Annotated in this window: 60 protein-coding genes and 1 pseudogene (2 of these 61 cut by a window edge); 8 read left to right on the plus strand and 53 right to left on the minus strand. The window is 31.5% G+C overall.

Features of this window, described 5'->3' with window-relative positions; all coding sequences use genetic code 11:
- The 16 genes and pseudogenes from GBO31_RS04810 to GBO31_RS04880 all read right to left on the minus strand — a co-directional run.
- Positions 1 to 423, minus strand: the beginning of a protein-coding gene (locus tag GBO31_RS04810; RefSeq protein ID WP_219007187.1) for a helix-turn-helix domain-containing protein. Its footprint begins 699 nt before the window's first position; only the first 423 of its 1,122 coding nucleotides appear in the window; its start codon is at positions 421 to 423; its stop codon lies off the left edge, out of view.
- Entirely contained in the window at positions 423 to 1,190 is a 768-nt protein-coding gene (locus GBO31_RS04815) for an arylamine N-acetyltransferase family protein (protein ID WP_246615768.1), read from the minus strand. The genes GBO31_RS04810 and GBO31_RS04815 overlap by 1 nt, the downstream gene beginning before the upstream one ends.
- Entirely contained in the window at positions 1,187 to 1,663 is a 477-nt protein-coding gene (locus GBO31_RS04820) for an XRE family transcriptional regulator (RefSeq protein ID WP_219007188.1), read from the minus strand. Before GBO31_RS04820 ends, GBO31_RS04815 begins: the two co-directional genes overlap by 4 nt.
- 260 nt (positions 1,664 to 1,923) lie before the next feature.
- On the minus strand, positions 1,924 to 2,544 hold the full coding sequence (locus GBO31_RS04825) for a T6SS immunity protein Tdi1 domain-containing protein (protein WP_219007189.1): 621 nt from the start codon (positions 2,542 to 2,544) through the stop codon (positions 1,924 to 1,926).
- Between the two features lie 65 nt (positions 2,545 to 2,609).
- Positions 2,610 to 3,374, minus strand: a complete 765-nt coding sequence (locus tag GBO31_RS04830; protein ID WP_219007190.1) for a hypothetical protein — start codon at positions 3,372 to 3,374, stop codon at positions 2,610 to 2,612.
- Positions 3,375 to 3,485: 111 nt separating this feature from the next.
- Positions 3,486 to 4,202, minus strand: coding sequence for a hypothetical protein (locus GBO31_RS04835; protein ID WP_219007191.1), 717 nt, complete (start codon positions 4,200 to 4,202; stop codon positions 3,486 to 3,488).
- 94 nt (positions 4,203 to 4,296) lie between these two features.
- Positions 4,297 to 5,448 (minus strand): serine hydrolase domain-containing protein, encoded by a 1,152-nt coding sequence (locus GBO31_RS04840; RefSeq protein ID WP_219007192.1) that lies wholly within the window; start codon positions 5,446 to 5,448, stop codon positions 4,297 to 4,299.
- 135 nt (positions 5,449 to 5,583) lie between these two features.
- A pseudogene (locus GBO31_RS27370) lies at positions 5,584 to 5,805 on the minus strand (hypothetical protein); the annotation flags it as partial.
- A 162-nt stretch (positions 5,806 to 5,967) separates the two neighbouring features.
- A complete protein-coding gene (locus tag GBO31_RS04845) occupies positions 5,968 to 6,510 on the minus strand; it encodes a hypothetical protein (protein WP_219007193.1) in 543 nt (180 codons plus the stop codon).
- A 366-nt stretch (positions 6,511 to 6,876) separates the two neighbouring features.
- A complete protein-coding gene (hemG, locus tag GBO31_RS04850) occupies positions 6,877 to 7,437 on the minus strand; it encodes a menaquinone-dependent protoporphyrinogen IX dehydrogenase (RefSeq protein ID WP_219007194.1) in 561 nt (186 codons plus the stop codon).
- The gene (locus tag GBO31_RS04855) at positions 7,434 to 8,087 is read right to left on the minus strand and encodes an NAD(P)-dependent oxidoreductase (protein ID WP_219007195.1); all 654 of its coding nucleotides are present in this window, start codon (positions 8,085 to 8,087) and stop codon (positions 7,434 to 7,436) included. Before GBO31_RS04855 ends, hemG begins: the two co-directional genes overlap by 4 nt.
- A 163-nt stretch (positions 8,088 to 8,250) precedes the next feature.
- Positions 8,251 to 9,564, minus strand: a complete 1,314-nt coding sequence (locus GBO31_RS04860) for an amidohydrolase family protein (protein ID WP_219007196.1) — start codon at positions 9,562 to 9,564, stop codon at positions 8,251 to 8,253.
- Between the two features lie 86 nt (positions 9,565 to 9,650).
- Complete coding sequence (locus GBO31_RS04865; protein WP_219007197.1) at positions 9,651 to 10,115, minus strand: helix-turn-helix domain-containing protein; 465 nt, start codon at positions 10,113 to 10,115, stop codon at positions 9,651 to 9,653.
- Between the two features lie 854 nt (positions 10,116 to 10,969).
- Complete coding sequence (locus GBO31_RS04870; RefSeq protein WP_219007198.1) at positions 10,970 to 11,491, minus strand: hypothetical protein; 522 nt, start codon at positions 11,489 to 11,491, stop codon at positions 10,970 to 10,972.
- Between the two features lie 27 nt (positions 11,492 to 11,518).
- Positions 11,519 to 12,283, minus strand: coding sequence for a hypothetical protein (locus GBO31_RS04875; RefSeq protein ID WP_219007199.1), 765 nt, complete (start codon positions 12,281 to 12,283; stop codon positions 11,519 to 11,521).
- A 45-nt stretch (positions 12,284 to 12,328) separates the two neighbouring features.
- Positions 12,329 to 12,697: a winged helix-turn-helix transcriptional regulator gene (locus tag GBO31_RS04880; RefSeq protein ID WP_219007200.1), complete on the minus strand. Its 369-nt coding sequence runs from the start codon at positions 12,695 to 12,697 to the stop codon at positions 12,329 to 12,331.
- Positions 12,698 to 12,781: 84 nt separating this feature from the next.
- Between GBO31_RS04880 and GBO31_RS04885 the strand changes: the two genes are divergently transcribed.
- Positions 12,782 to 13,384 (plus strand): NADPH-dependent F420 reductase, encoded by a 603-nt coding sequence (locus tag GBO31_RS04885; protein WP_219007201.1) that lies wholly within the window; start codon positions 12,782 to 12,784, stop codon positions 13,382 to 13,384.
- A gap of 42 nt (positions 13,385 to 13,426) precedes the next feature.
- Positions 13,427 to 13,786, plus strand: coding sequence for a nuclear transport factor 2 family protein (locus tag GBO31_RS04890; RefSeq protein WP_219007202.1), 360 nt, complete (start codon positions 13,427 to 13,429; stop codon positions 13,784 to 13,786).
- A 20-nt stretch (positions 13,787 to 13,806) separates the two neighbouring features.
- On the opposite strand, the gene GBO31_RS04895 is transcribed toward GBO31_RS04890, so the two are convergent.
- From GBO31_RS04895 to GBO31_RS05010, 24 genes are all read right to left on the minus strand, one after another.
- Positions 13,807 to 14,112: a hypothetical protein gene (locus tag GBO31_RS04895; RefSeq protein WP_219007203.1), complete on the minus strand. Its 306-nt coding sequence runs from the start codon at positions 14,110 to 14,112 to the stop codon at positions 13,807 to 13,809.
- Positions 14,113 to 14,245: 133 nt separating this feature from the next.
- Entirely contained in the window at positions 14,246 to 14,785 is a 540-nt protein-coding gene (locus GBO31_RS04900; protein WP_219007204.1) for a hypothetical protein, read from the minus strand.
- Between the two features lie 203 nt (positions 14,786 to 14,988).
- Positions 14,989 to 15,381: a hypothetical protein gene (locus tag GBO31_RS04905; RefSeq protein WP_219007205.1), complete on the minus strand. Its 393-nt coding sequence runs from the start codon at positions 15,379 to 15,381 to the stop codon at positions 14,989 to 14,991.
- A 68-nt stretch (positions 15,382 to 15,449) separates the two neighbouring features.
- The gene (locus GBO31_RS04910) at positions 15,450 to 17,138 is read right to left on the minus strand and encodes a serine hydrolase domain-containing protein (RefSeq protein ID WP_219007206.1); all 1,689 of its coding nucleotides are present in this window, start codon (positions 17,136 to 17,138) and stop codon (positions 15,450 to 15,452) included.
- A gap of 102 nt (positions 17,139 to 17,240) precedes the next feature.
- A complete protein-coding gene (locus GBO31_RS04915; RefSeq protein ID WP_219007207.1) occupies positions 17,241 to 17,783 on the minus strand; it encodes a helix-turn-helix domain-containing protein in 543 nt (180 codons plus the stop codon).
- A 5-nt stretch (positions 17,784 to 17,788) separates the two neighbouring features.
- Entirely contained in the window at positions 17,789 to 18,298 is a 510-nt protein-coding gene (locus GBO31_RS04920) for a DUF4274 domain-containing protein (RefSeq protein ID WP_219007208.1), read from the minus strand.
- 91 nt (positions 18,299 to 18,389) lie between these two features.
- Positions 18,390 to 19,871: a serine hydrolase domain-containing protein gene (locus GBO31_RS04925; protein ID WP_219007209.1), complete on the minus strand. Its 1,482-nt coding sequence runs from the start codon at positions 19,869 to 19,871 to the stop codon at positions 18,390 to 18,392.
- A gap of 88 nt (positions 19,872 to 19,959) precedes the next feature.
- Complete coding sequence (locus tag GBO31_RS04930) at positions 19,960 to 20,853, minus strand: TolB family protein (protein WP_219007210.1); 894 nt, start codon at positions 20,851 to 20,853, stop codon at positions 19,960 to 19,962.
- A 270-nt stretch (positions 20,854 to 21,123) separates the two neighbouring features.
- Positions 21,124 to 22,227: an alpha/beta fold hydrolase gene (locus GBO31_RS04935; protein WP_219007211.1), complete on the minus strand. Its 1,104-nt coding sequence runs from the start codon at positions 22,225 to 22,227 to the stop codon at positions 21,124 to 21,126.
- Between the two features lie 178 nt (positions 22,228 to 22,405).
- Positions 22,406 to 23,470, minus strand: coding sequence for a helix-turn-helix domain-containing protein (locus GBO31_RS27290; protein ID WP_219007212.1), 1,065 nt, complete (start codon positions 23,468 to 23,470; stop codon positions 22,406 to 22,408).
- Between the two features lie 106 nt (positions 23,471 to 23,576).
- Entirely contained in the window at positions 23,577 to 24,473 is an 897-nt protein-coding gene (locus tag GBO31_RS04945; protein WP_219007213.1) for a hypothetical protein, read from the minus strand.
- Between the two features lie 164 nt (positions 24,474 to 24,637).
- A complete protein-coding gene (locus tag GBO31_RS04950) occupies positions 24,638 to 24,988 on the minus strand; it encodes a hypothetical protein (RefSeq protein WP_219007214.1) in 351 nt (116 codons plus the stop codon).
- 166 nt (positions 24,989 to 25,154) lie between these two features.
- The gene (locus GBO31_RS04955) at positions 25,155 to 25,967 is read right to left on the minus strand and encodes an SDR family oxidoreductase (protein ID WP_219007215.1); all 813 of its coding nucleotides are present in this window, start codon (positions 25,965 to 25,967) and stop codon (positions 25,155 to 25,157) included.
- Between the two features lie 37 nt (positions 25,968 to 26,004).
- Positions 26,005 to 26,424 carry an EthD family reductase gene (locus tag GBO31_RS04960; protein WP_219007216.1) on the minus strand — a complete coding sequence of 140 codons (420 nt, stop codon included), beginning with the start codon at positions 26,422 to 26,424 and terminating at the stop codon, positions 26,005 to 26,007.
- Positions 26,425 to 26,451: 27 nt separating this feature from the next.
- Entirely contained in the window at positions 26,452 to 27,366 is a 915-nt protein-coding gene (locus GBO31_RS04965) for an SDR family NAD(P)-dependent oxidoreductase (protein ID WP_219007217.1), read from the minus strand.
- Positions 27,367 to 27,395: 29 nt separating this feature from the next.
- Complete coding sequence (locus GBO31_RS04970; RefSeq protein ID WP_219007218.1) at positions 27,396 to 28,268, minus strand: SDR family oxidoreductase; 873 nt, start codon at positions 28,266 to 28,268, stop codon at positions 27,396 to 27,398.
- A 113-nt stretch (positions 28,269 to 28,381) separates the two neighbouring features.
- Positions 28,382 to 29,290, minus strand: a complete 909-nt coding sequence (locus tag GBO31_RS04975; protein WP_219007219.1) for a helix-turn-helix domain-containing protein — start codon at positions 29,288 to 29,290, stop codon at positions 28,382 to 28,384.
- A 252-nt stretch (positions 29,291 to 29,542) separates the two neighbouring features.
- Positions 29,543 to 30,220 carry a hypothetical protein gene (locus GBO31_RS04980; RefSeq protein ID WP_219007220.1) on the minus strand — a complete coding sequence of 226 codons (678 nt, stop codon included), beginning with the start codon at positions 30,218 to 30,220 and terminating at the stop codon, positions 29,543 to 29,545.
- A 143-nt stretch (positions 30,221 to 30,363) separates the two neighbouring features.
- Positions 30,364 to 31,833, minus strand: a complete 1,470-nt coding sequence (locus GBO31_RS04985; protein ID WP_219007221.1) for a serine hydrolase — start codon at positions 31,831 to 31,833, stop codon at positions 30,364 to 30,366.
- Positions 31,834 to 32,091: 258 nt separating this feature from the next.
- Positions 32,092 to 32,622 (minus strand): hypothetical protein, encoded by a 531-nt coding sequence (locus GBO31_RS04990; RefSeq protein ID WP_219007222.1) that lies wholly within the window; start codon positions 32,620 to 32,622, stop codon positions 32,092 to 32,094.
- Positions 32,623 to 32,855: 233 nt separating this feature from the next.
- Positions 32,856 to 33,392: a DUF2199 domain-containing protein gene (locus GBO31_RS04995; RefSeq protein WP_219007223.1), complete on the minus strand. Its 537-nt coding sequence runs from the start codon at positions 33,390 to 33,392 to the stop codon at positions 32,856 to 32,858.
- A 507-nt stretch (positions 33,393 to 33,899) separates the two neighbouring features.
- Positions 33,900 to 34,457, minus strand: coding sequence for a hypothetical protein (locus tag GBO31_RS05000; protein WP_219007224.1), 558 nt, complete (start codon positions 34,455 to 34,457; stop codon positions 33,900 to 33,902).
- A 183-nt stretch (positions 34,458 to 34,640) separates the two neighbouring features.
- Entirely contained in the window at positions 34,641 to 35,177 is a 537-nt protein-coding gene (locus GBO31_RS05005; protein WP_219007225.1) for a hypothetical protein, read from the minus strand.
- A 181-nt stretch (positions 35,178 to 35,358) separates the two neighbouring features.
- Positions 35,359 to 36,162, minus strand: coding sequence for a helix-turn-helix domain-containing protein (locus GBO31_RS05010; protein ID WP_219007226.1), 804 nt, complete (start codon positions 36,160 to 36,162; stop codon positions 35,359 to 35,361).
- 196 nt (positions 36,163 to 36,358) lie between these two features.
- Here GBO31_RS05010 and GBO31_RS27375 point away from each other — a divergent pair, with 196 nt between their 5' ends.
- A complete protein-coding gene (locus tag GBO31_RS27375) occupies positions 36,359 to 37,066 on the plus strand; it encodes an alpha/beta fold hydrolase (protein WP_429725691.1) in 708 nt (235 codons plus the stop codon).
- 189 nt (positions 37,067 to 37,255) lie between these two features.
- Here the strand turns inward: GBO31_RS27375 and GBO31_RS05020 are convergent, their stop codons facing one another.
- From GBO31_RS05020 to GBO31_RS05045, 6 genes are all read right to left on the minus strand, one after another.
- Positions 37,256 to 38,056 carry a hypothetical protein gene (locus tag GBO31_RS05020; RefSeq protein ID WP_219007227.1) on the minus strand — a complete coding sequence of 267 codons (801 nt, stop codon included), beginning with the start codon at positions 38,054 to 38,056 and terminating at the stop codon, positions 37,256 to 37,258.
- 194 nt (positions 38,057 to 38,250) lie between these two features.
- Entirely contained in the window at positions 38,251 to 39,405 is a 1,155-nt protein-coding gene (locus GBO31_RS05025; protein WP_219007228.1) for a DUF418 domain-containing protein, read from the minus strand.
- A gap of 79 nt (positions 39,406 to 39,484) precedes the next feature.
- Positions 39,485 to 40,378, minus strand: coding sequence for an alpha/beta hydrolase (locus GBO31_RS05030; protein ID WP_219007229.1), 894 nt, complete (start codon positions 40,376 to 40,378; stop codon positions 39,485 to 39,487).
- A gap of 129 nt (positions 40,379 to 40,507) precedes the next feature.
- Positions 40,508 to 41,164, minus strand: coding sequence for a hypothetical protein (locus GBO31_RS05035; protein ID WP_219007230.1), 657 nt, complete (start codon positions 41,162 to 41,164; stop codon positions 40,508 to 40,510).
- A gap of 174 nt (positions 41,165 to 41,338) precedes the next feature.
- Positions 41,339 to 42,154 (minus strand): LytR/AlgR family response regulator transcription factor, encoded by an 816-nt coding sequence (locus GBO31_RS05040; RefSeq protein ID WP_219007231.1) that lies wholly within the window; start codon positions 42,152 to 42,154, stop codon positions 41,339 to 41,341.
- 121 nt (positions 42,155 to 42,275) lie between these two features.
- Entirely contained in the window at positions 42,276 to 42,629 is a 354-nt protein-coding gene (locus GBO31_RS05045) for a hypothetical protein (RefSeq protein WP_219007232.1), read from the minus strand.
- 250 nt (positions 42,630 to 42,879) lie between these two features.
- Between GBO31_RS05045 and GBO31_RS05050 the strand changes: the two genes are divergently transcribed.
- The 3 genes from GBO31_RS05050 to GBO31_RS05060 are packed head-to-tail and all read left to right on the plus strand — an operon-like array spanning position 42,880 to position 44,537.
- Entirely contained in the window at positions 42,880 to 43,689 is an 810-nt protein-coding gene (locus GBO31_RS05050; protein WP_219007233.1) for an RNA polymerase sigma factor, read from the plus strand.
- On the plus strand, positions 43,682 to 44,128 hold the full coding sequence (locus GBO31_RS05055) for a hypothetical protein (protein WP_219007234.1): 447 nt from the start codon (positions 43,682 to 43,684) through the stop codon (positions 44,126 to 44,128). Before GBO31_RS05050 ends, GBO31_RS05055 begins: the two co-directional genes overlap by 8 nt.
- Positions 44,115 to 44,537 (plus strand): MGMT family protein, encoded by a 423-nt coding sequence (locus GBO31_RS05060; RefSeq protein ID WP_219007235.1) that lies wholly within the window; start codon positions 44,115 to 44,117, stop codon positions 44,535 to 44,537. Before GBO31_RS05055 ends, GBO31_RS05060 begins: the two co-directional genes overlap by 14 nt.
- Here GBO31_RS05060 and GBO31_RS05065 read toward each other — a convergent pair.
- The 5 genes from GBO31_RS05065 to GBO31_RS05085 form a co-directional block, all read right to left on the minus strand.
- Positions 44,534 to 45,430, minus strand: a complete 897-nt coding sequence (locus GBO31_RS05065; RefSeq protein WP_219007236.1) for a hypothetical protein — start codon at positions 45,428 to 45,430, stop codon at positions 44,534 to 44,536. The two genes, GBO31_RS05060 and GBO31_RS05065, sit on opposite strands and share 4 nt — an antisense overlap.
- Positions 45,431 to 45,444: 14 nt before the next feature.
- Complete coding sequence (gene uvrB / locus GBO31_RS05070) at positions 45,445 to 47,451, minus strand: excinuclease ABC subunit UvrB (RefSeq protein WP_219007237.1); 2,007 nt, start codon at positions 47,449 to 47,451, stop codon at positions 45,445 to 45,447.
- An 80-nt stretch (positions 47,452 to 47,531) separates the two neighbouring features.
- On the minus strand, positions 47,532 to 50,951 hold the full coding sequence (locus GBO31_RS05075) for a T9SS type B sorting domain-containing protein (protein ID WP_219007238.1): 3,420 nt from the start codon (positions 50,949 to 50,951) through the stop codon (positions 47,532 to 47,534).
- 26 nt (positions 50,952 to 50,977) lie between these two features.
- The gene (locus tag GBO31_RS05080) at positions 50,978 to 51,817 is read right to left on the minus strand and encodes an ABC transporter permease (protein WP_219007239.1); all 840 of its coding nucleotides are present in this window, start codon (positions 51,815 to 51,817) and stop codon (positions 50,978 to 50,980) included.
- Positions 51,818 to 51,821: 4 nt separating this feature from the next.
- Complete coding sequence (locus GBO31_RS05085; RefSeq protein WP_219007240.1) at positions 51,822 to 52,721, minus strand: ABC transporter ATP-binding protein; 900 nt, start codon at positions 52,719 to 52,721, stop codon at positions 51,822 to 51,824.
- 162 nt (positions 52,722 to 52,883) lie between these two features.
- Here GBO31_RS05085 and GBO31_RS05090 point away from each other — a divergent pair, with 162 nt between their 5' ends.
- On the plus strand, positions 52,884 to 53,951 hold the full coding sequence (locus GBO31_RS05090; RefSeq protein ID WP_219007241.1) for a hypothetical protein: 1,068 nt from the start codon (positions 52,884 to 52,886) through the stop codon (positions 53,949 to 53,951).
- Positions 53,952 to 54,112: 161 nt separating this feature from the next.
- On the opposite strand, the gene GBO31_RS05095 is transcribed toward GBO31_RS05090, so the two are convergent.
- Positions 54,113 to 56,068 carry a hypothetical protein gene (locus tag GBO31_RS05095; protein ID WP_219007242.1) on the minus strand — a complete coding sequence of 652 codons (1,956 nt, stop codon included), beginning with the start codon at positions 56,066 to 56,068 and terminating at the stop codon, positions 54,113 to 54,115.
- Between the two features lie 311 nt (positions 56,069 to 56,379).
- On the opposite strand from GBO31_RS05095, the gene GBO31_RS05100 reads away from it, so the two are divergent.
- Positions 56,380 to 57,072, plus strand: a complete 693-nt coding sequence (locus GBO31_RS05100) for a hypothetical protein (RefSeq protein ID WP_219007243.1) — start codon at positions 56,380 to 56,382, stop codon at positions 57,070 to 57,072.
- A 10-nt stretch (positions 57,073 to 57,082) separates the two neighbouring features.
- On the opposite strand, the gene GBO31_RS05105 is transcribed toward GBO31_RS05100, so the two are convergent.
- Positions 57,083 to 57,671 carry the 3' portion of a nucleoid-associated protein gene (locus GBO31_RS05105; protein WP_219007244.1) on the minus strand. It continues 470 nt past the right edge of the window, so the window shows 589 of its 1,059 coding nt (coding positions 471–1,059); the start codon falls outside the window, past its right edge — the gene reads right to left on this strand; it ends in the stop codon at positions 57,083 to 57,085.

The following is a 57,671-nucleotide window of genomic DNA, read 5'->3' on the forward strand; positions in this document are numbered from 1 at the left end:
ACCGATCCATTGTTGGATTGTAAATATAAGTTGTAGTGGGTTTTGAGAATCAAAACCTATAGCATTTGCTCCATTTCTGTAAAAGCTAGTACGATAATATATAAATTCGATCAATGCAGGAAGGAATATGAAAAGTTGTATTCTTTTAAGTTTAAATTCTGGATTTGTAACAGAAAGTGTATACAAATAGATTGCTGGACCGAGAGCATATAAGAGTTCTAATCGTAAATAAGGTATGTATTTGATGATCTGTTCATGAAGTAGGTAGTGAAAAAGAGAAAAGTTTATGGTGGCCAAGCTGAAAAAAAACAAAACTAAACCTAATAATGAATTTGCTAATCTATTTTTCTTTTTTAGGAAAAAGAGAATACTCAATATCAAAATCTGAATGGATAGTATGGTAATTAGGGTAGTTTTTATCATTAAAATTTCATTGTTTCTTCATTAATTTGAAACCATTTAAATAATTGCTCCGTATACTCGCTTTTTGACAATTCAATATTTTCTTGAATACTATTATTTTTTGTGATTTTTAGTGTATTTCCTGTTAGTGTCACTCGTCCATCGTTTATAGGCTTAGTTATCAATTTCTTTTGGGTAAAATGAGAGTTTGGATTTGTTTGATGGTAATTACACATGCCTTGAAACTCATTTAATTCTCTACTCTTTGTTGTGAATTTGTATTCAATACTTTTAATGTCTCCATTTATTTTAGAAACTGTGTACTCTCCATTTATTCCTTCGATGATGAAATTTCCTCTAGGATCTTTTTGAACTTTGTTCGGTGTAATGATTAAAGGATGAAATGTAAACTCGCCAAAACCAACATCTACTAAGTATTCATTTTGATCCAATTCGACGATTATTGCTAAATGGTCATATTCTTCACCAAAATCTTCTTTTTTACTATCATAAACTCTAGCTGATATTATTTTAGATTTAAACCCTAAGTTATTCAATAAAATTTGGAATAAACCATTCAGTTCATAGCAAAATCCTCCTCTGTTTTCAATTACTATTTTTTTATAAAATTTCGAAGCATCTAAATCAATTGATCTATTGTAATGAATATCCAGATTTTCAAAAGGAACATTCAAAAGATGTCCTTTTTGCAGTTCTTTTAGAACTTCAAGATTTGGTGTATGGTTGCCTTGATAATTAATTCGATTTAAGTATTCCTTGATGATCATTGCTTCTTTTTGAATTTCTCATTGATAATTTTCTTTTCCCATTCTTCTCCAAAAAAATCAAAATAATTTAGAGAGTAAATCCCGAGAATGATCACCCAAAAAATTAACATATAAAAAAATAAGAACCAACCTTCTGAATCTGAATCCGAATCGAGAATTGCAATAACAAAAAACATCACTAAGCTCAATATTGCTACGCCAAGGATTGTATAAAATCCCTTTACATTCTGCACATATTCTTTTTCTTTTTTGATTTGCTCTATTTCTTCTTTCTTATCAGAGTCGGTAATATTAATTTCAAAAACTGAAGCTAAGGATTTCAATGATTCTAGACCTGCATTTTCTCCATTTTCAATGCGTTGTATGGTCCTTATACTTAATCCACTCATTTCTGCTAATTGTTCTTGAGACCAATGACGCTCTAATCTCATTTTTTTTATATCTCTTAAATTAATCGTGTTAGTAGAATCCATATTATTTTGCTTTTACTGTTATTTATTATGCAAAACTAATTAGTAAGCTTTTATTGGTGTTGAAAGTTATATGACAAAGGTATGACAACAATGTGACAGGAATATGACACCATATTCTGAAAGAGATTGTTTACATTTTTAAACCCCAATTCGCGCTAAATTTTATGTTATTATTTTCTGAAGTGATAATACGAAAGAGAATATTTTAACTTAGTATAAACCTACATTTTAGCTCCATATCACACTTTGTTATCTACTTTTTACATTGTCATTTGGAATACAATATCTTGATAGACTTGTGCATTTCCTTTTTTCAAGTATTTTGTTTCCAAAGCGCCTCCCAATGCTAAAATAGGTGTAAAGGTAAATACTTCGTTTTTTTCTAAATCACCTTGTTCTGCGATTGCCTTTTTAAATAAAGTTTCTCTTAACCATTCTTCTCTATCTTCTTCATTGGTTAGAAAATCCTTAAAAAAGGACTCCAGACTCCAGACAATTGTTTCGATTTTACGATATTGAATATCTATCATACAAACATCTTCATCAGTTTCAGTTAGTTTTCGATAATAAAATAATTCGCCAAAACCACTAATTGCAAAAGGAACGTAATTTTCTACTTCTTTACCTAGCCATGTCCATAAGGAAGGTTCAAAATCTTTTGGGTTCACTAGTTCTATCAATCCATTGTTGTATTTTCCGAATCCATTTAATTTCCATAGGTCAATTAAATATTCAGGAACCTTAGCTTTGTATTCATCAATAATATTTTCTGAAACTGGTGATGTATTTTTATCTGGTTTAAAATCTGTATTAGTATTCTGCGTCGATTCACTCGTTTGAGTTGCTATGTTTTTTTTAAATATTTTTTTGAAAAAATTCATATTATATATTGTTTTTCATGATGGTAGATAGCACTTTAAAGGTCTATATCCCTTGACATGATTGGTTATTCCCCAATAAATTCTGATATAATAGCATTTAAAGATTCAATATCCTTTTTCTTATTCAAGTTCTTATCGATATTTTTATTTCCCATATTTTGGATTTTGTATTCAGGTAATTTTTCCAGAAACATTAGAAAAACAAAAGTGTCTACTAATCTTTCTTTTAGTCCGTGCGTAAGCTTATACTTCTGAACTAAGGAATACTCCATTCCCATATGAGAGATTTCGTGAATTATAGTGTAGGCGGGATTTTTATATTTCATAAATCCACCTTCTTTGTTGGTTAATAAAGTGATTGTTCCTTCATCTGGATCATAGCTTCCTCCAGTTCCATATAATGTAAAAAGAACTTTGTATTTGTCAAATGTTTTAAACGTCCAATCCCATTGACTTTTTTCAGAATCTATGGTATTAACAAAACCATTCAGTAGATCTATCTGATTTTCTACTTTTTGCTTTGCTTGTTCATAGTTTTGAAGGTTGAAAAACTTGGTTTCTAGAAGTGTATAGATAGCAGAAAAATCTTCGTTTCCAAAAGTGCCATTTTTTGATTTTGTTATCAATGAATCAATCAAAGAATCTTTTGGTAGATTTATGTTATATCCTTGTTTTTCAAAAAAGGTGATGTCATTTATAGTGCTCCAAACCGAAGAAGCTTCCTGTTGTATAGTGGGTTGAACTATTTCAATTCGGGAAATTTGTTTTTGTGATTTACAGTTTACACTGACGATCAAAAAACCAATAAGAAATAATTTGGTCAATYTCATTTTGCTATTATTTGCCATAATGTTAAATATATGGCAAGTAGCTCAAAAAACAAGTGATTATTTTGGATTCAGTTGTAATTCAAATGTTTTTCGTTTTTGTTTCTTAAAGATTTACTTGATTCGTAATATACCTGTCACTTTATTAATATCAAATCCTAAGCTGATATCCTTACCTTGTTCATTTGAAATAGTTAAAGGATTGTAGTAATCAAATTCTGCTCCCAATTCTAATTCTAACCCGTTATCGTCAATATCATTATTATTATCAAGAATTAGAATATCTCCAAAGTCATACAATAAATGAATCTTTTTATCGCTATAATATTCTTTACTATTGGCATTATGTAACCCTTTTTGTTTAACTTTTTTCAGAGATATTTTTTTAGATTTTTCGAAATCAGAAATCGACATTATTTTATTGATTTTAAAAGAGTCTATATTGATGGAGTAAAAATCATATTCATTCTTAAGAACACTGTTTTTTATTTCATCTAATTGTTTTTCATTCGTATCAGATTGAAACACTTCATCCCAAAACTTGATTTGTTCATAATAAGAATCCTCAGGACTTGGTTCTACTATTTTAGTTTTAAACTCTATAATCTGATCTTTAGTAAGAACGCAAAATCCATATTCTATTTTCATTGGACTGTAAGCGCCCATTTCATTTTTTGTAAAACGAGTTTTGCAAAGTATTTCACCTTTTTCGTTAATTGAAATTGGTTTAATTTCCGCATGGACATAGGAAGGACCTGTTGAACTGGCCATTGATACAAACAATACTAGTAATACTGTTAGGCATAAGATAATTGTCCCTCTAAATTTCATTTACATAAGATTTTAATCAAACAGAACATCTGTTTTCAAATTGAGTTTGCGGCTATAAATGTTATAAGGAATATACAACTTGTCGAGGGGAACTTTATTTCAATATATTTTCTTTGATCAAAACATCCGCGATATCGTTTGCCTTTTGTGATGCCTCTCCCGAACCTAGATTAGAGAGAACAATTATTGAAATATTTTGATCTGGAAATCTTAGAATTTGAGAACTTATTCCATAATCGCCGCCTTCCCAAGCTACGAATTTTCTGTTTTTGTAATTTCCAAAATATAATCCAAAAGCTTGGTTGTTTCTGCCATGTTTAAATTTTAATGTTWTATGCATTAATTCATAAAATTCTTCCCCTCCAAATTCCTTGGTTTCCATATTAGAAGTCCATTTAAGTAGGTCATCTATAGTAGAAACGACTCCACTACCACCGTAATGGGGCGAATTTCTTGGGTGCTGTATATATTTACCTTCATTTTTAAATTTGAAACCTTGTTCTGCATAGGCATCTAGATACAGTTTATTCCTTAGATTGTATGGAGTTACTCTATTTTTTATAACACTTGTAATATCATCATTTATCAAAGTATTGTTCATATGTAAGGGAGCAAATAGTCTTATCTTCATGAAGTCGCTAAATGATTGCCCGCTGATCTTTTCTACAATTTTGGTTAACAGCATAAAATTGACATTACTATAATCCCATTTCTCTCCAGGTTTGAATAGTAAATTGTCTTCTGAGATTGATGTTTTTATACATTCATCAATGTCAAAATAATTAAAAGTTACCCAGGATTTATCATTTTTTCTTTTCAATCTATGGTAATCCGTAAGTCCACTTGTATTGTACATAAGATGCTTAATTCGAAGCGTATCAGAAAATTTTTTAAGCTCTGGAATATAGTCGGATACTACAGTTTCTAAAGAAATTTTTTCTTCTAGAATTAGTAGCGCAATACTAGCTGCTGTAAACTGTTTAGAAACTGAAGCTATACTGAATGAAGAACTTGTATTAATTGGTAGGTTATAGTCTAAATTTGCTGCACCATACCCTTTCTTATATAGTGTAGTACCATTTTTTGAAATACCAATTGCATATCCTGGTGAATCCAAATTATCGAATTGGGAAAATATAGAATCAATTTGACTGTTTGGTGTGTCAGAGATACTTTGACTTAACTTTTTCTGTTTGCAACTTAATAGCATAAATACAGAAAGTGTTATTATAATTAGTTTTTTCATTTAGATTTTAATTGATGAACTTTTTGGTTTAACACAGACATTAAATATAAAAAAACATTTATTGCTGATCTATATAGATAGTTAGGCAATGTGTTTTTTAACATCAAGCTGGCATAATAACCACCAAATCCCGAGCTATTGCTTATGGCAGAGTAAATTTTCTTGTAAGTTTTGGTTGAGTAATGAATCCAATTCTTTGGGTATCTTTTGGTCCACTTCAGATGTATTTATTATTGATGGAATTAAATTTGTGTTTACCGATAGAGAAGTTGAAATAGCTTGAATGGTATCGGTTCCACCCGATAATTGTCCGGTCATTGATTTTGATGCGTTGATTTTTATTTTATCAAGATTTGATTTGAATAGCTTTTGTTTTCATATCTTCATCAACATCTCTTGTATATTGCATTTACCTGACCAAGGTGGTATATGCAATATACAGTTTGTTGCAAGATGTTTTATTTCTTGTTTTTAGTTAACATATTTGTACAGTTTTTTACTCTCTCCTTTATACTGTACTTATCTTATATGTTCAACAGAAAAACGGACACGCACATCTACTCCAGTAAATTCTGTAAGTCGAAAATCAAATACAACTGGATTATTTTCATTAGATACAGTACTAAACACCCTGACAAATTGTGATCTTAACTCATTTCCTAAATAATCGTCGATATTACCGTCTGGATCTCTATCATACATTTGCGTATAAAACCTAAATTCGGCTCCGTCTCTTAATTCATCCTCGGTTAGCGTGAATGTATGCTCAGAACCTTCTGAGTTTATTAAAAATTCTTGTGCGCCCACAGACTCAAAAAAGTCACGATTTCGATCCCATAAAATATGCTCTACAGTGTTGTCGCCAATAGCTAAAGTTGTACTTATTCGGCCATAGAGTTCTAAGGCTTCTCCTTCTGTATCAGGAAATTGTCTCGCGACGATTGAAACTGCTTTTACTTTAAAAGATTCCGTTTGAGGCTCTGGTGTACTATCATCAATACTACAAGAAATGGTTAGTGAGAATAGAGATAAAACGATAGTTGTGAATTTTAATTTTTTCATAATATTTGGTTTTTGGATTCAACGTCGTAAACCTATTTCAAAACGCGAGCTATGCCTAATTTTCACTATGGACAAACTATGGACAGCTAAGAAAATGATTAAAACTTATAGGATAGTTTTTGTTTTGAGCCACTGTTTTTTTTAGATACTTACATATAGTAGGATGATTTGGTTATTCCATTCATATGACAATTTGATGTTATTATATAACACTAGAAATAAGTTCAAGGTAAATGCCTAGTCGTCATTAATCAAAGTTTAGAAGAATCATTATTCCGAATACTTTATTACCAGTCTTTTTTGCGAATTCTATAGTTACATTTGGTTGGTGAAGACATAACTTAAGAGGTAGGAGAGTGCAAGCGATTACTTATGAACTGAGTTTTGGTTAGTACTGTTATAATTCTCAATTATTTTTAATCCAAAATCACTCACTTTTTTCCATTTAGTATATTCAATCGGTTCTTTTGATTTTGTTGGTCCTTTTGTAATCCACATAATCAATTTTATCATTATTCTATCTAAAAAAGAATAAGAATTGTAGTCCAATTTTCCGGCAAAGACTTCCAGAAAATCTGCTTTCCATTCAATTTCTTCTAAAAATTTAATCATATATGGATTTGTACTGGACGAATTCTTATCTTCTTTTCTTGCTACGAGGTTTACAGAAAAAAAGGCAGTTTGAATTTCATTAAGTTTATCCATGTTATTCAAAATAAACTCTGAAACCTTAGTATTATGTTTGCCATATCTAATGCTTGCTCCAATGATAAGTGTATGGTATTGTAATACATTACTATTAAACGTATCAATTGAGCACAGTTCTGTTTGTATTTGTTCTTTTTCGAAAATTGAATTCAATTTTTCGCAAATCTTTTTGGTCTGCCCATCAACAGAGGAATAAACTATTGCAATCTTTTTACTCATTCTTTCGAAATTACTACTTTTCTCTTTATTAAAGAGTCGTTCTCTAAACTTTCTAAAAGATAGGTTGCAACACTTTTTCTGCTAATTAGAATACTTGGTTTAGGCTTATTGTCAAAAGTTTCTTTGACTTGTTCTATTCGTTTAGAATTGGTTAATCCTACAGGTCTTACAATTGTCCAATTAGCATTGGAGTTGGATATTATTTTTTCTTGTTTTTCATGGTCTTTGTATGCAATTCCGATGTTACTGTTATCAATAAACCACTTAAACCATTTGGGGATGTCTTTTTTTGTTTCGGCAACGCCCCAAGCCGAACATATTGAAATTCGTTTTATATTATATTCTTTTGCAATTGGAACAAGTTTGGCCATTACCTCTGAAAGATAAGTTTTCGGTGTTCTTAAACTAGACCAAGGAAAGTCTGATTTTCTGGAAATATTTAAAACGCTTATCACACCATCGCAACCAGCCATCGCTCTATATAAATCCTCTTTGTTGTTTGGATCACCCTCAAAAATAGTTAATCCATCCTTTTGCGCAATCCGTTCTGATTTTCGTGCTAGGCAATGCACTTGATAACCTTTTTCTAATGCAATAGTAAGAACTAATTTTCCTGTTCTTCCTGTTGCTCCAAGTAATAGTATCTTCATTTTAAATAGTAAACATAATGCTAAAAACATGAATCAGATCTGAGAAAACATACTCGAACCAATTGATCTAATCGTATATTTTTATTTCTTGTTGAATTTACAAAAACGATGTTTGTTTCTACGTTTTGATCGCTATTTTTAATATACTTTACTGTAGTTCGTTTTATTTATATGAATTCTCAATATCTAACAAGAGTTTGTCGAGTTTTTTTCGATTCAACCATTGTCCCCTAATCATTACTCCTAATATAGTTTTAGTATTGCTAATGTCATTTAATGGATTTTTGTCTAGCAAAACCAAATCGGCTAGTTTTCCTTCAGTGATAGTTCCTGATTGAGAAATTGTGTTTAAATAGCGTGCTGGAATTACAGTTGCTGTTTTTAGTGTTTCATATGTTGAAAGCCCTGAACTGTTTATTAATTCTAATTCATGATGAATTGAAAAACCTGGAAGGAATAAACCATAAGTATCACTTCCAGCCATTAATGGTACCCCATTTTGGTGTAATAACAAAGTGAATTCTTTTTGCCATTCTAGTTCATTTTGTAGTCTAGTTAAAGATTTTTGAGTAGTAAACCATGGAAGAATTCTGTAGTTGATTCTATTGGATTTCCAATAATCTGAATAGTGTTTTGGAAGATACTTAATATTTTTATCTGCATTGAGTTTGATTGATTTTTCTTTATCCGCATAGCGTATAATCATCTCAAAGATTCCAAGGGTTGGTGATACGTAGATTCCACTTGTTTTTATTTCTTTTGCTGCTTTTTGTAAATATTTAATAGAGTTTTTTTCTTCTTTTGAAAAAATGTTCATGAACTCTTCTATATGAGCGATAGACTTAATTCTAAGGGAATACTCTAAAGGTAATTCTCTTTGGCCATGACCAACAATTTTTATATTTTCTTTTTGTGCTTTTTCTAAAAGTGTTAAATAGGTCTTTTTAGGTAAGTTGTCAGCAAGTTTTAAAAAATCATACCCTCTTTTTTTATGATATTGTATAATCGTATCAACAGACTTAATATGTTTAAAATGATCTCTTTTAAGGTATGGACCCGTTGTATAATAATGAGGTGAAAGAAATAAATTGTTTCGAGCTTTTTGTCTTATTTCTATATGATCTTGTCCTTGGTACTCTGCCATGTTTCTTGTAGACGTTATTCCATTTGCAATTAAAAGTTTGAACTCGTTTTCGACATTATTTTGCAAATGATAATGCGTTTCAACTAAACCTGGAATTAAGTATTTGCCAGAAGCGGATATTGAAATATCTATAGAATCAGTTCTAGGGTAAGAAGCTGATTCAATTTTTGATATTTTTCCATTGATTATAATTACCCTTTGATTTTTAATTATTGTATCAGTATGCATGGGAATTATATTGACATTCTCAAAAGAGAATGTTCTTGCTTGGGCAATACATGATGAGCTTATGAATGAAATTAATAGTATTAAATAACTTTTTAGTGTACGCATTTTAATTGATTTTGAAATTCTCAACAAACGTACATTTCAAATGGCTAGGAGTAGTTCAGTAATCTTTACTTTTGACAATATAGAACCTATTTATCCTTATATTCTTTAGGCGTTAGGCCTGTCTGCTTTTTAAAGTTTGTGTAGAAAGATGTTTTAGAGTTAAATCCACATTCTAGACCAATAGAAAGTAAATTGTAATTATCAAACTTAGGGTTCTTAAGCATTTTTTGTACATCTCTTATTCTGTAATGGTTGATAAGATCTGAAAAACTACCTGATGTATTTTCTTTTATAATTTGAGAAAGATATCCATTACTAATTTCTAATTTTTGCGCAGCATCATCCCTACTTAAATTTGGGTTATGATGGATTTTTTCTTCTTCAATTAAGAGGATGAGCTTTTTGAAATGTGAATTTTTAGAATTCGTATTAGCTGATGATTTGTTTTTCTCTGATTTAGCTATTGTCCTAATTTCATATCTGTCATTCGACAATTTAAATTGATACATTCCTTTATAAACCAGCCAATAAATAAAAATTGAACTGAACATCCATAAATAGGTTAGTGGCAATTTTTCTGAAAAAATAAATCGGTAAAATTCTAAACTTAGACCAAATAAAAGAATGATAGAAAGGTAAATCCAAAGCTGTTTTAACCATTTTTTAATGATGTTATCTTTGTGGGTAACAACAAATCTATGCGAGAGAATAATTGTATAAATTGGAAAAATAACGGATAATAAACTAACTCCTTTATAAAATTGGCTAATATTATTATTAATCAATTCGGGTAAACCGTATAAATTGAATATAGTACTCAATGATATGAAAATATTACAGGCACTAAGTACAAAGAAAGGTATATATAAGTATTTGTGGTTTGATGTTTTTTTAGATGAATTATTCGATGTTTTTTGGAAAAACTGTAGTAAAGTTACAGGGTATAGAAATTGCCAAAGAAATAAATCTAGAATACTAATTACCTTAGGATTTATACCTATGTCCCAAAACCAATTATTGATACCAACTATAGCAATAATAAATAAAGTAAGTCCTAAGAATCTATTATGGCTGCTTCTGAAAAACTTGGAAAAAAGAATTACAAAGCTTAATACAAAGCAATGAAAGACTGCTATAAGTGAAATAATTTCTAAGAAAGGGATTTGAATCGATGACAAAATTCTAGATGATATCTTAGTTAGTATTTAAGTAATAGTGATAACGTTTCATATATGTGTCCTGTATGGGCAAAATGTTATGCTATTTTCGATAAAGACTGCACATAGGAGTTTTTTTAATCGTCAGGATTCTTTTCTAAGCATTGATTGAACTTTCTTAAATATATAACAACCGTTCGATTGATCATATTGATATGATGTTACCTATATATAGTTTGTTAAAGTTGTTATTTTTTTAATGCAATTTTGAGTTTTTCAAATTCTTCCCATTTGTTTCCAAAACTTCTAAAACTAATATCGATTCTTTTAAAATTGTAATCAGTTTTTTCACTCCAATCTAGTTTCACTCCATATTCGTTATCTGCATGAGTAACCATTTCATATTTTAAACTGTTTTCTAAAACTTTATGTAGGTATTGAACAATAAATTGAACTTTTTGTTCACTTATTTCAAAAGAACTTTCTGAAACTATGTTATCACGATTTTTGTATCCTTGAGGGCTACAAGTAGTTTCAAAAATGGTTAAAAATCCCATTATTTTTTTATCAATTCTTTTAATATTTAGCTTTTCTTGATGCCCACCAAATTCTCCACAATCTGTCAAATAAGCACTAAGTGTCAATACATATTTGTTTTCAATTCCGCCAAGAGAATGCTTCTGCAAATAGTCAAAATAGTTTTCTTTTTTTTGAGCAAATAAGAAGAAAGGTGCTCCTAATATCAAAATAAAAAATAAATTTAATCTCATAGATTTTGTTGAATTATTGCCCATATTTCATTTTAAATCTTTTAGGACAGCAGGTTGATTTAAAATCTCTCTATCTTTTTTATTTACTACCAAGTTGAATGGAGGTGTTTCGTTAGCCCTCAAAACATTTACGTAAACTATATAGCTATACACTCCATTCTTAAATATGAAATGGTGATTTCCACCAGTTCCATCTGGAGTCCATTTTCCATTGTTAATGACTAAATCAGGTTTCTTTGATATATCAGATTTTTTTGACCAAGAAGCATATCGATACTTATGGTTTTCTAAAAGATCAATTCGCACGATAAACTTATCAGTTTCAATAGTATGAACCGGCTTTTTAAATTTTTTCAGATCAGGATAGAGTAATCCTTTTTCGTACTCAATCCATTTTTTTTCAATTGCTTTTTCTTTGTCTGTTGTATGATTTKAGGTTATAAATCTACCATCATAATCTAACCAAATAACGCCATGACGAAGCATAATTCCTCTCCATCCGGYATCAGACCAATCTTCTTTGATGTTGGAACTTGTTATTAATGAAATCAAACTATCATCAAATATTTCTGAATAACGATTCTTTAATTCTTGTTTGTTGTTTATTGAAGGTATCGGATAAGGTCGTTGAATCGGATAGGATACAATTGAGTCAAGTTTATCGATATCTGTATTCTTTATACAGTCTACAAAATACTTTACCACAACTTCATATTCGGGTTTCGATAACTGCGAGTAACTATAGGTCAAACCAAAAGTAAAAAGCAACGTTGTTAATATTGTTTTAATCATTTTCTTATTATGTCAATAGTTTATATAAGGAACGTTTAATGTTTTTTACACTTTATTATGGCTAGTTATTTTTTCTATTGTTTTCATTCCCCATTCATTCATTTCCTTCAATATAGGTAAAAGTTCTTTACCAAATTCAGTTAATTTATATTCAACGCGTAGTGGGACTTCATCAAAAACCTCTTTTTGGATTATTCCATCTGTTTCCATTTCCCTTATCGTTGCGGATAACATTTTATCGCTTATCAAGGGTAATACTTGTTTTAATAATTTAAAGCGAATATACCCTTGATTGATCTTCCATAATACTGCAGGTTTCCATCTTTTGCCTATAAACCGCAATGTTGTGATAAACGGACAATCATATTCCAAGAATTTTTCATTTTCAAAATTTGTCGATGTTATTTTTCTCATACTTACTAAATTGTTAGTAGATTACCATTTGGTAGTTAAAAAGCAAATCTACAGTTTTGATAAAGAATTTAAAAATGAAGAATTATGAATATTAGTTTCGTTGGTGCTGGAAACGTAGCATCAAATCTTGGGAATTTATTTACTAATGCAGGTCATACCGTTAAATACGGCACGCAAAATCCTAAAGAAAGTCAATTGTCTATTGCCGATGCTTGTGCATTTGGTGACATTGTTTGTTTTGCAATACCTTATTCGGCAATGAATTCCGTTTTAACTGGTAATATGGAAGTACTAGAGAACAAAATTGTAGTTGATATTACTAATGCTATAAATATCGAAGATTGGTCTCCTTTGTTTTTAGGTGAAGATAGTGGTGGTGAACAAACTGCAAGGTTATTACCTAAAAGTAAAGTTGTGAAAGCATTTAATACCATTTTTGCTGATGTAATGAAAACAGATAAACAATTATTTAATGATCAAAAGTTAACAGCATTTATTGCTTCTGATCATAAAGATGCATCAATTATTATTAAAAGATTAGCGGATGAAGTTGGTTTTGATGGTTGTGTCGTTGGCGGAATTAAAAATGCTCGTCATTTAGAGTCAATAGCGCATTTGAACATAGCCATTGCAATGGGTGGAGGCGGAACAGACGCGGGTTTTACTTACTTTCAACGAAAAGCCTAAATGAAATCTTTAATTATTATAATATTTACAAATAGTTTTTTGATGGCACAACAACCCACTATGAAAGTATGGACAGATGCTTGGCAAGAAGCAAATCCTAAAACTTTTAAAAACGTATATGCTAAAAATGCTGTAATATTTCCCCCCAATAAGCCTGCGGTTCAAACCAATAGAAATATTCTTGATTTTATGAGAGGTGGTTTAGGAAAAGTAGATGTTATTTTCGAACGAGATAGTTTGATAATAAATGAAAAGTTAGCCTTTGAATATGGCACCTTTAAGGATGTAGAATTAAAAACTGTAAAAATACTTGGTAAAGGAAAATATTCCGTTACTTGGATTTTGGAAAATGAACAATGGAAGGTGTTATGTCATACTTGGTCAATGCCTTACAAGAACTGATGAGTTTATTAATTCATTGTTTAAAAAAAGAGAAACCGCTCGTTATTTTCTATGCGCGGTTTTTCTCCCTGATTCGATAAAAAAGCAATCCATTTACTATCTGGTGACCACTTTGGATTACTACTATTGCCTTTTAAGTTATTTGTAATTTGAAATGGAGTTTCTCTGTCTTTAGAAATCCACAATTCTCTATCATATCTATTTTCTTTCCAATCTACGGATTGTGATATGAATAATACATGTTTACCATTAGGAGAAATCAGTACATTAGATACAGATCTTAATGAAATTATATCTTCAAATGAGTTTTTTTTAAGTCTGTCCAAAAGAGTAATTTATAAAGAGAACAACGGAAATAATTAGAATTTTCCTTTTCATGATATTTTTTTACAAGTTATACGCTAAATAATTGAATCAAATTGTTTGTGTTTTTTCATATCATATTGTGCGATCGGCTTTTTATTTTAGTGGTTTCCATTTTCCTTTTTTTAAAAACATATTACTAAATTTTGGAGAATGGAAGACTACATAAAAGCTCCATGCACTTCTGTAGGTCGTAGGATTACTTGTTAGAACATGGGTTGTTGGTTGTTCCATATCAATAATAAGCCTTGCAGATTTATAAATATATGGGTTCGTAGTTTTTATCTTTCCTTTATATGTTTTTATAATATTCTGGTTTTCTGTTTCGTAAAAGTAAATAGAATCATTTTCTTTGATTTCAAATCTAAAATGATTGTATTGCCAATCAATTTGTCGTCCTTTAAAATATTCTCGGTTAATTACATATTCACCATAATAGTCATCTTTATCTAACTCAGTTTTTGAGGTTAACCATCTAATTGTACTAGAGAATAGAACCAACCCTAAAATCCCGAGCCAAATAAATCCAATCAACTTTCCAATCGATTTTTTTCGAAATAAAAGCCAAGCTATTAATAATATTCCGGTTAATGGTAATAGGATAAAAATAAAGAATAGGTTAAAACCAAAACCCATAGCGATTTCATGTTTTTATGGCTGACGAATAACGTTTAATATAAGTGTCATAGCAGAGCAAATTGTTACCTTGTTTTTCGAGTTTTCTACACAGTGATTACTAATTTTTATTAGAGTAATTAATATTCAATTCCAAAAATAAACAGATGATGACTTTAGTTATCTAACTGTTCTGAGATCATATATTATATTGGTACAGGTTTTTATTCTTTTATATTATCGATAAACTTTTTTTCTCCTGTTATTTTGTCAATCATAATATAAAAAGGTTTATTGCCAGAACCATCACCTCTAACTTCAAAAAGTACTTTTTCATTGAGATCTTTTTTGAATTCCATATATCCGGAAAAATCATCTAAATAGACAATACCAACAGTAAATATTTTGTTATCTGTTCCATTTAGATGGATACATCGGAATAAGGAATTATGAGAATAAATCAAAGAAGAATTTTGAGTCAACGCTTTCGTTGAGTCAATAATTTCAGCGTATTGATGCTCAAATTTTTTCGCTTTTTCGATATCCTTTTCACCAATCTGACAAAAGGTGATATTTACATAAAATGTTGTCAATATTATAAAACCAAATAATTTCATCTTCTAGTTTGTAGCGATATTTTGTTTAAATACGTATTAATATTTCTTATAGTGTGCTGTGCACATTTTTAAAATCTAATTACTTTTTTAAACCATACATTTCGAGTACGACCATTTGACATTCTTAAACCTATAACTTTTCCTTCTTTATTCTTTTTAATTTCAACTATACCTATTGGCCAATCACCAGAAAAAATGTTATTGTATAGTTGTTTTAATTTTATTATTCCGTGTCTTGCGTGTTCAAGATAGATATTAAATTTATCATCTATGGAAATCGAATAAATAGTTTTTAGTTCTGGGCTATAATAATTACCAGTAAACATATTAAGGTCATCTGTATTTTTGTCCAGATTACTTTGAAGAAAGTTAAAGACTCCAGGTAAATCGTTTCCAGTTTTTATTGTCATTTGGTGCTTTTTACTATCAAATTTTATGATTGGTTTTACAGATGAACGAATCATTAAAAATGTATGCTGGTCTATTGGCACTAAAGGCCATTCGTTTTTATCAGAACTCGAATATCGTAAGGTATCATTTTTTATATAAATCTTTCTTCCAATTTTCTCTTCATCACTCCAGTAAATACCTTCAAACTCACTAAGTTTTTTATTTGATAACTTGATAAAGTTAGCAGGTGCACGAGCTACTTTTGTTGTTGTGTTCGTTAGCATATCTTTACTTCTATCTAAAATGATATCAGAAATCATATTTGCTTTAGATCTAATATTACTTCTTGAATAATTAGTTAGAATTACAATATTGAATTGTTCTTCAGGAAAAGTTCTTGCTATGGACCTAAAACCACCAACGGATCCACCATGTTGAATTACCTTTTTTCCGGAGTAATCTTCAATACGAACCCCAAATCCATAATCGGTTTTAAAACCATTGTTTAGAGGTGTTGTTAATAGTAATTTACTAAATGCTGACTCCCAATTATTCTGAGGTTTGCTAAAATTTTGTAACCAGATGTTTAGATCTCCTACAGTCGAGTGTATATTTCCAGAACCAAAATAACCCCAATATTCCGAAGCTCTTTTAAACTCTTCTTGTAAATAGTATGAAGTAGCATTATTTGTAATAATATTATCTAATGAGGTTTCAACATAAGTATGTTTCATCCCTAATGGTTTAAAAATATTTTGCTTCATCCATTCATCAAATTTTGATTGACTGATGTTTTCAATAATTTTTGCTAAAAGAATATATCCAGTATTGCTATATAAAAATTCTTCGTTAGGTTTAAAATTGAGTTCTTTTTGATTTTTAATAATTCTATAAACATCATCATTGGTTTCTAGATCTCCACTTCTCCAGCCAGCTAATCCTAATAGACCATGTAAATCTCTTAATCCACTTGTATGGTGTAATAAATAGCGTATGGTGATAGCTTTGGTAAAATTGGGCAATTCGGGGATGTATTTTCTAATATTATCATCAAAGGAAAGTTTGTTTTTCTCTTCTAATAGTACAATCCCCATTGCGGTGAATTGCTTTGAAATAGAGCCAATATTAAAGAGAGTGTTTTTTGTATTCGGAATATTGTATTCTATGTTGGCTAAACCATAGGATTTTGAAAAAATATTTTTCCCATTCTTCGATACCAATACAGAACCACCTGGATGATTAGATACATTCCAGGGAATAAAAAGACTGTCTATTTTTTGGATTTGTTGTTGACTGACTTGACCGAAAGTATTATTTGCAAAAAAGAAAATAAAGCAAATAATTAAAATGTAATTTTTTGATTGCATGATTATTTTATTTATTAGATGCAAAAGTGAATTATACATCAAAAAAAATAAAAAAATAAGCCCGTCAAAAACACGACAAGAGCCGTCATTATTAGAGAGAAACTAGATAATACTAAACTTTAAGTCAATATGTAGTTTGTTTGTTTTATTAAGCTCAATACCATTTCTTAGGATAATAAAAACATTTGAAATAACTAAAAGAAGTAGAACTGCTATTCCAATATCACGACTTGACTCATCGATAAATATTAGACTTCCAAATAAGTATACAAATATCATTATAACAGTCCACAGTATTTGAATTGTAATGATCTGTTTCGTTATAGAGTTTAGTTGTTTTTTAACAATTGCGATTATTAGAGGTAATACAAAATTTACAACAGGAATAAAGACAGCAATCAAGGAAGAAAGATTAATTAACTTAATGATGTTAAAATTGTATTCTTTGTTTAAGTTTACATCGTCCTTTTGAATAAGATCTTTTTCTTTTATTTCCAGTGCTCTTGCCAACGTCTTCAAAGTAAATCCTTTAGGTTTTATTCCTGATTCTACTCGCTGAATAGTTCTTACAGAGATTCCTGACTTTTTCGAAAGCTCTTCTTGAGTTAAGTTTAGCTTCAATCTATATTCTGCTAATTTTGACATGTTTATTAGTCATATTCATTATACAATTCTTGAAATAAATCATCAATGTTAGGAGGGATTCCTTCAATAAATCCATCTGGTACAGATATTTTTTCTCCATCTAATTTTTTTAGCATTGCTTTAGGGATATTTCTATTATGAGAATCGGATAAAATTACGGTCCAATCCTCACCTAAATCATCTTTTGGATCAAATAAAAAATTAGATTGTTGATAAAAATCATTCAAATATTGTTGTTCTATTTTTTCGACAAATTCGAAGTCTTTGTCATACCTTGGTTCCGATTTCCAATAAATCATAAGAACCGTTGCTTTATCTGTTTTAGGGTTTTCTATTAACCAATTAAGAAAGGATGAATAAGAATCCCAATTCCATTCCATAACCATTTGATGCCAAATTTTTGGAGATAGATTAGGTATAAGCTTTAAAAGCACTTCTTCAAAAAAGTCATCTAATGTTTCGTCATCTTCTAACTTTCTATTCAGAATTTTTTCTGCTTTAGTTTTATAATCCATAATTACGTGCTTTTCTAATATGATATATAACGGTTAGGCTATAATTAGTACCGGATTTCTAATCAATAACTTTTTAGTTTTATACTAACCTTTATTTTATATTAATATTTTCATTTAACCATTGTTGAGCTTCATTGGTATACCAATTTTTAGAAAAATTCTTAGCATTTACAATATTCTCAAAGTGATATTTTGCTTTTTCTTTGTTATCTTTTCTAACGTAGAATGTTCCTAAATATGAATGCGCATAAGGATTATTCGGTTCTTGTGCTATTATCTTTTTCCCAATATTTTCTATTTGAGTGTCAAAATCATTAAACTCACCAAGCTCCATATAAAAGGCTACATCTTTTAAGAATGAAAGATTATGCAATAAATTTAAATCGGCATATTCCAAATAATCTGGGTATTCGGAGAAGATGTGATTTAATAACTTTTTACTTGTTTTTAATTTTTCAGGTTGAAATCTTGCCATATAGGATTCCGCAAGTGCTTGCCCCAATATTTTTTTTCTATAAAATTCTGTATTTGAAAGTGGTTTAGATATAGCATCTTGTTTTTCAAACAAGGGCATTTCGTTTAATTTTAGGACATAGTTTTTGAGAAAACTAAGGGCAAATAGGGATGAAGTTACATCTCCATTAATAAGTCTAGCAGGGTCACTTAATAAGCTATTATTGGCTAGTAGTGACAAAGTGATATTCTTAGAAGGAATTTTGAGCAAAAGGCTAGAGTAACAATCATATTGACCATAAGCCCAAACCATATTTAAATTCTCGAATTGCTGATTGAAAATCCCATATCCATATGGTAAATTGTTCCCAAAGGAAGTAAACATGATATTTTTTGATGTACTGCTTATGATTAGGTTATTGTCCAATGCATTATTAAAGATGGCTAAATCTTCAGAATTCGAAACAATTCCCGCCGAAGAAGAATAACCATAATCAATAAATCCAACTTCTATTCCATTATCTAAAATATATGGTTTTGCTATTCTACTAATTTGAGTGGAATCTTTGAGTAAAAAAGTGTTTTTAAGATTTAATGGTGTTATTATTTCCTTTTCCATCATTTCCGAAAAGGACGTTCCTGATGCTTTTTCGATTACCTTGGTTATTAGTCCAAATCTTGAACTATAATAAAAATGTTTCCCCACATTTCCTTGAGAAGTATGCGATAAAATGTGTTTCACTAGAATTGAATCACCCAGCATAGGTTTTGGTAAGAATTTATCAATGGGATCATCAAGTGAAAGCTTTTTTTGCTCAACAAGCTTCATTGTCAAAACTCCAGAAAATACCTTGGTAATAGAAGCAATAGGGAATAAAGTTGTAGCATCCAATTCAGTCGATTTTTCTATATCCGCTACTCCAAAATAATTCCGGTAAACATTTTCTCCATTCTTTTCAATAGAAACTGCAAGTCCAGGAATTTTAAAATACTGCTTTAACTCCGTAAGTTCAGAAGTGAATTGTGCTGCTTGTTTGTCAATCATCTCTTCTTTATCTTCTTTCTCCGTACAAGATGAAAGGAACCCAATAAGTATTAATAGTAATATGATGTTTTTCATTTCAATTTTAAGTTCTGTAATTATTTGTAACGTTGCGTGTATGAATTGTTATTGTGGAGCCACTATGATTTTATTCACCCTGTTGATATTAGTTTATTTTTAATTCAGACTCGATATCAATCCATTTTACTTTCCATTTTTTCTCTTTATACTCTTTAGTTGTGTAAAATAGGAATTTATTATCTGGAGTTACATATGGATTTCCTTGCCCTAAACTATTTATTTTATCACTTAACCTTTTTGTTTTTCCCCAATTACCTTTTCTATCATTAAAACTAACCCATAAATCAAGTTGATTTTCTATTGTCGCAAAAATAAGGAAGTCCTCATCTGGCGAAACGTATGGAGTACATTTTCCACTATTTAAGGGCAATGAAATTGAAATTTTTTCTGCATTTTTAAATTTACCATTGACCTGTGGTGAGTAGTAAATATCCATTTCGCTGTAATCCAAGTTACTAGAATGAAAATATAAAGTACCAGAATTTGTAATTATAGGATGAGATACTAATTTGTCTCTTAGATTTGGGATATCAACAAAAACAGGCTTAGTCCATTCTTCATTAATCTTATCTGATTTCCAAATATGCCAAGTTTGGTCAATATTGTCAATATCAATAGGTCTTGTTGAACTGAAATAGATAGAATTTCCATCTGGTGAAAAACTCATTCCATGTTCGTTGTATTTACTATTAAAAAAAGCTTTTTTAGGTTCAGACCAATTCCCATTTTGTTTACGAATTACGTAGACAGTGAAATTTTCAAAATTTTTATTAGAAATGGTATAGTAATATTCTCTTAAATCTGGACTAAATATTCCTTTATGGATTATTTTATTATTAGGAATTAAGTCTTGTTTAAAATCAAGTGGAATTTCGTCTGGTACCTTTTCAGTCAAAAACTCCAATTCGTAATTCTTCGTTTCAGTATTACAACCCGAAAAAATATTCATAAAAAGTAATATGACTGTTAGTTTTTTCATTTTTCTAATTACTGCCTAGCGGTCTTGGCTATTATTAGTGCGGTGCAAGAACTCGTAGACTTCGCACAGCGCACAAGAAAAACCTTTTGTTTTGCTTGTAAATTTAATTAATACAAGGAAATAAAAAAGGTTTTGCGACACTCAAATACAAAACCTCTATCGAAAATACCAGACCTTGAGCATTAATTATAGCTATTGTTAGCACGTCGTTACTCTTCGACCTCTTAATCTTCTCTTTTTATAATTTCAAGTTTTTAATTATTAAAAGCATTATTCCGTCTGGATATATTTAGCCGCAGCTGCTTTGAGTATATCTAGTTGCATACTCAGCATATCCATGTTTGCGTCGTGTCCTGAATTCTCTATTAGAATATACTCTTTGTATGGCGCTTTGATTTTATTAAAATATTCTTTCGTGACTTCCGGTACAGTTAATAAGTCTTTATCACCTTGCATGATATATATTGGTATGTTCAAATGAGAGCAACATTCATCTAGAGCAACCTCATTTATCATTCCATCGTCATTCAATCCTATATATTTTAGAAATGAAAATTCTTCTGAAAACATAGAATATTTAGAGTCCGAATATTTAGAATATTCCTTTGAAACCTTCCATTCAACAGGATTACTAGCTGTCTCGTTTTCATACCTGCTTATAATTTTACGCAATTTACCAAAGCTAGACGGATGATTCCAACTTGGTGGTCCCATATTATCTAAAATATCCAGAGCCGTTTTATCACCTCGTTCAGCTGCTATCGATTTAACTTTTTTATAACTCTCAGCATAATTTTTACTCCCACTAACGAGCTGAGATAACCCAACATAAAAATGAAACTTATTCGGCGCCTTGTGAACCATTTTTGTAGCTAAGAAGGATCCCCAAGACGAGCCCGAAATGATTATTTTTTTTTGACCTAATCTATTTCTAATGTAATCACTTAGTTCAAGGCCATCTTTTACAAGAAGATCTACAGTCAATTTATTGTTGGTCAACATATCTAAAGTGATTTCTTCTGTCTCAAATTGTGCTAGATATGTTCTTCCTGAACCTCTCTGATCCCAGTGAACAATGGTAAAATGCTCTTCGAAATCTTTGAAAAGACTTTCGTGATATTTGCTCAAAGGATTTCCAGGACCTCCATGTACAATCAAGACTATTGGGTTAGTACAATCTTCCCCTTTTATTGTAATCCACTGTTGTACGCCCCCAATAACCACATACTGAGATTCGTTTAATTCAGATTTTATATTGCTTTTAGGTTGGCAAGACTCGTGAAGAAAAACCTTTTCTTTTACCTGAGCATGATTTGAAAAACAAGAAAATAAGCTTATAAGCACAATAATGAATAATCTACCTTTTGAATTCATGAGTTACCTTAGTTAATACTGATTAATAATGGTTTTGTAGATGTTTGAACCTGTTAGATTCGTCCGTGTTTTTTGACAAAATAACTATGGAGAAAAGGAATAAATGCTCTAAAAGAAGATTTAGGACTTGAAATATTAAATAAAATGGTCTTAAAAAAGATTTAAGACTAAATGATAGCTAAAGTTTTCTATACTCAGAAGGAGATAATCCTGTAGCTTTTTTGAAAGCAAGATTAAAAGTTGATTTAGAGTTAAAACCGCAATCAAAGGCAATTGTTAGCATTTTGAATTTATCATATTCCTCATTGTTCAACCTTTTTTTTACTTCTTCGATTCTCCAATCATTAATATAATGGTTAAAATTCTTATGAAGATATTCATTGATTACAAAGGATAAGGCTTTTGGATTTACATTTAATGAACCAGCAAGAGTGGTTAGAGAAATAGCACCATCTAAATAGGGTTTTTCCTCATTCATAAAAAGGGTTAATTGATTTAATAAATTTTTACCATCCGTCTCATCTAAAGTAATTTTTTTTCTTTTCGTAATTGACTTAATGTCAAATAAAAAGCGATAGTTTGTAATAAATTGTAAACTCATATAATAAATAGTCACTGCCATTATTATCATAATGGGATAATAATATATGAGTTCCATAGTATAATCAAAGTATATTAATTCTGCCAAGACGTAGATTAACCAAATAATAAAAAAACAAAGAAAATTGTATACCAATTTATTCAATAGTTCGTAAAGTTCTTTACGATATGAGGACTTATACAGTCTAACAGTTTTATAAGTTAGATAAAGGTATATTGAAAAATAAATGATACTAAAACGATCGTTAAGTTTTATAATGTTAGTTAGATACGTCTTGTCATCAATAGGGTTTTTTAAAGAAAAATAATATACAATAAATACTAAATTTATAATTAGAAATGGGAGGAAATGCAGGGAGCTAAAATTCAAAGGATTCTTAATAGCTCCAGATGATTCTTTAGCATAAAGGTACAAAGCAGGAGAAATCAATAAAAAGAAGTTAAGATTATTAAAGAACCATGGTTGGTTATCATAGAGACCTATTGCAACAACTCTTCCTAATAAGGCTGCAAAACCGATTAGTATTAAGGCCAAATAAAAAAAATCTTGTTTTAGTTTTAATCCTTTTACTAAAAGAAAAACTCCAATAATAAGACCTTGCATGGCACCAAATGAAATAACGAAATTTATAATATTGTACACTTCTTTACTCCTTTAAATTTTTTACTCTTTTTCAGTTCAAATGCATGCCAACGTTCTGTGTGTGGTTCGTGCTTTGCATGCACTATACACCTTGTTAAGTGTGGTTTTATTTTTCTATTTTATTATAGTTTTTCAGCGTTTTTAAGACCCATAATGTCTGTATTCCTGCCCATTCTAATTTTGTTCCTTCGCTGATACCATACCAAGTATCCCAACGTCCGTCCTCTTTTTGTTTTTCAATTAATGTTTGTAAATCTGACTCGATAGTTTCTTTATTAAACATAGAATATAAAATACTTTCAGAAGAATTAGCATAGTTCAAACTATTAGGTTTACCATATAATCCCCATCCATCATCAGATTTATCATTACAAATAACACCATCCGCCGATATCCACTTTTTTAAGTTACTGATTTTTTTATTAGCCTTCTCTTTACTTCTGGTATTAGTTAAGAATGTTAACCATCTTGGTACACATAAATAGCAGAAGACGTGTTTATCTTGAATTCGTTCAAATTCACTCCAAACAAACTCTTCTGCTTTTTTCATCCAAGGGATATCTATCTCGTACTTTTCCAAAATCCCAAGTAAAGGTGCAGTAGTGCTTAAAGCCGCCCATTCTTTAACTGTTTTAAAATGACCTTCGCAGGGATAATCACTTTTTGGTCTGAGCATCCAAGGCACACCTCCTTTTTCTGTTGTTATGTTCTCAAAATATGGCATAAAATCTTTTAGAATGATTTCTTTGGTCAAACAACCAACTTCATCAAGTGTTTCAAGTGCCATAATACTAAACAGAGGTTGACTTTCCGGAGATGCCGTATCTGGTTCCAATCCGTGTCCAAATCCACCATCTGGATTCCGATAAGCATAAATAGCGTGAAAAACTCCATTTTTATCGCCGTTTGCAAAATGAAATTCAAATAAACGACGTTCAATCATTCTTGCATTTGTCAATATAAAATCCCTTGCGTTTAAATATTTATCTTTTGATAATTTCATTCTTTATTTTTGGTGTATTCAAATCACTCACAACGGTTGGGTTATGATTTCGGAGTGGAATCGTCCGTAGGACTATTCCGCAGAGAAATTAGCCATTGATTTATACTTTTGTTTTGGTGTAGCAAAAATGTAATGAATTATAGCCAATGCTGTGCATAGTTTTTTTATTCAGTTTTATATTCCTTTCTTAATTCAGCATAATGATTATACTCTGTATCAAGTAAGCTTTCCTCAAACTTATATTTAATATATTCTATATCCAATTCAGCCAAAGAAACTTTCCTTTTTCCGTTCAAAAAGTTATTTATTGCTTTTTTATGATATGCGCAAAAAATTCCCCAGACCATTAATCTTATAAAGTCAGATTCGCTTTCAGTTTCTAATTCCACCTTATTCCACAATTCCGACATTATTTTGAAATTTCCGCCATCCTTTCCAACTGATTTTCCATCAGAAATATCAATTTCGGAAGGATAATATTTAATTGTCTTATTATAAACTTCCTTAAAGGTCATTTTTTTGCGAGTTTTGGTAAATTATGCACAACGGTCTCGTGTATGAGCAGTAGCGGATTTAGTACAGCGAATCTGTCGGATAGCAAGATACTTAATTAAATGTAAAAACGGTTCAAGTTCTCACTTAAACCGCTATTGCTTATACACATTGTTAGCTATCGTTTTTTTATTTTTCCAATTGACTATTCATCATTTCAAAAAACTCGGAATCACTCATTTTCTTTCGGTTATCAAGTAAAAAGTTAGCGTCATCTCCTACTCGGTAACGCAGTTGGTCTGTTCCATCCGTTACGGCTTTGTAAATTACTTCAGCAACCAAACTTGGTGGTGAAACCGTATTATTCGGATTCTGCCATTGCTTCATTAAAGCGTTTATGATAGGCTGATAGTCTTCAATATTACCTGTCTGAAAGTCGAAAGAACGTCCACCAAAGTCGGTTGCAATAAATCCGGGTTCTACAATTTTGACCTTTACTCCGATTTCTTTCATTTCATAATGCAAAGATTCTGAAATTCCTTCTACAGCAAACTTGGTTCCGTGATAAAGCGAACCTAAAGCAAAAGTCATTTGTCCGCCAATTGAAGAAATGTTTACAATCGCTCCGCTTTTATTTTCTCTAAAATGAGGGATAATTGCTTTAGTTACATCCATTAAACCAATCACGTTCGTATTGAATTGTCTAATAATATTTTCTCTTGGGAACGTTTCTAATGGACCGTAAGCTCCATATCCTGCATTATTTATTAACGCATCAATTTTTCCAAATTTTGTAATTCCGTTTTTGAAGGCTTTTTCAATGGATTCTAAATCAAGTACATCTAATTTTTCAAGTTGTACGTTTTCTAACCTGTTTAATTCTGTTTCTTTTTCTGGTGAACGCATTGTAGCAATTACATTCCATCCTTGTTTTTGAAAATGTAGAGCAGTTGATTTTCCAATTCCGCTACTTGCTCCAGTAATTAATATTGTTTTTTTCATTTTGTTCTTTATTTGTGTGCTAAAAACTAAAAATTAGTTATTCTTTTTTTCCGATCAAAACTACTGGAGCTCCTCCAGAAGATATGCGCATTGCATCTTTTCCTGCTTCTTCCATTTCCTTTGAATTAATGGTTTCCTCAAGTTTCTCTCGTGTTTCGAACGTCATTGTGAACATCTGGTAAAATGTTGAAGGAATACCAAATACTTCTTTATCCATTTTAGTAATGTAATACGGTTTATCCTGATGCGAATAACCCATTAAGGAGTCTAAGAAGTTAAGATGTTTTAAATAATCCTTTTCAAATTGAATGGAATTGGTTGGCAGCGGATACAATACTTGAAACGTGTAATACTTGTCTTGATTTTTTGATTCCTGACTATTTTGCTCTGATGAAATAGGCTTACATGAGAATGCCAGTAGTGCTATCATCAAAGGCAATATCTTCAATAATTTCATAATAATTTTGACTTGAATCATTATATGTTACTCTTGTCCAGAGAACATTTTATAAAAATCTTCTTCGGACATCTCCTTCCTTAAACGCACTATTCCCTCAGCATTTGCAGTGATGTATGTAATCTTTGGATTCTCCAATTCAACAACTTTTACGATTGTTTCAGCTGTGTCCTCAGCTCCTGGCGCTGAAGCGAAATTATTTTCTAAAGACTTTACACTAGCATCTATCAAAGCCCTATAATCCTCTGGCACATTGGATTGTTCAAGCCGAGCAAAGGCAGTTGCGCCAAATCCAGTATTGGCCGCTCCTGGTTGTATCTTTATCACATCTATATTGAATTGTGCTACTTCCTGACGTAATGCATCTGCCATACCTTCTACAGCATGCTTGGTGGATGAGTACCAACCGAGCATAGGTAACGAGAATTTGCTTATCACCGAAGAGACTATGATTACCCTACCAGAACGCTGCTTACGCATATGTGGTAGAACAGCCTGTTGCAATCGAGCATAACCAAATACATTTACGTCAAACTGATGTTTAAGGTCTTCGATGCTAATGTTTTCAATGGTCGCAAATTCACCATAGCCAGCGTTATTTATCAGTACATCGATGCGTCCCTGTTCAGAAATGATGCGTTCGATACCAGCACGGACCTGTTCATCATTTGTCACATCCATTTCAAGGGGATACCCACCAATCTTATTTAAATAGGCGTTGCCTTTAACGTTGAGGTCACCACCGTAAACAATATGGCCTTTAGCTACCAATTTCTTCGCTGTGGCCTTTCCAAAACCAGAGGCTGTACCTGTTATGATTATTACCTGAGGACCTTCTTTTAGCGCATCTGTCGTTTCTGTTTCTACCTGAGCGACACTTTGATATAGGCCTCCCCAAAGCGTCAGGCTTACGATAAATACATAGTACTTAAGGTTTTTCATGACTTTAATATTTATAAGTGTTTATATTATTATTTGTTAAGAGCTAATAGATTGTCTACTCCATTTGCTATATAGATTGCTTTTGTGGTTTCATTCAAGACCTTGTTGTAGTCCTCTATGGGTTGTTTTAATCCTGAAAAATCAACTACAGTTCTAAAAGGCTTCTCGCCAAAAGGTCTCTTTACCAATTCTACAACTGCTTCTGCAACTCTTTCGGGTCTTTGTTCAGGAATAGATTCAACATATGCCACATAACCATTAAGCGAAGTCTCTGGAAGGCTTGCCATTTCTCCATATTGAGAAAGTCTTTGTGTATCGCTTGGTGTTATCATTCCGCTCATAAATCCAGTAGGAAATCCGCCTGGTTCTACAATGCAAGATTCAATTCCAAATCCTGAAAGTTCTGTTCGGTAACCTTCTGCCAATGATTCCAAAGCGTATTTTGAAGCCGAATATGACGCCAAAAATGGTGTCGTTACTCTACCAATACAGCTTGATGTATGAATGATGGTTCCCTTTCCTTGTTCTCGTAAATGTGGTAAAACTGCTCTCATAAGACGCTGAACACCAAACAAATTGACATCAAACATTTTTTGAATGTCATCGGCAGTAAAACATTCAAGGATTCCATTTGCTCCTATTCCTGCATTGTTAAAGACAGTGTCTAAACCATCCATTTGTTCAATGGCTGATTTTACTCCTGCATTTACACTTTCTTCATTAGTTACATCCATTTCAACTAATGCTACACCTTTGGATTTCAATTCATTGGCGATGACTTCATTTTTACCTGAAATAGAACGCATTGTTCCTACCACTTGATGACCGTTTTCGGCTAATTGAATACAAGTTAAACTACCGAAAGCTCCACTTGCTCCTGTTACTAAAATTTTATGTTTCATCTTTTTTAATTTTTAATGATTCGATGAAACAAATATCCGATTGTTAAAATGGGCATATTAACACTAAAAAGGGAAGGTTAAACACAAATCGCAGAAAAAAGAAAGCTATTAGTTTAGTTCAGTTGTCTGTATTCTTGTGGTGTTTTTCCTGTTTTTTGTTTGAATAACCTACCAAAATAATGAGGATAATTGAATCCGAGTGTGTAAGCTATTCCACTAATTGAATCGGTTGAGCCAAGTAATAGTTGTTTGGCTTTCTCAACTAAAAAGTCATTTATGTGGTCTTTGGTTGAACGTCCCGTTTCTTTAGTCAGAAGGTCGCTCAAATAACTTGGAGATAAATAACAATGGTCTGCCAAATATTGAATAGTTGGCTGTCCTTTTTCTATGAGTTGATTATCAGAATAATACTCTTTGAGTAATCTTTCTACTTTGGAAACGATGTCAATGTTACTTGCAGAACGAGTATTGAATTGTCTCTCATAAAAGCGTTTACTGTAATTGAGTAATAACTCAATATTAGATACTAAGACTTCTTGACTGTGATTGTCAATGCGCTCTTTGATTTCGTTTTGAATGAGMTGTACAATTAGATTTAGTGTGCTTTGTTCATTTTCGGAAAGATGTAGAGCTTCATTTACTTCATAGTTGAAGAAATTGTAAGAATCAATTTTTGAACCGAGTGCTGTATTTCTAATCAAGTCAGGATGAAAATAAAGCATCCAACCTTTTACTTCGTTTAGTGCTTGCGGTTTCTTAACAGTTATCACTTGTTTTGGGGCGGTGAAAATTAAAACACCATTATCAAAGTCATAAGAATTTCGTCCGTAATCTATTCCGCAATTAGAATCTTTCAATGCGATACAGTACAAATCGGATGAGAATCTTTTTCCAACGGTTTCTTCTCCATAAGCGAGTTTTTCCGTATCCAGTATCGTAATCAATGGATGTGTCGGTTTATCCAAGCCAAATACCACTCGAATTTCTGTAATTGATTTTGAATGTATTATAGGTTCGCCCATTTTGTTTTATTGCAAAATTATGCTGACATTTTATAACTCACTAACACAAATCGCTGAATGATTAGCATATTTTAGGTTTAAATGGTAGCTAACGTTTAGCTATGAATAGTACGGAGTAAAGAAGGAGTGATTTCTCGTTTTGGTACGAGCCATAAGCTTTTATTTTTACTTTTTTGTTTTTAAAGACTAAATCAAAAGATTTAGTGATTTTATGAATATACAATTCCTTTGTATTTAAGCCTCAAATCCGTATTATTTACAGGTGTTGTTAACCACTGTTTTTTCTTTTAGTTTTATACTTAATTCAAATAATAGGTTTGATATGTTATTAACGTCTTCATAGTTAAATTCTTCATTTTCATTTAATTTCCTTCTCAATTTAGTTACTTCAAACGGTAGAAGCCCAATGGTAGCATTTACCTTATGATTTTCTTCATAATGTTTATTTAATCTCCACTCATCCATGGGTATTTTATGATATGAACCTCGTTCGCCAAATGAAATTTCATTACTACCAAATTCATGTGAAAGTTTTAGCAGCAACTGTTTAATTATTTGTTCAATTTCGTTTATATTATAAGTATCTCGACTTAAATATTCATGAGATTTTCTAGCTTCAAAGTATTCGTTATTGCCGTAATAATAGTTATCTATAAAATTTATTGCGTCACACTCATTATCAAAAATTAAATGAAAATCTCCAGGACCAGGACCCGGGGCCCAATCCCAATGAATAGCAACAAACTTATTATCTTTAATAGTTAAATCTATGGCAGGGCATTCAATCTGTGCATTTTTATCATTTCTCCATTCAGGAATATAATTCCCCTTTGTATTTTTCTTCTTTATGAATCTGATTTCCTTTTCAAGAAAGATTAGTTCTAGACCTTTCTTCTGGAGTTTTTCAATATTTTGATTATTTATTATCACAGATTTTAATTGTGGTTAACAGTATTGTATATGAAAAGTAGTGAGTTTGCTACTGTATTTTATTCCGATTTAATTTTTTTTTTAAGTAGGAAATTGAATTCATTTAACAGTCTGTTTCTATTTTTTTATATACTTTGTTAGCATTAGTTTTTTAATCGTTCAATTCGTTCTATTAGGGTTGAATTGTATTCATTTTGATTTTCTGTATTAAGTTCCAATGCTTTCTGATAATTGATTAAGGCTTTTTTGTCCTGATTGTTTTGCTCCAAAGCTAATCCAAGACAATTATAGGCATACCAAGAGTCAGAGAATTCCTCTGTGTAAAATTTAAAAACATCAATTGATTCAGTTACTTTTTCTGTATCTAAAAAAATAAAACCAATATTAATTAAGTGATTTGCATAATCAATACCCTTATATTTTTCGTCCGTTTTCATTTTGAAATATGTTTCTTTAAAAAGTTTGACACCTCCCTTTGAAAAAGAACTTAATAGTTTTTCTGAAAATAGGGCATCATTGTCAACAATATTTCTGTCGATTATATTTGCAAGATTATTGGATAGATAGTCCATATTATGCCAAATAGAAAAACCATTTGCCAAAAATATGATGCTCAAATTCTTTTCAGGAAAATTACGGTAAAGTGTACATCCTGTTCCTGTAAATCCATAGGATAAATAATTGCTACTTGAGAACTTACCCCAACCATAAGCAAAGAGGTCATCAGAATTAGAAAAAGGATAAGATTTCCACATTAAATCTATCGTCTTTTTCTTTATTAGCTTTTGACTATTAAACCGTTTATCCCATTCTATTAAATCTTGAAGTGTTACGTTTAAACCATTCATACTATATGAATAATCACCTAAATAATATGGATGCTCAATAGTCATTGTTCCTTTACTAAACGGAAAATACGATGTTGCTCGATTTTTAATAATGTCACGAGCATCTGATGAAAAAATGACACTTCCTGTATTATAGGCAAATTGTCTTTTAATAATAAAATCAGAAATAGACATTTTACTCACTTTTTCTACTATTTTTTGTAATATCCAAAAGTTAGTTTGACTATACTCAAACCGTTCTCCTGCTTTAAAATTTAAAGGTAGAGAAAAACACCTTTTTTTTATTTCTTCCTCATTCAAATCTTTGATTTCATTATAAGGTTGAACCATATCTGGTAAACCAGAAGAGCAACTCAACAAGTGTCGTATTTGAATTCCTTTCCAATCATCAGGAACATCTGATAAATACTCAGATACTTTATCTTCAAGATTCAGTTTTCCTTCTTCGATAAGGCTAAAAACTCCTACCGAAACAATAGGTTTTGTTAAAGAATATAACCTAAATATAGAATTGTCACTTACTGGAACTTGATGCTCAAGATTAGCATATCCATAATTATTTTGAAAAACAACTTGCCCGTCTTTAATTATTGCACAGGCAATTCCTGGAATACTGTACCTTTTCTGAACTGTATGAATATACTCATCAATATCTTTATATAATTCGGATTGCTCTTTTTTTTCCTCGCTCGTACCTTTTTTATTTTCTTTGCAGGATATTAAAAAGAAGAGTAAAGATGCAAATATGTATATTGATTGTTTCATTATTATAGTTTATAAAATGAGATGAGTATTTTATATATGTTATAGTTTGCCGTAATCAATGCTAACGTTTAGTGTATGTGTCCTAACAGGGCAAAATGCTACCCTGTTTTTCGATATTTTCCTGTCCGCCTCAGGAGGATGCGCAGTGGTTGCTTCCCGAAGTATCGGGATTCCGTTCTGCAAACATTGCACTTTCATAAATATACACAAACCAATTGATTGATCACTTTGCTTCTATGACATGATATATAGTGTTACCTACTGTATTTCTAATTCTAATGTTAACTTTTTCTTCCATTTTTCAAATTCAGCATACGATTTTCTAATACTTGGATCAATTTTTTTCATTTTTTCGTACACCTCTGTTGAATAATTAAAGCAAATTAAATCACCGTAAGTGCAAAAAGAGTTAATATTAAAATCGTCTTCAATCTCTTGATCTTCATAATAATCAATCATTTTTTCAAATAATAATAGCTGAAAGTTTTCGCCGTAATCTTTATTTTCTTCATCCATCTCTAAATCAAACCATATTATTCTTTTTTCTTCATCATTAAAAGCATATATATAGTATCCAGCATCACCAGCACCAATTTCATAAATTGGAACTATATTATATCTTTTTAGAATTTTATAATCTTGGTGAACATCTGCTAGAATATCATAAGAATTATATGGTTCTTCAAATCCCCAAATTCGATCTTTTGTCTCTAGATTGATTATAAATTTTTCTGGAATTCCAAGTTCTATTAGCTTTTCTTTTCTTTCCTCTTTTTGAAACACTTTCATTTTTTATTCGTCCAAATAACTTTTTTACTTTAATTGTAGGTAACCACAACGGTTTGTGTATGGAACGTAGCTTACAAAAAGATACTAACTTTTCGGATTAACACAGAGCCGAATTTTTATATTTTGTTTTTAATTTATCATTTTTTAAAAGCCAAATTAAAAATTTGGTAGACTTTCTAAATATACACAAACCTTTCGGTTCAGTACTTATGAGCTATGTTTTATACACCGTGTTACCCAAGGTTTTTTATCATTTCATTTATTCTTTTTCCCGCTTCTGATTTTGTGATTCCATCGTAGTAATCTTTAACGAATTGATGGTCAAAATCCTGATGAGGAAAAATTTCAGGTCTACTGTTTCCTGTTTTGGTCATTACATCACGAGGAATTGACATAGTGTTTCCATATTCTGGAATATTACTACATAGCCAACCAAAGTATCCAGTTTCGTGATTTTCATTGTCGAAATTTGCTTTATAATCTGAATAGCTTTTCTGGCTTAACGAAACCCAAAGTCCGTAATCCAAGTTTTCACAAGTATCATTCACTTTTTGAGTCAGTGTTACCCTTATAAATCGGTCAATTTGGTCTTCGTAATGAATTTCGCAAAAGTCAGAATCTAATTTTCCAAGTTCAGTTTTTTCTTTATCAGATAAAAAATCATAATTCGCTGGTGATTTAAAAGTCAAAGCAGGCCATTCCGAATGGACTTGTCCACATTCAGGGCATTTAAATTCAGCTGTTTTGTTCTTCTTTTTTTTCCAGAACATTATTTAATAGGTTTTACTCATTGCGATTATCATCATTATTCCGATGTACAAAAAAGGAATTGCACTTAAAAAAATCCAAATGAGATTATCTTTCAAATTAGTTTTATGTTTTGAAATTAAAAGTATTGTGTTAATGAACGACCATAAAATTCCTCCATAGAAAACAAGTAATGAAATCATACTACCATACTGGTAAATCCAAGTTCCTCGGTAAGGTTGAACCAAATATTTTAAAAACATTGCACTTAAACAAATTCCGATAATCAGAATTCCACTTTTCTTAGTCCATTTTATATTTCGAAGTGTAATGTTCAATTTTTTATCTAATATTGGATAACGTTTAATATATGTATCGTAGCAGGGCAAAATGTTACCTTGCTTTTTGGTTTTTCTTGCGCATTGATTTCTAACTTTTCTATTCTGCAAACATTGCGCCTTCATAAATATACAATAACCTATTAATGGATTAGTTAGCTGTTATAACATCATGTATTTTGTTGTAACTCGTTATTTTTTAGATTTTTGTATTTCATTTCTGAATAGAATTATCCCTAATCCAGATGAGAAAATAATACAGCTTGCTAACATTAAAATTCCATTATTCCAAATAAAATAGGAGAGCCCAATAAATGGCCCACCAATTATTACCATAAGAGAACCAATAGGATTAATTTTGATAAAATTCAAAGCGTGTGCTGCTAGTCCAACAAAAAGGAAAGATGGTCCAGCAATCACAAATGGATATAGAATTAGTGGTGTATTGTTAATTTGTTCACTTAATTCATTCCTCCCAACATTATCATTTCCGAAGCTCCACATAATGAAATCAATTGTACAAAGTCCAATGTGTGCAATAACCCCTATTGCTGTCAAAACCGATGCGATGGAATTTAATCTATTCTTTGGAAATACGTTATTAAAATTGATTAATAGTACAGCTCCAATCAAATTAAACCAGTGAGCTAGATCTATATGTTTTTGTTCACTCAAGGAACCTTGAGAAAAAAATACGTAACTAGTAACGAAAAAAAATAATCCAACTAGACACAGAGTTTTTGGTTTCATAATTTGTTTTTATAATTTGACGGTTGCAAATTCCAATAACTTACTGAGTCTAATTATGTCTTTCTTCCGAATCGTCGTATATTAATACTGGATTGTTATTTATGAGTTATAACAGTAAATATAACAAACGTTGTTGACCAAAAGGGTAGCTATGTTTTGTTATATAATGTTATAGATATTTTTTTAGTCCATTAACTTGTTCAATTCTTGAGCTTCGGATTTTAGATATTTCTTGGTTCTATAACAGTGTGAAGTCCAAAAAGTATTTTCAAGTTCGTAATTTATATACTTCCCTTTTCTTTGAAACTGGAAATACAAATAGCTTTTAGATGATCCATAAATTAGATACTCTTTTCCTACTTCAAATCTCGTGTAACCACAAGCAGATCCATATTTATGAGTGAAAATTGTTACAATATTTGATTCTGACTTACCTTTAAATTCTCTTATAACTTCTACTTCCACCTTTAGGATTGATTTATAGGAAAGACTCTTTAATTTATTATTATCTTCCTTGTAAACTTCTTTTAGTGAATCCAGTTTTTCTTTTTTCATGGTACTCCCAACAGTAACCAGAGTTTTATTCAAAACTTTTCCGTGCACAATAGATTCATGATATTCAAAAGCGCCTTTTACTGTCTTTTCTTTCTTACAGGAGCAGGCAGATATGTTATTATATCCAAGAAGTGAGAATATTATTAAAATTAATATTTTATTCATTTTGTAATTAACCACAACGTCTCTTGTATAATCTAGTTGCGTGTTTGAGTAACTAATTTAGCAAATACAAACTATATAAAAAATCCTCAAGGATTTTCGTAGGTAGGCGAGTACTAGCAATGAATTATACACCTTGTTGCGAAATGTTTTACCCATCTAATTTCAGTCTTGATGGATAGGATTATTCAATTATGATATCATTTGTTGGAAGTTCCATTTTGGAAAAGAAAATTTTTGGGGAATATCCAGTAATTTTGCGACATTCCTTTATAAAATGTGATTGGTCATAATAACCATATGTTATAGAATCTACAAGTTTACTATTTGGTTGATTTTTTAATTCATAAGAAACATGTTCAAAACGCATGACCTGCAATAATTCTTTAGGAGATAAATTGAACTGTTTTTTAATCCAACGCTCCATAGATTTCGGAGACATATTCATTTTGTCAGCTAGATCAACAACTCTTAGTTGATCGGTTATTTGACCTTTTATTAGCTGAATAACTTTATCTATTTTTAAATCAACATGGTATCGATCCAGACAATTTTCAATAATTATGTCAAGCTGATGAACTGGTATAATAGGATTTTCTCCCGTTATATCAGAAAGAATGTTTTTTTGTTCAACTGTAGGAATTAGTTCTGTAAGTTTAAAACCTTGCCAATTTGTCAACAACTCTTTGAATAATGATACACTAATAATGGTTAACTTGAACTTTATATTCAAACAAATAGTATTACCAGGAATATGATAAAATGTAGCTTTATTTGTAGCGGGTAAAATTCCTGATGTATCACTTAAAATAAAAGACTCTGTTTCAAAATCCCACCTACTAAATTCACCTTGTTTAACAAAGTAACATTCGATTTTACCATTCGGTATAGTTTTGAAAAATATAGGCTCTTTAGTAATAAATAACTGATATCTATCAACATATTTCGCTACAGTCGGAAAGACAGGAACTTCTTCAATAAGTATCATTTTGTCTAATTTTTACAATTATTTAAATAAAGGTACTTGTAGGTTTGTATAAATTTAAAGTTTTAGAATGAAAAATCAAGTACTACTATTATTAGTTATAAGTTTCGTATATACCATTGCAGGAGCTCAAACAGAAGTGACATTAGAAAATGGCATAAAAGGAGAACGTTCTTTTTTAAAAATGGATTGGGGAAAGATGAATTATGAAGTATTTGGAGAAGGAGAACCCTTATTAATTCTTCATGGTAATGGAGGCTCTGCTGCAGGAAGATATAGCATGATTCCAAAATTGATAAAACATCATCAAGTTATTGCTGTAGATGCTAGATGTCACGGCCGTAGTAGCTGTCCTGAAGGCGATTTAGATTACTTTGATATGGTTGATGATGTAATTACTCTAATGAAAAAATTAAAACACGAAAAGTATAGCATTTGGGGGCATAGTGATGGTGGTATTTTGGGGTTGATTATAGGATATAAGTTCACACATAAATTGAATCGAATGGTTTTATCCGGCGCTAATGCTAGATTCTCTGGATTAAAACCAGAACTGCAAGCTTTTGTGAAAAAATACGATCAGGTACCCGATCCCAAGATGAGAAAACAGGTAGCTTTAATGGCACATCAGAAGGAAATATCAATGGATAGTATTCGAAAAATTAATGTTCCTGTCTTACTTATGGTAGGAGACAGAGATGCTATTCGAATGAAACACACAATGGAAATATTCGAAGCATTGCCAATGGCAAACCTATGTGTATTACCTGCATCTTCTCATTTTATCACTAATGAAAAACCAAACCATATAATCTATTGGATTAAAGAATTTAAAAAACCATTTTCTGCTCCATCAACAGTTGAAATAGCTAAGAAAATGGCAAAATCAATATTTGAGGGTAATTARCTACAATGAATACATAAAAAATAAGTTCATCGCCTATTTTAAAGCCTGGATTTTCTTGATAATTCCGATTATTTATTTTCTATAACAACCATTTTTTGTTCATATTAATTAATTGTTATTGATTTGCTCAAAATGTTTCGCAACGTTTAATATAACAAGCGTAGCCTGCCGATAGGCGGCTATGATTTGTTATATATTGTTAGGCACTTTTATTTTTAATTTATATTCAGTTTCAAGAAGAGCAACTTCAAAGCCATAGCCCATACCGTGAATAAATTCAGCAGGAGTTCCTTCATTCTTAAATTGCTCCATAGCTTTCTTATAATCTTCTAAAATTTTCTCTGGCTTACGAGTCAAAAATGTAGAGAGGTATTTCTCAGCAACATTTTGTTTGTCAATCATTAATAGGTATTGAACAGTAGTTATTGGATTACTTAATTCAAAATTATCCATTTCAATTTCCTTCGAGATTGTTTCAGAATCTTGTAAGTCTCCAAAAACACCAATCAAGCTTTCTTTTATCGTTTTAGGAATTATTAAAGTTGCATTTTCAAATTGTTTTTTATCGGCGAGATTCCAAATAATATTTCCTTCTCCACCTTTTACTAATGCACCTATATCCCGACCAATCATTGTTTCATTCCAATAATTCAAAAGAGGATGATTTTTGGAATATTTTTTTAAGTCTTTAGATTCAATGTAAAATACGGCTGATAGTTCTACATATTGTCCAGCAACATTATCTCGATTTGATGAAAACTTTATAAACAAGTTGTGTTTTTTATCCTTGCTTTCAAGTTTCAATTTATGTTGGCTAGGATAATAGGTAAATCCAATGATATTCAATTCATTAGCTATTAATTGGCAAGTTTGTTCAAATACTTCACGAGGTTTTTCAGCATTCACATTATTTAAGTGCCGTTTAGCCGCTCTTTCTTTATTGCTAAAAATATGCTCGGTAAAGTCCTCTATGTTTTTAAGCCATTTCATTCTTCCTAATTGTGCCTAACGTAGTTGTATATGTACTAGTATATATATTTATTATTATAACCGAATACAAACGTATAATAAACGTTTAATTCAACGGTTGTTTTTTATTTTGTGATGGAAATTTACTATAAAATTCTATCGATTCATATTTAGAATCCAGTTTTATCACCATAGAACATTATTAGACATCGTGTTTATATCCATGTAGCTTTATGCCATAAGGTTTCAAATGGCCCTTGTTTATAACGTTTTGCCCACCATTTACAGAATATACCCGTTACAATTGTCATTGCTAAACCAATTAATAAACCATAGGTAGCGCCCGTATATTTATACAATCCTAATCCCCATCCATAAAATATAGCACCACCAATGATCGATTGTATGATATAATTAGACATACTCATCCGCCCAAACCTAGAAAAATACATGAATGCGTTTCTAGCTTTTGTTTTATAAAAAAGTAAGGTAATTCCAGATACCAGTACTAGCATGAATGAAAAATTAGTAATACTCGTTTCTATGGTTAATGCTGAACGTTTTATAATATCACTTTCGATAAAATAATCCATGTTTCGTTTTAGGATATATAATGGAATGAAAGCGATACTAGAAATCTTTAAAACCTTGGTCCAGAATTGTATGTTCATATCAGTTTCATGAAACTTTTGATGTTTTCCTAATAGATATCCTAATAAAAATAGTGCTATAATGGTAAAAAATCGACCATTTTCCCAATTCCAACGTAATACTCCGATTTTACCATTGGTAAGGTTTCCAATAATGGTATCCCATAATGAAGGTTCTCCCACATACGCTAACATTTTACCAAAATAACTCCAAGAGATAGGATCATTTATTTTCTCATCTGGATGTTGCAAGGCATAAATAAGATTGGACCACTCATAAGGCAATAACAAAAGAATTATTGCTATTACTAAAATGATACTGTCTTTAAACTTAGACAAAGGAATTAATAGCACACCTAATACAGCATATATAGTCAATACATCTCCTTGGAAGAAAGCGGAATTTAAGATTCCAAATCCGAATAATAATAACATTCGCCAAGCAAATCTTCCTGCAAAGGATTTTCCTTTTTCTTGTTGTCGTGATAACTGAATCGCATAGGTAACACCGAACAATAGTGCAAAAATAGAATACGATTTTCCACTAAATAAAAAGAACATGGTTTCCCATATGGCACTATCTAGAGATTTCATCCAAGCTGGTAGCTGTTCAGGAAAGTAATAGATATCAAAATGTTCAATAGAATGTAAAAGCATAATAGAAACGATGGCAAAGCCTCGTAATACATCTAAGATGTGTATCCTTGTTTTAGTACTCATTATTCCTTTTAATTTTTTTAGAAATTACACTGCGTTTTATCGAATTCTAGTTTTTGTTGTTTTGCATTCATGATTCACTTTACTCCAAACGCTGATGAATAAATTTCATCAATTTTGCTGTATATTCAGGTCCTCCTTTTTCTGCAAGATCTAAATGTCCACCATCTTTTACGACGATCAATTCCTTATCTGTAGACTTCAGGTTATCAAATAATTGTTTTCCGTAAGTAACAGATATATTTAGATCAGCATCTCCGTGAGCAATCAAAATGGGTTGTTCAATTTTTGTAACGGAGTTTATAGGTTTTACTTGATTAGGATCAAAATTGGCAATTTCTCCAGCTCTTTTCAGTGCATAATCAGAAATTGGTTTGATAATGATTCCTTTCATCATTTTTTTGGAGTAATCATATACGATTTGATCCATTTCTGTGAATGTACTTTCGATAACACCAAATTCAATACGAGGATCGAACTCTAATGCTTGTAGCGCAATGGCACCACCAAGAGAGTTTCCCCAAATACCAATTTTGATATTATTATTTTTTGCTTTGATCCAATCTACAATTTTGGAGATATCCTTTTTTTCGTGAAATCCATAAGTAGTAAATTCACCAGTACTTTCGCCATGCGCTCTTCCATCAAAAACTATAGAGGCAATTCCTTGTTCTGAAAGTAATTTTGAAACTCCTAATCCATGTTCTTTACAACTGCCAATTCCATGAACGAAAATGACAGCTCCTTTTAGAGTGTCGAGTTTACTTTTTATCCAGTATCCTTTTAGTTTTGTAGTATCTGCTCCATTAATCTCAATGACGTCACTTTCCAGTCCTAAATCAATTGGTGTTAGGTTTTCATTGACTCTTAGTGGTTTGATAATAGCATATGGAGCAATCTTATGAACGTAAATACCAACTACAGTTCCTACTAATATGATAAAAACGGTAGCGATTTTCAGAATTTTTTTAAGCATATTGTCTGTAAGCTTCTATTTACTTTGTTGCTTTATTATAGGCAGTATGTTTAGATATACTGCTACATCTCTTACAATATACTTTAATTAAATGAATAAGAGTCTAGATACTTCATCAATCAAGGGGTTTTATTGTTTGGGAAATTTTCGCAATCCATTTTTATATACGTAGATCATAAAAACAATTACTAAAAGGATGCTAAGAGCAGATGGGATGTATTGACTATGAGGCTGATATTTTTCAAATACAGTTCCCGAAAAAGCCGATAGTAACGCAGAAAAAGCACTAATCATCTTGTAAATGTGTTCATATATCCAAATTCGATGTTTTTTATATTTTTTGGTAGGGATTAAGTATCTTAAAAAATCATAAGTAATTACAAACAATAAGGCACCAACAGTACTATAAATAACAATCGGAGACCAAATCATTCCGATGGATTTGAAATAATATAGAAAATATGCTAACACTAAGAGACTGATAATCGCTGCTAGAATATCTATTTTCTTTGGTGTATTTGATTTATGAAGCAAGATTCTATATCCAGAAAAAGATACATATCCACTTAATACAGTAATAACTAATAAGAAGGTATTTCTTCCAAAAACGAATACACCCATCAAACCCGTTATGATAACTATCAATATAAGTTTTAAAAAGTATCGACCGGTTTTGTTATGTGTTTTACCACCTTTGATCGTGATTAAAGCGATTACTCCAAGTATGAGTGCTAGCGAACCTGTAATGATGTGTAGTAAGATGTTTAGTTTATGAGCGACTTCCATATCAATTATGTATTTGTTTTAAATGATTTGAAATACAAGTAATTGAAATAAAGAAGTTTACGAAAGTAAAAAAGGGTGGGTGGTCTGAATTATTGGTAAGTGATATAAAAAAAAGAGTGAATGGATTTACTCTCTCAAACACTAATTAGATAAAATTGCTTTATGGAAGTAAAATCATTCAATTTTTATAAGTTTTCGAATGGTAGGAGCATAGCTTTTACTACTCGTTATAGTTTCTTGATTTGTAGTAAAATCAATAATGTAACGTCCATTTAGATGAGGTGTTATTTTTTTGATGTATTGTTTGTTTATAATATATTTTCGATGTATCCTGGAAAAATTTGAATTCAATCGTTTTTCTAAAAATAATAAGGAATAATCACATAATTTCTTTTCTGCTTTATGAGTATATGCAAATGAATAATTATCAAAAGCTTCAAAGCAAACAATATCATCAATCGGAATTAGAAAAATGTTTTCTCCTTGCTTCACTGGAATACTGGTAATAGATGCAGTATCGTTTATTGGCTTAGCTGTTTCAGCTTCTTCAGGAGGATTAAATTTGATGTTTTTTGTTTTAAGAATTTGATTTTGAAAAAAACTAAATCCTAAAATCAAGGAAATAATTCCATTAAAAAAATACATGTTGCCAGAAGAAAAAGGGACAAATTGTTGTGTTTGGAAAATTAAAGATCTGATAAAATGCTCTACTTCGGTTGCAAATACTCCAATACCAAAAAATGTAAGAGCAATGAAAAGATAGACCTTTAATTTTGATTTAAAAATAGCTGTAAACCAAGATATATTCAATCCAATAACTACAAGAGTATAACCAATGATAAGACTTGTGGATAAGGATTGGATACACCATTGTACCCAATTGAGTGTGCCATTTATAATATAATTAGCAGTACCAATTCCTATCCCAACTAATAGAATATGAGGTATAAAACGATTTGCCTGTTTAAAATGAAATGGAGTAGTGGTCATTATAAATTTATCTACTTTTCCAAAAGTACGATTCTAATTTATATAAAAAGTGGAGACAAATTATAGTATCAAACCATAATTTATCTCCACAATGATGAACAGTATTTATTCTTAATGCAGATTAAACTGCTAATTCAGATTTATGTAAACTTACTACAGTAAGTACTGCCGCTCCATTAATCCAATAATAGTAGGCATCAATTCCTTCAAAAGAGAAAATAAAAGGAGCTATAACAAATACAATAGCTACTAAGAAGTCTACTAATAAATGACCTTTGTATGGTATGACACGTACAACCCCCAAATGGTGATCAGTTAGTATAGTAAGTAATAAGGCAGCAACACCTGTAGCAACAGAAAGCCATAATGCTAAAGGATTAGATTGACCAAGGTTTAATAAAAATGGAAGTGCCATTAATGCAATAGCAACAGGATAGTCTAAGAAAGCGTGTATTCTTTTGGTTACAAATTTCATAGTTCTTGATTTTAATGATTATTGATATAAGTTGTTTCACAATTGTTGTGAATTATTATATCACAAAGATGCTTCATCATTAGTGTTTTGATGCTACAAAAAAAGGACTAAGAATTGCACTTTTTGAAGTATGAAGAATCGTGATCAGAAGTGTAATCGTTACTGATTTTTTATAGAAATTAATATCAATATGGATATTTTTTCTATTGTATGTCACACTTGTTCAAGTTATTTTGTCTAATATAATAGAATGAAGCAAGATACTTTAGAAATATTAGTGCGTAAAGCAAATACTGGAGATCAACAATCTTTAGAAAAAGTGGTGTTAGAAATTAAGGATTATATCTACAACCTTTCTTTGAAGATGTTATTGTTTCCTGAAGACGCAAAAGATGCTACTCAGGAGATTTTGGTGAAAGTAATTACACATTTAAGCACCTTTAACTATAAGAGTAAATTTTCTACTTGGGTATATCGCATTGCAACAAATTATTTGTTAACCCAAAAACAAAAGAAAGGCAAAGAGTTTCCAATGCCTTTTTCCGATTATGAGGTGTTGATTGATTCTGGGCATTCGAATCGTGTATCGTATGCTTCTAATGATGGAGAGTTGAAATTATTGGAGGAAGAGGTCAAAGTGAGTTGTACACAAGGTTTATTGCTTTGTTTAAAACCTATAGATAGAATCGTATATATACTTTCAGAAATTCTAGAATTTAATAGTAAAGAAGGAGCTGCTATTGTAGAAATCTCTCCAGAAAACTTTAGAAAGAAATTATCACGTTCCAGAGTGAAAATTAGAAATTTTCTGGATAAGAAGTGTGGTTTGGTCAATACAAACAACCCATGCAGATGTGTTAAGAAAATTGATTTTTTAGTAGATCAAAATATTATCGAACCTAATCGACTGCGATTTGCTGATCTGAGTAAACGAAGTATTGATCTGATTGAAAAAATTGATAAAGTAGAAAAATCAATTGCAGTGTATCGTTCGGTTCCATCTTTTAAAGCACCAGAAATTATAGTTAAAAATATTAAAGCCATTTTATCTCATGAATAAACAAGAATTTGATGTAAAGACTTTCACTTTTGTGGTATTACTGACTAGTATTTGGATTCATATTTCTGAAGTATTTCGATACTTTGTTCTTGTGATACCTAGGGTAAAATCATATTGGAATTATTCAGAAGCTATTGCCGATATGAATTGGAGGATTTTTGGTATTTGGGGAATTTGGGATATGGTATTAACTGCAATGTGTGTTTTTACATTTTGGTTATACAGTCAACGATTTGGGAATACGAATCGCTCTGTAGTGTATTCGGCTTTATTCTCTTGGATATTTTTCTTTGTACTTTTTTGGGTTGGCGCTGCAAATATGGGGTATTCTGATTGGTCCATGTTATGGATTACCTTACCCTTAAGTCTTTTTGAATTAATTATAGCAAATTTTATTGCTTCTAAACTTTATAAACGATTTGAATATGCAAAAGTCTAAAATTGTTGCTATTCCTACTACGATGGAAAAGTACTTTGGAAAAGGAACTATGCTACATCCTTCTGTGGCCGAAGTAGAGGAATTAGTTAAGCAGATTCCTGTTGGTAAAATTACTACAATTAAGGAATTAGCATCACATTTGGCTAAAATTCAAGGAACTCATGTTGCTTGTCCTATGAGAACTGGAAATGCTATTAAAAAAATTGCTGAACGCCATACTTTATTAGAGCCTGATTTTAAAATCCCTTTTTGGAGAGTAGTACGTAATGATAAAAAGATGGTGAAATCAAAAAATTATGAGCAATGGGTTTCTAAAATTGAAGATGAAGGGTTTGAAATAAATTATACTACAAAGGGAGATGCTGTAGTAAACTTTACTGAAGATGTTCTTTTTTCTTTTGAATATTAGTTTTTTGAGTCTCCCATAAATTCAATAGTTGCATTGGGATACAAATCACTAATAGGAAAACTATTGAGTTGTACATCTGAAATAGTCAGTTTGCGAATCCATTCGGTATTTTCTTTCAAAGCATTTAACTGAATATATAGTGTAGAAGGATACTGTATTCCATCTGCATTTTGGATTCGGTTTTCATAGCGAATGGAACCGTATATATTTTTAGGAGTAATAGCACTAGATTCTCTTACGGTATAACTGGCGAAGTTTAGATATCCATCTTTGGAAATGTATAACAAATATTGATCATATTTCTTATTAGGTTCCACAGAATTCCAAGTGGCAAACACCAAATCATATTTTTCACCTTCAAATAGTTGTTCACCGGCATATTTTAGAATGGGAACATTTCGTAATCTTAAAGGTAGCTCAAAAAGATATTGAATTGCAGGTAATGCAAATTGTATTTTTTTATTGTTTTTAAAATTTACAGTTCCTTCATGATTAATTTCATAGTAATTCATGGATTGCAATCCATAGGTTTTATAATTCTTTTTTTGGGGATAATGAAACTGACCATCAAAAGAATTGGGACGGAATTTTAGTACCATTAATTCTTTATTCTCTGGAAATGGATTGCCCCATGAAAATATTCCTTTCCAATGATCAATTGCTTTATAGGAATAGGTTTCGGAACTTTCTAATACATCTAAACCTTGATTCTCAATTACCGTATTAATTAATTCGATTGCCTTTGGTTCTCTTGGAACCGAAGCATCAGAAATGTTGGTTGTTCTGAGATCTGCTATTTTACAACTGCATACAGAAATTAAAAGTATAAAAAGCAGTAAAGGTTTTCTTATACGTTGTATTCTTTTTTTAGCGATGCAGGAATAATTTATCATTGGCTATTTCAAAATCATACTTTTTGATTTTGTATTTTTTCTTGTAACATTTTAATTTCATCTCTCAGTCTTGCAGCTGTCATAAAATCTAGTTCTTTTGCGGCTTTTTCCATTTCCTTTCGAACATTTCGGATACGAGTCTCTAATTGTTCTTTTGTAAAATAGGCAGTTTCTTCTTCTGCTGCTTGTAAGGATGGCGCTGCTTCAAATTGATACGGTTCTACTTTTTTACCAGCTAAAGCATTATCTAACGATTTTTTTATTGCTTTCGGAGTAATACCATGTTTTGTGTTATAGGCGATCTGCTTTTCACGACGATAATTGGTCTGATCAATCGTTTCTTGCATACTTTGTGTAATCTTATCTGCATACATGATTGCTAATCCATTTACATTTCTCGCTGCTCTTCCTATAGTTTGTGTTAGTGATCTATTATTTCTTAGAAAACCTTCTTTGTCAGCATCTAAAATAGCTACTAATGATACTTCTGGTAAATCCAATCCCTCACGAAGTAGATTTACACCAATCAGCACATCAAAAAGACCTTTACGCAAGTCCTGCATGATTTCAACACGTTCTAACGTATCCACATCACTGTGTATGTATCGACAGCGAATATCTATTCTTGTAAGATACTTTGTCAATTCTTCTGCCATTCTTTTGGTTAGTGTAGTAACTAAGATCCGTTCATCGACTTCAATACGTTTATGCATTTCTTCGATCAAATCATCAATTTGATTTAAACTTGGTCGTACTTCTATAATTGGATCTAATAATCCTGTTGGTCGGATAATTTGTTCTACATAAGTTCCTTCACTTTTCTGTAATTCATAATCAGCAGGAGTAGCACTGATATAAATTATTTGATTTTGTAGTGCTTCGAATTCTTCAAATTTTAATGGTCGATTATCCATGGCTGCAGGCAATCTAAAACCATATTCTACCAAATTTTCTTTTCTAGATCGATCTCCACCATACATTGCATGTGTTTGAGGAATAGTAACATGACTTTCATCTACAATCATTAAATAGTCATCAGGGAAATAGTCTAGCAAACAGAAGGGCCTTGTTCCAGGATCTCTACCATCTAAATATCTTGAGTAATTTTCAATTCCAGAGCAATACCCTAATTCCTTTATCATTTCCAGATCAAAATTAGTTCGTTCTTCTAATCTTTTGGCTTCCAGAAACTTTCCTATTTCTTTAAAGTATTCTACCTGTTTTCCAAGGTCTAAAGCTATTTGATCAATAGCACCATGTAATACCTCAGGAGAAGTTACAAACATATTCGCAGGGTAGATATTTAAGCGATCATATTTTTCAATAATTTCATTAGTCTGTACATCAAAAGCTTCAATTTCTTCAATTTCATCACCAAAGAAATGTACTCTAAATGCATCATCCGCATAGCTAGGATAAATATCTACTATATCTCCTTTTATCCTAAAATTTCCATGCAAAAACTCTCCTTCCGTTCTGGAATATAAACTTTGTACTAATTTATGAAGTAATGCAGTTCGAGATACAAACTGTCCTTGCTGGATTGAAATTACATTTTTCTGAAATTCAACTGGATTTCCAATACCATACAGACAAGAAACTGAGGCAACCACAAGTACATCTCTTCTTCCAGAGAGTAGAGAAGAGGTAGCACTTAAACGTAGCTTTTCAATTTCATCATTAATAGATAAATCTTTTTCTATATAAGTTCCCGTAGTAGGAATGTACGCTTCTGGTTGATAATAGTCATAGTACGAAACAAAATACTCAATAGCATTTTCTGGAAAGAATTGTTTAAACTCAGAATATAACTGAGCTGCCAATGTTTTATTATGCGCTAACACCAAAGTAGGTCTTTGCACTGTAGCGACTACATTTGCTGCAGTAAACGTTTTACCAGAACCAGTAACTCCTAAAAGTGTTTGATATCTTTCTCCTGCTTCAATAGCATCAGCTAGTTGTTTTATCGCCTGTGGTTGATCTCCTGTTGGGCTAAAATCGGATGTAAGTTCGAACTTCATTGAATACTTCTATCTTTTCTGAATAAAGATACAGAATACTCATATGTTTTTTGCTAGAGAAGATAAGTTTTAGGGAAAGTTTATCGTATCAAAGAAAAGCTTCCAGTTCTGATTCTGCCATCTCCTAATTCTACACGGAACCAATACTCGCTTGAAGGCATTAGCGCACCTCCATATGTGCCATCCCATCCGTTTCCAGAAGGGACCAATTGTTTCAGTAATTTCCCACTTCTGTCAAAAATATAAATAATAGAATTCCCTAAAACCTGAGAAGATATTCCTTCTACATTCCAAGTTTCATGAAAACCATCGCCATTAGGTGTAAAATATTTTGGAAATCCGACAACTGAAATATCTTGAGTGGCCTCAGGACCACAACCATTTTTATCTCTAACATAAACGGTATGAAAACCTGGCGGAACATCAATAAATGTAGGACTATCTTGATACGTTCGGATATTACTACCATTAAAAGCAATAGCATATTCATAATCTCCAGATCCAGAAACATTGATCGTTACTGTATTGTTATCAGAAGCATCATTGATTTCTATAGGTTGGATAATGGTAGCTGGTGAGGATTCGGTTACAGTTATGGTACGATCTTTAGAACAACCGGTAAGTTGATTCATAACGGTTACCATATAAGTTCCTGCTTGTGAAACATTAATACTTTCTGTGGTAGCACCGCTAGGAGTCCACAAGAAATCAAAATCATTTGGATTTCCAGATGCTAATCCTGCATCAATAGTAATACTTGTTCCTTCGCATAGGAACGCTTCTCCTTCTTCTTCAATATCAGGTAAAGGATTTACAAAAAGAGCTACTTCATTAATCCCAAAACATTGATTTAAGTTATCTTCTACTCTGGCATAAATGATATCTTGACCTTGTGTTCCAGATGTGACATTGTTGTATATAGTGATTGGATTTGTTTCGCTAAGTGCATTTTCGATAGTTTCGTAGTAGGCTACGGTTAAGTTTGGATTTCCAATTCCTGAAAGAACCTGTGCGTCAGCCTGAGTAAGATCAAATTCTTGGAATCCATCTTCAATACCATCATCATCACAAATACTTAACACGGCATCATTTGCAGAGGTAGTACTAACTACTAAGTCTAAGGTAGAAATTCTGAAACATCCAGTGATATCATCAACAACCCGTGCAAATAATTGCTGATTAGGAGTAGTGTTTTGGTATACATCTGTGTTCAAAATCGAAGGCGCATTTGCATCCGCAGAAACCATATTCTCAAAAAATGAAACAGTGCGATCAGAAGCACCACCAGTAATTTGATTAATTGCTTCGTTTAGATTGAATAAAGTAATACCATCATTGGTGTTTAAATACTCATCACATTGTGATAAAGAAGTATTATTGGCCACAGGCAATAAATTGATGGTTACAGGAATTTCAAATGTGTCAAAACAACTTGTATTTAAGTTATTTTCTAGGCGAGCATACACTGCTGTCATTGTATTAGATAAAACAGTGTTTGCCGGATCTGCTATTGGATTTGTATTATTTTGAGCATCCGCTAAAGTCGTATGGTAGCTTAACGTGAAATCTGCAGCGTTTTGCCCTCCATAAATATCGGTATCTGCTACTGTTAGATCATAAACAATCATTCCATTCGTATCATCTCCATCATCATCATTATCACATGAGACTATCGGATTTGTTGGAAAAGCTGTAGGAGTATCAAAAACTTCTATCAGGAAACTAGCAGTATCGTAACAATTTATATTTCCAACGTTTTCAATTCTTATCGCTATGGTTTGCGGATTCGTTTCTGTAGTGAAGTTTAATGTTAATTCATTCAAGTCAGCATCTGCATCTGCAATAGATCTAAAATAACGTATCTGAAATTGATTTGGGTCTTGTGTTCCAAGTATAGTTGTGTTATAAACAGAGAGATCTAAGTCCGTAATTCCATCATTATCATCATCACAAATGGTTTCATTAGCAGGTATGGTTTGCACAGTAGGCACCTCAAAAAAAGTAGCATTTGCCACACCAATAAGCGGACAACTTCCATCATTGAGATCTACTTCTAATCGATAATTTCCAGTGGTTGTAATATCTAGGAAAAATGTACTATTTGCAATTTGCACATCATCAACAAACCAAGTATAGGTTGCGGTTGGTATATCTTGATATTCTAATCTATAAGTGTCACCTTCGCAAAGTACTAAGTTTACATTATTCGGGTCACCGCTATTTATAATATCTATAGTTTGCGCAAAAATGGACTGAATAAATGGTGGTAACCCTATTCTGGAGCCTCTATTTCCATCTATATTTACAAGTAAACCTTGATCTCGATAAATAACATTTGTAGCAATTTCTTCGGGATTTTCGATAACTCCAAGATAATTACCTATTCCAGCATTAAAATCATATAAAGCTCTGTATATTCTTCCATCTGGACCTAATTGTAATGCTCCTGCACTAAAATTAGAGGTGTCTTGTCCATTTTCATTTAAAACTCTGGTTCCGCTGGCAGCAATTTGATTATTGGGTAATGTAAGATCGAACTGCATTAAAAATCCACTACCAAATCCACCATCTCCTTCACCAACTGTAGCATATAAACGTTGACCGCTTTGGGAAAATTCGATTCCATAAGGAGCATCTCCGTTATATAACTCAACTTCATTACTTACAGTTCCAGTACTATTATCGAAATCATAAAAAAGTACTTTTCCGGGTCCATCACCACCTGTTACATTAGTTAATCCAAAATGTACTACTGCTAATTTATCACCTTCTGGAGAGGCTTTTAAATACCCTAATGCGTTTCGTCTATATCCTGAAATTGGAACAGTAACACCTACTTGTGATGTTACGGGAGTCGTATTCACACCTGTTTGATCTACGCTGAATGCATAATACGTGTCTATAAAATGAGTAATTACCCAAAATGAATCGCAATCATCACTTTTTACAGCAGTGATTTTTTCAGAACATTTATATAAACTTTCTTGAGGATTTGAGGTGTCATAAGTAATTAAAGGAAGGTTTTTTTGCCCAGAAACGACCGCGCCATTTCCTCCATCCAGAGACATATCTACTATAGAATATAATAATCCGTCATTTACACCATCACCATCATCATTGGTTGGGTCATTATCCGTATTTACATGATGAGGTTCATCAACTGTAAATACGATATAAATATTCGGAGTATTAGGTTGTGGTACGATTAAAGCAGAAGATGTACTTGAGGTATCTCCTCTTAAATCGGTACCATTTTGCATAATCAAATGATTTCTAGTATAAATAGTAGATCCATCTGTATAGAAAAGAAGGTTTCCTGTAGCATCAGAAATCGTGGTACAACCCTCCAATGTATTTATTCTTCCATCTGTAAGTGGAGTAGGAGGTGTTGTACTAAAATTAATACCAGCGTTTTGCCCAAAATACCAATTGTTAGCTTCTCCTTGTCCAAATATAGAGATGCTTAAAAAGAATAATAGGACAAATGTTATGTATTTCATGAGTTGAGTTCAAAAACCCAAATATATTACAAATCTCTCTTTTTAAGAAGATAATATGAAAGTCTTACAAATATAGCCGTCCAAACTAATACAATTAATATTTCATACCAATGTACCGCATAGTCTCTTTGGAAGTTCTCTCCTAATTGATTTGCTGCGGATTGTATAAAGTTAAGTCTTGTTATGGGTTCATTAATAAGATTAGACATACTATCTAAAGGTAAAAATGGTATAATCTTATCTACAATATCGGAATCAAATTTCCATTTTATTAATCCAGAAAATAGTCTGAACGCACCTTCAATAAGCTGCCAGAAAATCAAGAATCCCAAGGCAAATGCAGATCTTTTGATAAGGATTCCTAAAAACATACAGAATGAAAAGAACCCAACAAGCTTTAAGAAATATGCCAAAATAAACTCCAGATCAGAAAATACGATAGAAACTTCCGTATAATCAGAAAATATTAATCCTAGTATCAGGGATACAACGAATAGGAATACCGTAGATACTAAAGAAAAGAGAACCACTGTGAGAAATTTAGAGGCTAAAAACTCCTTTTTACTCAATCCATCAATAAGGTTTTGTTTTAAGGTTCTATTCGAATATTCATTGGCCATTATGGATACAATGACAATTGCTAAGAAAAGTTTTAACCAGGCAGCGATCCAAGCATTGAAGTGCCAGATATAAGGAAAATTAAATATTCCTTGATCAGCTAATCTAAAATTAACTCCTCCAAAACTAAATTCATAGGAGGCTATCAGCGAAATTAATGTAATTAGAACGAAATAGGTAATCGTCAGAACCTTAGCTGACCTGTTGTATCGTAATTTTTGAAATTCTATATTGAGTAATCGTAACATTGCTTTAGTTTAAATTGTTGGTTAATTGTAAGAATTGTTCTTCTAGACTTTCTTTTCGTTTTACAAGATGGGTAAGCGTAATTCCAGCTTCCTGTAATTGCTTGTTTAAACTTTCAGCATCTAATTCACGATTTAGGAAGGCAATAATTTTGTTGTCTTCTTCTTTTAAATTTCCAAAAGTATCTTGTTCAGATAACCACTTTTTTAATTCACTGTTTTGATTACTATTTAATTCAAAGAAACCATGACTCGCATTCATTTCATCTACAGGACCAGAGTATAGCTTAACTCCTTTACGGATAATCACCACATGACTACACACTTTTTCTACTTCATCTAATAAGTGAGAAGCGAGAAGGATGGTAGTTCCTTGAGAAGCAATTACTTTAATGATTTCTCTAATCTGATGTATTCCTTGTGGATCTAATCCATTGGTAGGTTCATCAAGAATTAGAATTTCGGGATCATTTAATAGAGCAGAGGCTATAGCTAATCGCTGTTTCATACCTAAGGAGAAGGTGCGAAACTTACTGTCTTTCCGTTCTAAAAGACCTACTAATTCAAGTTTTTCTTCGATTTTGTCTGCAGGAACATCCTTTATCTGGCATACAAGCTTTAGATTTTGAGCTGCAGTCATATACGGATAGAAATTCGGACGCTCGATAATGGCACCTACTTTTTTAAGTGCTTCATGTGTAGAAGTAGATCCGTCGAACCAAGTAAAATCTCCTGAGGTTCTATTCACTACATTCAAAACAATACCTAAAGTAGTTGATTTACCACTTCCATTAGGCCCTAAAATACCGTATACATTTCCTTTTTTTATGGTAAAGGAGAGATCATTAACAGCTGTAATACCTCCGAATCTTTTCGTAAGATTCTTTAAAGTTAGAATGGTTTCCAATTGCGATTATTTTTTGGTGGTTATATTAAACTAGACGACTACTATGAGATTTTGTTACAATAAAAAATATATCGATAAGACCTTTTTGACAAGTAATGAATGGTATAATATGGTTGTTTGAGCTTGTTTCTTTTGTAAATTGCCATCAGAAAGTAGTTGTATATGGATGAGAAGTTAATGTCTAAAAAGAAACCTACCTATCCTATAAATGATAGTTTAGATAGTTATTTAAAGGAATGCAATCGTAAAATCAAAATACCTGTATTTTATGATGATTTATTACGATTTTCTGGTTCGATTGTGGTGTATGATAGTAATGATGAAGATACGTTATGGGTTCGAGTGTATTATGAGGAACACGAACGACCAGAAATTGAATCCAGTTTAAAAAAGGTATATACCATACTACATTCTGATGGTAATGAAGATGCAATTGAGTTTTTGAATATAGATGCTATTGATTACTGTACGTTTGGAAATTCTAAACCCTTTAGAGTACGTGTTCGAAATATTTTAAATGATAACTACACGTATATTTATGTAAAAAAAGCAGATGCTTCTCGTATCTACGGATTGGAATTAGAACATATGTTTTCTCCTAACAGGATTAACTTTTTGGTGTATAAAAACACTTTGATCGAAGAACATATTGCTGGAATTCCGGGAGACGTTTTTATAAAAGATTTTTTACCGGATCTTAGTGATCAGGCAAAAGCTCAGATTGCTAAGGAGTTTGTAAAATTCAATGAACGTTGTCAAATGCGATTATTGGGTGATATGCGATCCTATAATTATGTCATTATTCCGATTCATGATTTTGATCATGTGCAGTATCGAATTAGAGCCATAGATTTTGATCAGCAATGTTTTGAAGGGAAATTGAAAGTTTATCAACCGCAATTCTTTAAAGAGAACTTTGATATGGTGGATATAGTTTTGAATAGATTGCAGGCTAGTTCTATAGAACAATACAAGAAAGAAGAACGTTCTGTTTTGGCTAAAAGAATATTGAATTCTAGATCACGTTATGAAACCTTAATTAAATGTATGTGTGCGGATACAATTTCTACAGAAGAACATTTAAAAGAATTACGAGAGCATCTTTATAATTTCACTTTAGATCTTAAATTTCGCAGAAGTAAATCTATGGGTGAAGTACTGAAAACTGCATTAGATTTTGTAAGACGTAATTATGAAAATGTAAATATGAATCGACTGTTAGAGAGGTGATAGGTATTGGGTATGATGTATCTGGTGTCAGGTTTTGGGTGTCAGGTTTCGGGTATTGGAATCAGATGTTTGTTATTAGGTTTTTGAGGCCAGAAGACTGATGTCAGAAATGTAATTATGTATTAACTCCTGACATCAGTCACCCAACAATTAGCTTCTGTCTATTTTAATCTTGCTTCTAGTGCTGCATTTTTCTTTTTAAGTGCTTCTACTTCATTCAACAATAAATCGGTCTTTTTGTTCTGTTCAATCATATAAAGTGTTAGCTGTTCGATTTTTTCGAGTAACTTTTTATTCATTTCTCCTAATTGAACTCCATTTTCTGCTACTTCCGCAGCAGAAGGGATGTTTTCTAAATGTCCTTTTTCTGTTATATGTTGCTCTACTTCTTGTAGCGTAGGTAAATGATAATCCTCTTCAAACACATAATCTGGCCATCCTACTAAATCTACTTTTACTTCTTTAGTATGGATATTTCCGTTTACGGCAAGTTTAGCATCAGGAGTGTATGTTCCAATACCAACATTACCAGTGGTACCGTGTCTATTAGGGTCTAGAACTATATGCTGTTGTGAAGATAGTACTAAATCCGAATTTAAGGCAGTTGAGCTAGAACGTGTCGCTTGAATTTCAAATCTTCCATCTGTATCAGTGTAGAACCTCCCTAATGAATGTGTTCCTTGTACTCTTAGCTTAGCATCTGGATTTGTGGTTCCAATACCAACATTACCATCAGAAGCAATTCTAAGAGCATTGATCTCTGAATGATTACCATCCCAAAGGCTAGTACTAAATTGAAATGCAACATTTCCATGAGAACCCGATTTATCAGATATTGCTTTTATAGAAGCTCTATGACCAGGTAAATTATCATATAAATTACTTAAACGTATTTCTGAAACCAGTTCATCATTTCCGGTGTTTGGAGCTTTACCAGTAATATTAACGATAGGGGTAGTATTTAAATCTTTTACCTGAAGTTTCCCTTCGGGATTGGTTGTGCCAATACCAACATTTCCATTTTGATCGAAAACAATTTTATCACTAATACCGTTAGGTTGAAATCTAATTTTGCCAGAAGCTGATCTTAGAATTAGACCATTTGATAATTGACTATCTGTCGCTAAAACTCCTGCATTTGCCCAAGTATTTACTTGGTTATAGTTTGGAGATGTAGATAAAAGATAAACTGAATTTCCAGGTGTTCCATTTCCTATTGTAATTCCACGTCTGGCAGAATTTCCACTATTACTATTGTTTACTTCTATAAAAGTTGAACCATTTTGATTTTTTTCTAAGGTTAGAAGGTTAGTAGGATTGGTTGTACCAATACCGACATTACCGCCATTAAACCATGAACTACCATTAGAATGAATTAGAAACTTATTTTCAACACTATCATTCCTACCAGTAATATAACCATGTCCTTGACCATTCATTGCTACTCTAGCGCTTCCTCCTTTTGAAACACTGATGTATTGATTCGCATTGATATGATCTGTAGTATTTAAGTTACCTACCACATATAATTTGGCTGTAGGGTTAGTTGTTCCAATACCAACATTTCCATTTCCTTTAATGGTCATTCTTGGATTTCTGCTATTAGATCCTGTATTAAAGTAAATCCCGTCATAGGCATTGATATCTAATGCATCTGGACTATTATCTCCATCATCATATGTTAAAATGGATAAGTTATACTTATTAGTTGTTGAAAACCCTTCTCTAAAGAAAAGCCCTCTTTGATTTCCTGATTGATAAGCATCTAGTAGTAAAGATCCTTCTACATGTAGTTTTTCGGTAGGATTTGCGGTTCCTATTCCAAATTTACCATCGCCATTTATTCGTGCCCTTTCTATTCCACCACTCAAAAAGAGAATTCTATATCTATTACCAGAATTTTCTCCGGCATCTAAGTAGATATCATCGAAACGAGATTTAAATAACCATTTTCCCGGGAATGTGCCACCAAAACTGTGGATTCTGTTGAAACCTCCATTGGCACTTGGAAATTGTAACTGATGTAACCCCATATTTAAATCTTGGGTTTGTGTTTGAGCTTTCGAGCCATAAATAGCTCCAATAATTAATATGAACAGTATTAAATTTTTCCTCATTTTTTATTTTTATTAGGAACATTTCAATTCCAAAAAATATGATGCTTTTAGGTATGTGTCATATCATAACCAAATGTTACTATGGAAAATCAAGTTTTTTTCATTTTTCTAAAAAGAAGGAGGAAAGAGTGGTGGTCTTTGATGATTGATTGATAGTTTTGGGTGTCGGGCGTCAGGTGTCGGGTGTCGGGTGTTGGGTGTCGGGTGTTGGGTGTTGGGTGTTCGGATTTTGATCTAGGAAGTTAATAATAAAATGTTCAATCTCGTAACAATACTACTATAATAGATACTTATATATAAAGCTTCAGTGTATGAAAATAAATCCTTGGGCATTTGGTGGTTTGTTGTTATTCTGTACTATTATTTGGGGGTATCATTATTTTACAATTCCTACCTTTTATCCTTTCGAAAGAACAGGAGAAGTCAAAGCAATTGTATTTCAATCAAAATTAGTAGATCCTTTGTTTCTGGATTATGATTATTCACTTGACCAAATCGTTCATTTTGTCTATCGTATAGATGATGTAGTGTATGTTTCGAAACATAGAGTAGAAAGATCATGGCAATTTCAGAAAATTGGAGATTCTTTATTAATTCGATATAGTGTAAACGATCCACAAAGAACAGATCCGATTCGCTATTATCATAATGTATCTAATAAATCAGGATTTGACCACATCAAAAAGTGCTTTTTGCATACAAAAGACAATGGTTATAAATCATTAGATCTATATGCCAACATATTTACTTATGAGGATTATGGATCTTATGGAAAGCTAATCACAAAAACCACAGGTAGCTATATGGAAAAAGATTCTGTTCTTACCCTAACTCCTTTGATTTATTATCAAAATAGGAAGGTTGCAGATACTATTATGGAACTACCCAAACCTATTAATGAAGATTTTGAAAAAATATACTTGAGTAATTTTAAACAAAATTCTAATGGTAGTATCACTGAAATGAATACTAATCTTCTTTTTAACCTTGCCGGTCAGAAATAATAGGTCTACACTAGTCTTTTTGTTCTTTATTAAAGTATACTAAGTAATAGTACATTTGTTTTTCTTCATCCCAACCTTTTTCTACAAATTTTTCTGCAGATTCAGGATTGATAAAGTCCATTTTAATTTGAATATTGGTATCTAAATTAATGGTGTTTTTGATCTTTTTTCTTGCCGCAGATACCGCTGTATTAGCAATAGGAAATTCGGTAAGATCTTCGATATGATACTTAGGAGCTTTTTCAGTTTTATAATGTTTGAACTCAGGAATCAGATCAGGATTGTCGATTACTTCATTTAGAAAAGCAGATTCTTCGAAAGTATCATTTTTTGCAAAGTGATTTACTGCACGATTCATAAACATCACTTCCTCTTTTTTATCTTCGGCTGGTAATACCACATCTTTGGCAAAGTCTTGGCAGAATTTCATGTACTTTTTGGTATAGAAATTTTCATCTGCAAATGCCTCAACTCCTAAGAAATGCTCTAACCAATATTTAGTATCATAACGGTTAGAATCTACAGAAAGAATTTTATAACCTTCTTCTTGTTTATGATTAAAAATTAAACACCCTTTGTCTAATTTATTAAGATTTACA

Origin of the sequence: Aquimarina litoralis (genome assembly GCF_019295435.1) — a bacterium.
In the GTDB taxonomy this organism is placed as follows: domain Bacteria; phylum Bacteroidota; class Bacteroidia; order Flavobacteriales; family Flavobacteriaceae; genus Aquimarina; species Aquimarina litoralis_A.

Coding starts and splice junctions, on each gene's coding strand:
- GBO31_RS04815 (WP_246615768.1), bottom strand. CDS start 1,190: ATGATCATCAAGGAATACTTAAATCGAATTAATTATCAAGGCAACCAT.
- GBO31_RS04820 (WP_219007188.1), bottom strand. CDS start 1,663: ATGGATTCTACTAACACGATTAATTTAAGAGATATAAAAAAAATGAGA.
- GBO31_RS04825 (WP_219007189.1), bottom strand. CDS start 2,544: ATGAATTTTTTCAAAAAAATATTTAAAAAAAACATAGCAACTCAAACG.
- GBO31_RS04835 (WP_219007191.1), bottom strand. CDS start 4,202: ATGAAATTTAGAGGGACAATTATCTTATGCCTAACAGTATTACTAGTA.
- GBO31_RS04845 (WP_219007193.1), bottom strand. CDS start 6,510: ATGAAAAAATTAAAATTCACAACTATCGTTTTATCTCTATTCTCACTA.
- hemG (WP_219007194.1), bottom strand. CDS start 7,437: ATGAGTAAAAAGATTGCAATAGTTTATTCCTCTGTTGATGGGCAGACC.
- GBO31_RS04855 (WP_219007195.1), bottom strand. CDS start 8,087: ATGAAGATACTATTACTTGGAGCAACAGGAAGAACAGGAAAATTAGTT.
- GBO31_RS04860 (WP_219007196.1), bottom strand. CDS start 9,564: ATGCGTACACTAAAAAGTTATTTAATACTATTAATTTCATTCATAAGC.
- GBO31_RS04865 (WP_219007197.1), bottom strand. CDS start 10,115: ATGTTCAGTTCAATTTTTATTTATTGGCTGGTTTATAAAGGAATGTAT.
- GBO31_RS04870 (WP_219007198.1), bottom strand. CDS start 11,491: ATGAGATTAAATTTATTTTTTATTTTGATATTAGGAGCACCTTTCTTC.
- GBO31_RS04880 (WP_219007200.1), bottom strand. CDS start 12,697: ATGAGAAAAATAACATCGACAAATTTTGAAAATGAAAAATTCTTGGAA.
- GBO31_RS04885 (WP_219007201.1), top strand. CDS start 12,782: ATGAATATTAGTTTCGTTGGTGCTGGAAACGTAGCATCAAATCTTGGG.
- GBO31_RS04890 (WP_219007202.1), top strand. CDS start 13,427: ATGGCACAACAACCCACTATGAAAGTATGGACAGATGCTTGGCAAGAA.
- GBO31_RS04900 (WP_219007204.1), bottom strand. CDS start 14,785: ATGGGTTTTGGTTTTAACCTATTCTTTATTTTTATCCTATTACCATTA.
- GBO31_RS04905 (WP_219007205.1), bottom strand. CDS start 15,381: ATGAAATTATTTGGTTTTATAATATTGACAACATTTTATGTAAATATC.
- GBO31_RS04910 (WP_219007206.1), bottom strand. CDS start 17,138: ATGCAATCAAAAAATTACATTTTAATTATTTGCTTTATTTTCTTTTTT.
- GBO31_RS04915 (WP_219007207.1), bottom strand. CDS start 17,783: ATGTCAAAATTAGCAGAATATAGATTGAAGCTAAACTTAACTCAAGAA.
- GBO31_RS04920 (WP_219007208.1), bottom strand. CDS start 18,298: ATGGATTATAAAACTAAAGCAGAAAAAATTCTGAATAGAAAGTTAGAA.
- GBO31_RS04925 (WP_219007209.1), bottom strand. CDS start 19,871: ATGAAAAACATCATATTACTATTAATACTTATTGGGTTCCTTTCATCT.
- GBO31_RS04930 (WP_219007210.1), bottom strand. CDS start 20,853: ATGAAAAAACTAACAGTCATATTACTTTTTATGAATATTTTTTCGGGT.
- GBO31_RS04935 (WP_219007211.1), bottom strand. CDS start 22,227: ATGAATTCAAAAGGTAGATTATTCATTATTGTGCTTATAAGCTTATTT.
- GBO31_RS04945 (WP_219007213.1), bottom strand. CDS start 24,473: ATGAAATTATCAAAAGATAAATATTTAAACGCAAGGGATTTTATATTG.
- GBO31_RS04950 (WP_219007214.1), bottom strand. CDS start 24,988: ATGACCTTTAAGGAAGTTTATAATAAGACAATTAAATATTATCCTTCC.
- GBO31_RS04955 (WP_219007215.1), bottom strand. CDS start 25,967: ATGAAAAAAACAATATTAATTACTGGAGCAAGTAGCGGAATTGGAAAA.
- GBO31_RS04960 (WP_219007216.1), bottom strand. CDS start 26,424: ATGAAATTATTGAAGATATTGCCTTTGATGATAGCACTACTGGCATTC.
- GBO31_RS04965 (WP_219007217.1), bottom strand. CDS start 27,366: ATGAAAAACCTTAAGTACTATGTATTTATCGTAAGCCTGACGCTTTGG.
- GBO31_RS04970 (WP_219007218.1), bottom strand. CDS start 28,268: ATGAAACATAAAATTTTAGTAACAGGAGCAAGTGGAGCTTTCGGTAGT.
- GBO31_RS04985 (WP_219007221.1), bottom strand. CDS start 31,833: ATGAAACAATCAATATACATATTTGCATCTTTACTCTTCTTTTTAATA.
- GBO31_RS04990 (WP_219007222.1), bottom strand. CDS start 32,622: ATGAAAGTGTTTCAAAAAGAGGAAAGAAAAGAAAAGCTAATAGAACTT.
- GBO31_RS04995 (WP_219007223.1), bottom strand. CDS start 33,392: ATGTTCTGGAAAAAAAAGAAGAACAAAACAGCTGAATTTAAATGCCCT.
- GBO31_RS05000 (WP_219007224.1), bottom strand. CDS start 34,457: ATGAAACCAAAAACTCTGTGTCTAGTTGGATTATTTTTTTTCGTTACT.
- GBO31_RS05005 (WP_219007225.1), bottom strand. CDS start 35,177: ATGAATAAAATATTAATTTTAATAATATTCTCACTTCTTGGATATAAT.
- GBO31_RS05010 (WP_219007226.1), bottom strand. CDS start 36,162: ATGATACTTATTGAAGAAGTTCCTGTCTTTCCGACTGTAGCGAAATAT.
- GBO31_RS05020 (WP_219007227.1), bottom strand. CDS start 38,056: ATGAAATGGCTTAAAAACATAGAGGACTTTACCGAGCATATTTTTAGC.
- GBO31_RS05025 (WP_219007228.1), bottom strand. CDS start 39,405: ATGAGTACTAAAACAAGGATACACATCTTAGATGTATTACGAGGCTTT.
- GBO31_RS05030 (WP_219007229.1), bottom strand. CDS start 40,378: ATGCTTAAAAAAATTCTGAAAATCGCTACCGTTTTTATCATATTAGTA.
- GBO31_RS05035 (WP_219007230.1), bottom strand. CDS start 41,164: ATGGAAGTCGCTCATAAACTAAACATCTTACTACACATCATTACAGGT.
- GBO31_RS05040 (WP_219007231.1), bottom strand. CDS start 42,154: ATGACCACTACTCCATTTCATTTTAAACAGGCAAATCGTTTTATACCT.
- GBO31_RS05045 (WP_219007232.1), bottom strand. CDS start 42,629: ATGAAATTTGTAACCAAAAGAATACACGCTTTCTTAGACTATCCTGTT.
- GBO31_RS05050 (WP_219007233.1), top strand. CDS start 42,880: ATGAAGCAAGATACTTTAGAAATATTAGTGCGTAAAGCAAATACTGGA.
- GBO31_RS05055 (WP_219007234.1), top strand. CDS start 43,682: ATGAATAAACAAGAATTTGATGTAAAGACTTTCACTTTTGTGGTATTA.
- GBO31_RS05060 (WP_219007235.1), top strand. CDS start 44,115: ATGCAAAAGTCTAAAATTGTTGCTATTCCTACTACGATGGAAAAGTAC.
- GBO31_RS05065 (WP_219007236.1), bottom strand. CDS start 45,430: ATGATAAATTATTCCTGCATCGCTAAAAAAAGAATACAACGTATAAGA.
- uvrB (WP_219007237.1), bottom strand. CDS start 47,451: ATGAAGTTCGAACTTACATCCGATTTTAGCCCAACAGGAGATCAACCA.
- GBO31_RS05075 (WP_219007238.1), bottom strand. CDS start 50,951: ATGAAATACATAACATTTGTCCTATTATTCTTTTTAAGCATCTCTATA.
- GBO31_RS05080 (WP_219007239.1), bottom strand. CDS start 51,817: ATGTTACGATTACTCAATATAGAATTTCAAAAATTACGATACAACAGG.
- GBO31_RS05090 (WP_219007241.1), top strand. CDS start 52,884: ATGGATGAGAAGTTAATGTCTAAAAAGAAACCTACCTATCCTATAAAT.
- GBO31_RS05095 (WP_219007242.1), bottom strand. CDS start 56,068: ATGAGGAAAAATTTAATACTGTTCATATTAATTATTGGAGCTATTTAT.
- GBO31_RS05100 (WP_219007243.1), top strand. CDS start 56,380: ATGAAAATAAATCCTTGGGCATTTGGTGGTTTGTTGTTATTCTGTACT.